Source organism: Gimesia algae (genome assembly GCF_007746795.1).
Classification (GTDB): Bacteria; Planctomycetota; Planctomycetia; order Planctomycetales; family Planctomycetaceae; genus Gimesia; species Gimesia algae.
The window spans coordinates 403,699-461,369 of sequence record NZ_CP036343.1; the positions used below are offsets into that span (position 1 = coordinate 403,699).

A 57,671-nucleotide genomic window follows, 5' to 3' on the forward strand; every position below is an offset into this window, starting at 1 on the left:
GCAGTGCGTGTTCCAGCTGGGTGACGGATTCATCGTAAAAGCTCTGCCCGTGATCCTGCATCAACTCGAAGAGGGTGGTGACTCGTTCGTCGGGTGTTTTACTGAGTGATAAGACATCACAGAGCGAGAGTTCAATTTTTTCTTTCATGTTTGCTGCGCTGGCTTTCCATCAAAATGACCAATCTTGCTGATTTTCAATTTCTCGCTTCCGGTTGTATCAACCTGTGCGAACGAACGGCGTTTGTCGGCGTAATATTCTTCTCGCAGGTCGCCTTCCGCGCGGGCATTGTAAGTGAGGTAGAGCGTCCGACGCGGTTGTTGTGTTTCGTTGGGTGGACTTTTATGCGGCGCGTACGAACTGAAGAACAGCGCATCTCCCGGCTGCATGGGCACCGGTTCCCAGTCCAGGGTGTCAGCGTATTCACTGTCGATGCAACCGTTTTTGTCCAGATGTAACAGTCCGCGTTGATGCAGTTCGGGTGCGAAGAAGAGACAGCCGTTTTCGGGAGTTGCGGCATCAATGGCGATGGAGCAGGTGATGTGATTGCGAATGAACTCATACGCGGGAGCATCCTGATGTGCCGCATAGCCTCCGCCTCCCGGGTATTTGTAGTTGATTTTTTCCTTGTACAGAATAGCCGGCTCCCCCATTAACGCGCCGGCACAGTCGGGAATTTTTCCCTGTGTGAGGAGCTGTCGAATGCCAGTGTGAAAGGCCAGGATGTATTCCGTGCGTGCGGGTCTCACGCCAGATGGTGTCTGTTCGAAGTGATGCATCCACTTTTCGTCGTCGGCAGGCCAGGTACTGATTTCTTCGACCCATTCACGCAGGTTTTCCGTTTCCAGCGCTGAGAGAAAGCCGGGAAACTTGACATAGCCGGTTTGATTCCAGTGGTGGAGTTGAGAGGCGGTGAGAGTTGTGTTCATGATACGACACCTGTATTGGGGGTCAGGCTGGTTTCGGTTTCCAGTTCGAGCAATCGCCCGGCTTCGCTGACCGTCTGTTTCTGGCGAAAATACCAGACGACGACCAGTGTGCCTGCGATGGAGACGGGCGAGATGATCAGCGCCAGCCAGAACAGCAGGGCCACGAAATCCAGATCCTTCTGAAAGATAAGATTGACGATGACCATCAGGATCACCGTGCTGATGTAACCTGCAAAATCTCCAAGATAGAGCAGGTATCCGACGTTGCTTTTGTCACGGATCATGGCGATGACACGTTCATAGATTGTGGTATGAAACAGGACGTAAGGCACATACAGACTGATGCCAATGAGCACCATGAACTGAAACGCGGCCGCTTCTGTCCAGGCGGTGGTTCCCCAGTAAGAGAGCGTTGTCACCAGGGCACACCCGAAGCCGAGACCGACCATGATCATGCCTGTCAGAAAGGCGCGATAGTTAGCGCCGATGAAGACGACGACTGCGCTCAAGGCAATGACAGCGATCGCGACCAGCATTTCTGACTGGGCAAAAATTTGCGGTTTATCCACGCCGAATCCGGACCAGATTTCCGCAGCGTAGTCATCGCGCACACTGCGAAAGATGGTGAGTAAGACCATAAGTAGTATCAATACCGTTAATCCCAGCGCATTACGGGAGTAAAACTGTCTCCGCTCATGGCCGTTAAAGGGGGAGCGTTTCGAACGGGCGGTCACATCCAGTTCGCTGGGCGGGGGAATTTGCTCCAGCATCCAGACTCCCACTAAAAGCGGGAGCCAGAACAGGGCACCGGTGAGAAAGGGCATCCAGAATTCGGTGACGCCATAGGACGACATCAGAATGGCACCCGCGGATTTGACCGTTCCGGAAGCCATGATGAAACTGGCACACAAGCCGGCGGCCATCGCTTCGGTCACACGCCGTCCTTCCAGGAACGCGAAGACGCAGCCAAAGACCATGCCCAGCGGTAAGCCGTTACAGAACAGAAATAACGGCTTCAACCAGTAGGGGGCAATCGCATATGGAAGCAGCGCCAGATGGGCGATCGCGATCAGCGACAGAATCATGGCTGCCCGGCGGTGGGGCGTCATTTCGGAAATGACTTTGATACCGATCAGTTTAGACAGGGCATAACCGCTGACCTGGGCAAACAGCAGAATGACTTTATAGCCGACTCCCCAGAATACCAGGTCTTCATATTGTGCGACGGTGAACGGTTTACGAAACGCATACATACAGAAATAAGTGGTAAATGCTGCGACCACAGACCAGGCGGTCAGGACACCTCGGTTACTCTGTCCCAGACGCGTCGAGATGTACTCCGATTGAAATCGCATGCGGTGTCAGTACTAAAGAGGCTGTCATTTCAGGTGTTTGTAATGACAGGTAGTCTAAAGATACAGCATGAAGGGCAAGTGAGGCGGGTGTGAATTATGGATGAAGAACGTGCTGCCTGCTGTTATGTTTCTTCATTCAGAAGTTTAAGAATCTGTTTACGGTGCTCGTAATCATGGTGTAATGCCGTTAATTCCTTTGCAGTACGGCCTTGTGTATCTTTGGCGTTATGATCTGCGCCGTGTTGTAACAACCGGTCAACCCGTGAGGGGCGACCACAGCGACAGGCCACCAGAAGTGGAGTGGCACCTTCAAAGTCGCGGGTTTCGATGTTGGCTCCTGCCGCCAGCAGCAGTTCCAGAGCGGTGATGTCATCACTGGGGGTGTATCCGAAATTCAGTGAAAAATCCAGTTGAGAGAAGAATTCCCGGGCTTCTGCTGACGGATCATCTAACTCCTCCAGGAGTTCCAGTTTCATTTCTTCTTCTGAATATTCGTATGTCAGCTGAAAAGCGAGAAACGCTTCCGGGGCAGCAGCATAGAAGAGTGCCGTCCGCCCCTGTTCGTTACAGGCATGCAGGTCGGCTCCCGACGCCAGGATGCGTTCCAGAACGACAGCGTGTCCCTGTTCTGCCGCGGTCATGAGGGGAGTGACACCACCCTGGAGTGGTGTGTTGATATCAATTTGCTGATTCAACAAATACTCAAGCAGAGTCAGGTCTCCCCTTTGCGCGGCAGTGTGCAGCAGGCTGTTAAATGATTCCGGTTGAGTCTCGATACTGGCGCCTGCGGACTGAAGACGCTGGATGATTTCCGGATCGGTGTGGTGTTGAATCACATCATCATCACAGTTATCTGTGGCGCCAATCTTTGCGCCGCCTGAGAGCAGCAGTTCGACGCATTCCAGTGATTGAGCAAACATCAGTGGCGTCCAGCTATCCACATCATATGCATTGGGGTCGGCACCATGTTGAAGCAGCGCGGTGACAATTTCCAGCTGATCATGCATGACAGCGGTGTGCAGTGCGGTTGCGCCGGTACTGGTTGCATCCGGATCGGCTCCCAGGTCGAGGAGTTCGCAGGCAAACTGATAATCTCCTTCCTCTGCTGCTGATTTCAACAGCCAGTAGCCTTCTCTGTCCACGGCATTGATATCCGCACCGTGACTGATCAGGGTACGCACCATCTCGGGGCTTGCTGCATTTGTGATTACAGGTTCTCCGTTTTCGGGATCCAGGTTGGCCCCTGCTTCCAGTAATAATTTCGCGCAGGTGACCGAGCCCGATCCTGCAGCCAGGTTAAGCGGAGTCATGTCCAGAAAGTTGGTGCTATTGAGATCTGCGCCCAGAGAGATGAACCAGGCCGTCATCTCTGCATGTTGCGCCAGTACTGCGTGCATCAAAGGTGTCTGACTGCGGCGATCCTGGTCGGTCAGTTTTGCGCCCTGCTCCCAGAGGAGTTTTGCTTTGTCGAAGTCGCCTGTCTGCAGGCTGAGCAGCCAGGGGGACATCTCCCAGTCATTGCGGGTGGAAACATCTGAGCCTGCGCGGATCTCAGAGGCGACCTGCTCTACCGAGCCCAGGACGATGGCCCACATCAGGTCGGTCATCTGGACGGAATCGCGATCGGCTCCGTGCTCCAGCAGCAGTTTGACCGCGGCGAAATTTCCTTCACTTAATGCATTCCGCAGCGGGGATTCACCATATTCAGAAATTGCATTTGGATCTGCCCCCGCACGGAGCAAGAGATTCAGGATTTCGAGGTGAGCGGGGTCGAGAGATCCAGGCAGAGTGGTAATCACAGTGTAGCCCTGCGGGCTGACATAGCGGGGATTGGCTCCCCGGGCCAACAGGAACTGGACTTTGTCAATTCTGGCTGAACGAGCCGCCAGCAGGAGGGGAGTCTCTTGAACTGTAGAGCAGGGCCAGTTGACCTCAGCGCCCTGATCAATGAGCCATTGCAGGGTATCAAGGTGTGCCCGACGGTCTTCAGCCGCGTGCATTAACGGAGTTTTTCCATCACGGTCATTTTCATTAATATTCACGCCAGAGGTCAACTGGCGCTGCAGGGCGCTGATATCGCCACGTCGGGCCGCAAAGTGGATCTGCATACTGCTGTACTCCGGCTATTGAAGGACTCTGATTCCGATCAGACAATTCAGACTCAGAAAAGGTTCGTGCCTTTGAGCGACGGCAGTATGTGATCTGCGATGATGAAAAATCAGGCCGATCAGTCGCTTAACGTACTGGCGACATCGGTGCGGTAGGCGGTCATGGCGGGGATGAATCCGACCAGGGACGCCAGGACCACAAGGACCGGCAGCAGGATCAGTTCGGTGGAACTGAAAGCGAACGGGTTGATCAACAGTCCGCTGCGGGCCTCGATAATCGGCGCGGCGACAAAGACCAGTCCGTGGCCGAGGATGATCCCCAGGATCCCGCCGCCCAGACAGAGCAGGACGGACTCTGAGAGGATAATGCCGAAGACCGTCGTGCGGCCTGCTCCCAGGGCGCGCATGATGGCAATTTCTCTTTTACGGTCGGACATCGAGTTGTAAATACTCACAAAAATGCCGACCCCGGAAACGACGATGATCAGAGAAGTCAACACGATGAGCATGGTTCTTACATTGCCCACGATATTCGTCATCAGCCAACTGATCTGCTGAATCGGGTTGACGGCCTGTGCCTGATTCCCTTCTTTCAGTTCCGATTGAAATTTGATGGAGGAAAACCCGCGCAGGCGATCCCCTTTCATTTGTACGAGAACCGCGGTGACTTCCTTCTGGGCGTCAGGAACTTCATGCCCGTGGTCATGACCATGGTCGTGGCCGCTGTGGTCATGGTGATCGTGTTCTGCACTTTCTTTCAGCTGCGCTTTCAGTTTTTCTTCATCGACTTTTTCACCGAAGAAGGCAGCTTCGCGGCGGATGGCTTCTTCGAGTGGTTTCTCATGACCGGAGACCTGGTAAAAGCCGCGCAGGTTGACGAAGACGGTTCGATCATTGGGAGTTCCCGTGGGAGCCAGGATGCCGACGATTTTGAACTTTTCGTCGTGCACGTGTCCACTTTCGGCGGAACCATGAATCAGGCTGAACTCATCACCCATCTTCCAGTTGTTCTGTCTGGCGACGGCGGAGCCGATGACCGAATCCCAGGTGCCCGGGAGAAACTTTCCTTCCTTGTTGATGCGGAAATGCCGACCGGGAATGTATTCCAGCGCGAAGTAGCGGGGGATCGTGCCGACAATCGGGAAGCCCCCTTTCTGGGTGACATCGCCAATGGCGAATGGAATGGCTTCTTTGACACGCGGATCGTTTTTCAGTTCGTTGTAATAGCGATAAGGCAGATTTTCAATGGGGGCTCCCACCCGGAAGACGGTATTCAACACCAGTTGCAGAGCGCTGCCTTTGGGGCCGACAATCAGGTCGTAACCGCTGGCGGTCTGATTAAACATGCGATCAATGACACCGTTGATGACCAGGACAGAAATCATCAATGTGACACCCAGGGCAACGCTCAATGCCGTTAACAGAGAAGCGACGCGGCGTTGTTTGATACTTTTCCAGGCAATGGTCAGAGTATTCATAGGGGAGATTACTTTGTTCACAAAAGAAGGTTTATGAATGATTCCATCAACTTACAGCTGGCATCAGGCGCGGGCATGCACCTTGTTGAATTCTGTCAGCGTCTCTACGCGTTCAAACTGCTTCGCGACTTCCTGAGAGTGTGTGACCAGCAGCATGGCGATTTGATTTTGATTGCAGGCGTCGCGGAGCAGTTCTAAGATTGTCTCCTGGTTGGCGATATCCACGTTCGCCGTGGGTTCATCTGCCAGCAGCAGTCGGGGTTGATTTGCCAGTGCGCGGGCGACGGCGACGCGCTGCTGTTCTCCCACCGACATCTGCTTGGGATGATGATGCAGGCGGTGCTCCAGTCCGACAAGAACCAGCAGTTCTTTCGCACGGTCGCGACTCGGTTTTTTCCGGGAAAAGCTCATGCCCAGCAGTACATTTTCCAGTGCGGAAAATGCGGGCAGCAGATTGAAGGTCTGGAACACAAAGCCGATGCGTTCGGCCCGGAACTGGTCCCGGACGACTTCTGCCATCGAGGCGATCTCAGTGCCGGCAATGGTGATTTTTCCGCTGTCAACAGACGTGATTCCGGAGATGACATTCAGCAGGGTGGATTTTCCGGAGCCGCTTTCGCCGATCAGGACGACCTGTTCCCGGTCTTTGATTTCAAAGCGTTCGATATCCAGAATCGGGAGCGTGGAGCCATCGGGTTCGCGATAACTCTTTTTCACATTTTCCAGCAGCAGAGACATACTGACCTCGATTTGTAAGCTGAGAAGGCGGCCCGGTTTGCCAGGCGGCACAATTTGTGATTGTTTTTGCAAATGTTATGCAATAAGGGGGCTGTTGACTAGGGTTGTTTTGTCAAAAGTTTGCAATTCCCACTGATCTGCAGTGCGTGGTGATTCTAGCTTAAGCAATTATTAATATATGACTTACGTCTATGGATACGCAAGTCGAATTTCGCAAGATCGCCGTAGGCTTAATCTGGTGGATTTGCTATAGTTCCGCCTCTCTGATTGTAACCAATACACGGATGGATTGTGAATCAAGGAAGAAGACAAGATGCGAAGTCGTAACCGGAGCCGATGGATTACTCCCTTTCGTTTCATCATGATTGCCGGACTGGGAATGCTGGGGACCGCCGCCTGGCATTATGATTTGCTGCCCTTTCAGGTGAGTCGTGCTCCTACGGGTGCGCTGCATGAAGGGGAACAGCAGGCTGCAACTCAATCAGAGTCACAGGCCAGCGAAGTGGTGCCGGTTCTGTCAAAAGAAACCATCATTGCCCAATCCGAGCCACCAGCGGAAGCATTGCCTGAAGGAAATGATAATCAGCGTGCCTACAAAACCCGCGATATTGAACTCCCGCGGATCTATAAACGAACGATGAGCGGGCAGATCGTCGAAGCGGAAACCATCGTTGATTCACCGGTGAATGAAGCATTGGAACCTCAGCAGTTTAAGCAACCGGAGCAGTTTAAAGGTTCAGCACAGCCTTTACGGCAGGAACCCTCGGCGATGTCTGCACAACAGACAGCCGATCCGCGTGCGCCCCGGCAGTTACAACCGCCGGAAGGAATTAAACGCGCCCGCAACCCCGTGATTAAAACTGCCGAACATGCGAGCTATAAAGAAGAAATCGGTGCCAGTCCGGCGGAGCAGGAAGTCCCTGATCTGATTGCCATTGATGAATTGATTCAGCAGCGGAAGATTCTCGAAGCGCATAAGAGCCTTTCTAAAATCTACTGGGCTCAACCGGAGCTGTATCCCGTGATTAAATCACGGATCGAAGAGACGGCACGGATGATCTACTTTTCACCCCAGCCTCACTTTATGACGCCTTATGAAATTCAACCCGGTGACCAACTTCGCAAAGTCGCGAAAGATTATACGATCAACTGGGAATACCTGGCGAAACTGAATCAGATTGATCCAGTGAAGATCAGACCGGGTCAGAAGTTGAAGGTCATCAAAGGCCCTTTCCATGCTTTTGTGGATCTGAGTGACTTCACCTTAACCGTACACGCCCATGGCTACTTTGTTCGCAGATATGCGATTGGAACCGGGAAAGATTCTTCGACGCCCACCGGAAAGTTTGTGGTGAAAGACAAACTGGTTGATCCGGTCTATTATGGTCCCGATGGTGTGATTGCCAATGACGATCCGACCAACCCGCTGGGTGAACGCTGGATTGATATTGGCGACAGCTATGGCATTCATGGAACGATTGACCCGGCTTCCATTGGCAAAGCGGAATCGAAGGGCTGTGTGCGGATGCTGAATGAGCATGTCGCGGAAGTCTATGACCTGCTGGGCATTGGCTCGCAAGTGGTGATCCGCCCCTGATCTGCCTGGCGAATCAGAGCAGAGACCAGTAAGCTGTGATGTGTCTGCTACCTACAGCAATGCAATCACACGAATTCGGGTATTCTTGGCCCGTGGTCCGTTTGAATGTTGAATTCAAGCCTGTAGAATACGTGAGGCGAAACCAGAGTGAAGCGCAGGCAATGGACGTGCGCTGACTGGTTCTGCATTCGAGATCGTCACATATTCAGGTTAGGGACAGAGCATTCATGTATGATCGGGAAAAGCTGATCGAGTTGTTTCGAGAGCGGGCTTTAAAGTTCGGTGATTTCACACTGGTTTCAGGTAAGAAGAGTACCTATTACCTGGACGGCAAGCAGGTGGTCCTGCATTCGCATGGGTTGCGGCTGGTATCAGCTGGTCTGCTGGAAATGCTGGGCGATACCGAATTCGATGCGATCGGCGGCATGTCGATTGGCGCCGACCCGATTGTTGCCGGCGTGCTCGCCATTGCTGCCGAGCAGGGAAGAGCCTTGAATGGCTTCATGGTTCGTAAAGAAGCCAAGGGGCATGGCACGAACAAATATGTCGAAGGTCCTGTGAAGCCTGGCGACAAAGTCGTGATTGTGGATGATGTGATCACCACTGCGGGCAGTGCCCTGCTGTCGGTGGACCGGGCAGAAGAATTCGGTTGTCAGGTGGTCAAAGCTCTAGGCGTCGTTGATCGTTTGCAGGGCGGGGCTGCGAATTTTGCGGAACGGAATATCCCGTTCGAAGCGTTGCTTTCGATTGAGGATTTCGGCATCGAACCTCCTGCAGAAGATGCATAATTATCGTCAGACGTATGTGCTTGAATGAATAAGGTCATCCCGGATGATCTGTTTGCTGAGATTTGATGATTCAGCAGCGTTACGATTAATCGACAGCGAGTGGTTCGAAGCACTCAGCCTGATCTAATGGCGGCCCGGGATAAATCGCTGAACTCCCGGGCTCGTAGTGAAACGCGCCTGGGGAGATCAGATTTTCTCGAATCCGGTTCAGGCTTTGCCGGGAATTTCCTGGTTTTTATCGATCGGGACGCCAATCATCTGACCGCTGAAGACCATCTTGTCGTCGACCAGTCCCTGAAAGTTGAATTCGGCGCGTTTGCCAGCACGAATCCGTGCGAGCTGCGCCATGATGACTAAGCGTTGTTTGGGGAAGACGGGACTGCGGAAGCGGACATCATTCATACCGCCGAATCCGAGAAAATCGCCGCCCAGCAGTTTGTACTTGCGTGCATAGAATCCGGCGAGTTGTGCCGAGCATTCACAGAGGATGACACCGGGCATTAAGGGAAAACCGGGCATATGCCCTCGGACCCAGAATTCATCTTCGCGGACATCTTTATAGCCGACAATACCATGGTTTTCCCTGTCGACGTGCACGATTCCGGAAAGCTGTTCCATCTCAAATCGCTGAGGGTTAATTTCCCTGATCTCTTCAATTCCGAACACGGGGTTATCAAAATCGAAGTCGATTCCACCATAAAGCAACTTGGGAGGCATGGTCTCTATTCTCCATTAGGGTCATCAATATTAAAACGGCCCTTGTTCCCTGGCAGGGGCCATTATCGATATGATATGGTTTTACAAGGTGAATTTAGTGAAAGCTTGAGCATCTGTCTGCTGAGACAGGCTGCTTTCATTCGTAATCAAGCCGTGATACTACCAAAAATCGGAAACAATGTTAATCGAGGATTTCTGCTAATTGGCCTAAACTGATGATCAATCTGTCAGGTTTTGTATCTGAATTACGGACTTGTGCTTTACTGGCATGCACACTGAGTGAATCACCGGCAAATAAGACGGTTTTCATACCGAAATGCCGGGCAATCGCCAGATCGTCTTCGATGCGGGTTCCTACGTGCAGAATTTCTTCAGGAGCGATCCCGGACCGTTCAAATCGTTCGAGCAGCCTCTCATAAAGAGTCGCTGATGGCTTACGGACTTCTTCGCGATAGGAGAAACAGAAACATTCCTGGGTGAAGAGCTCGGAAAGTGGCGGCAGTTTACCTTGTGAACTTAATCCCCGCAATAGGTGAACCAATGTGAAAGGTTGTGCATCGGCGAACAAGGCGATCTTTTTACCCCGTTTGCTTAACACTTCAAGTATCGCTAAAGCTTCAGGCATGGGTTGAATGCCCTGCAGTGAAGCATGAAAGAAGTAGGCGACTTTCAGGCTGAAGTCATCCAGGTTTCCGTAGAACGATTCGTCGAACGAGTATTCATTCTTCTGCAGTCGCGTGATGAGCTGTTTCCAGAGCTCAACGGAATTGATTTCCGGCTTTTCTCCTTTGGCAGTCTTGCTGGAAATCTGCTGATCTTCCAGCAGGCTGCGATATTGTGAGAGCATGTATTCCCAGGGGGCACCTGGTTTGCGGGACATGCTGTTCCACATATTGAACTCTTTAATGGTTTTATCGAGGGCAATCTGCATCCTGAGTTGTTGTTCGTGATCGAACAGCAGGCAACCATCGGCAATATGGAGTAATGTACCGTACACGCTGAAAGTAACCGCTTTGATCCCCGGTAAAGGTTTTAAGAAGGGCGTGGCTTTGGGAACAACCAGTCCCGGAGCGACGGGCCAGATCAGGTCGTCGCGACTGGCTAACCATTCAGCATATTCTTGGAGTGACTGCGCCATAGTGAGTGTATTTTTTCCGGGTTGAGTTGGCAGGAATCAGTTATCAGAAACAGAAGTTGACTTTCAGAGATTACTGAAGCGTTGTGAGTGGAAAAAGAGCTGCTGGCTTGCAGGATCCACAACTCATAATGAATTGAATACCGGTCGTGCTGGCCGGGATTGTGTATTGATCTTAGACGAGACATCTGCAGCAGAGCAAGCGAAAAAGGGTATTTCAGGAGTATTCCGAATCGAGACGAACGTTTATGAGTTTTAGAAAATCATCCAACACAAACCGGAATCTCCATCGTAATAGATATGACAGGTGCAATAGTTCGAACCAGTTGCAGGTCACTGTTGTCCTAACGATTATCCGCCCTTTCCCGGGTTGCAGGCTGGAAAAAAGCCTGAATCCTGTGTGAAAAATTCAAGTGCCTGCAGAAATTTGGTTCATATCTTAAGTGTTTCTCACAAGCGGTTTAAGTGCCGGAATTATAGAGGATTACGGCCAGATATTCCTCACAGTTGATTCTTCCCCGCCAGCTAATCCCAGTGTCTCTGTCCGTACTGCACTCTCTCTTGTCAAAGAACTTAAAGTCCTCACTCCAGTTTCGTCGATGCAATTAGGGCAGACGGTTGAAACCGGAAAGACGTAAAAACCACGTCGATCCAGTTAGCAGCAGTTTGACGGGTTCAACCCCATCAAATGTCTGTAAGGGGGGAGAGGACAAGATGGATCTAGTCTGACGAACTGATCTGAATGGTATTGCGATTGTCATTCAGTCCGACCCCAAAAAGTATTACGTACCAGATCCCAAATTTCCTTAAAAATTAAAGATTGGCATTTTGAAACAGTTTCTGGAGATGCTGTCTCCTTAAACAAACCCCGACCCAAGACTACTCAGGTTACAACTTGAAACTGACTGGCCAGGATAGCCGAAACAGTAGTAGGGGTTAAAGCAGAAGAAGAGTAACCTTTCTTCGCATAGATTTGCCAAGCATGTGATTGGAGAGCCCGCAATGAAAACGATCTTCACTACTGGCCAAGTAGCAAAGATCTGTAAGGTTGCACCCCGCACGGTTAGTAAGTGGTTCGACTCCGGCCGTCTGAGAGGATACCGGATCCCCGGTTCTCAGGACCGACGAATCCCACGTGAGCACCTTATTCGATTTCTTAAAGAACACGGTATGCCATTAGGCGAACTGGAAGATGAAGCCATGGGCAAGTTATTGCTCGTTGGTGCTGATACCCAGGTTCGTGCCAGCCTTGATGATCTGATGGCAACTGAAGATTTCAAGATTGAATACGCCGTGAGTGGTTTTGAAGCTGGTATCCAAGCTGAATCGCTGCATCCCGACTGCGTGATCGTTGATTTCGCAATGGGTCGCAATGAAGCTCTGATGATCGCTCAGAACCTGCGACGCAACAAAGACTACACAGACTCTGTTCTGATTGCCCTGCTGAGCGACGAAGACAACGCCAGCGGTTTCGACAGAACATTGTTCAACGAAACTTTCCGGAAACCATTTGACGCAGCATTACTGGCCGAACGGATTCGGACCTTGGTTGGACGTAAAAAGCAGATCGCCTAATAGATCGGGCAGGAATGCCTTAAGGTGAGCATGCCAGGGAAGCGTAGTTCTCGATATTATGGACGGTGTCGAGAGAGCGACCCACTGGACAACCAGAACAATCGCAAAGGGATTTGCTGGTTTGCGTGAACGACTAAACCCGCCCAAGAGGTCAAACTCTTGGTCGGGTTTTTTTACGCGCCCACTTTCTGCATAATGACGGGTATGAAACAACACAAGCTCACTATCGACTCTGAACTCAAACGGCGACCGGCAGACGTTCTGTGGTATCTGTTGCTGGCGGGGTTGTCATTTCTGCTGGTGAGTTCCCAACTGGATTGTGCCGACGATCTCTCCTGTACCGGACCGGGACCGGGCATGACAGTGGATGAACCCTTTAATGTGGGGCAGGGCGTATTTCTCGTGCGCGCCATACGCGTGTATGGCCTGGGGATCTTTGCTCCCGAAAGCCTGCGGGAAATTTTCGAACATCCGAATTATCTGCCCGATCATCCCCCCCTGGGGCGATTTCTGATCGGTGTGGCGCATGAATCGGTGGCGGCATTCGCTGGTGAAGACAGTCGCCCGTTTATTGTGACTTATGGCAGGTATGCGTCTGCCGTCTGTTTTGCCTGTCTGGTCTTTCTGGTGGGCTGGTTTACCTTTCAGCGGGCAGATCATCAGGCAGCGCTGATTGCCGCCGGCTCTCTCCTGGCGTTGCCTCGTCTGTTCGGGCACGCTCATCTGGCGGCGCTTGAGACACCGACGGCTCTGTTTTATACGCTCGCAGTGCTGGCGGTTGTTCGGTTCTGGGACAGAGAACAGGCGCCTTCCAAGAAGTGTGCCTGCCTGACCGGGATCCTGCTGGGGTTGGCGCTGCTCACCAAGATACAGGCGGTACTGATTCCGATTCCCGTGATTGTGTGGGCGGTCTGGAAATGGCGACAACGCGCATTATTGCCTCTGTTCTGCTGGGGCGGCGTGGGGGTATTGGTTTTCTTTCTGGGCTGGCCATGGCTCTGGTTTGATCCGGTGGGGCATCTCAGCGAGTACCTGGGCAGAACAACCGGACGGGCGGCTTTATATGTTGAGTACTTTGGTACGAAATACGCTGACCGCGATCTGCCCTGGCATTATGCCTGGGTGATGTTGTTGACAACGGTTCCCCTGGGTCTGTTGGTCTGTAGCGGATTCGGTGTCACTCAGCTCTGGCGTGATTTCAAAACAGATCAGCAGAAGCGACCGTCGGGAGAACTGTTACTTTTCCTGTCAATGTTGTGGCCTCTGATGTTATTCACGCTGCCAGGCATCACCGTTTATGACGGCGTGCGGTTGTTTTTGATGGTCTTCCCGCTGCTGGCGATTTTCATCGGCCTGGGGGCAACGACTCTGATTGACTGGTTGAATTCGCGCTTCAGTCAGAGGTTCGCCATTATTGCGGTGACACTGTTGATGCTGTCGCAGTTCACCGGTTCGCTTTTTTATGCGCCCTGCTGGCTCAGTTATTACAGTCTGCTGACAGGTGGCTTGCAGGGAGCGAATGCGATCGGCATGGAAGCCACCTACTGGGGAGATTCGCTGACGGCTGACCTGTTAGCGGAAGTGGTTCAGGAGGTCCCTGACAACAGTATCATTCAAATCGCACCAATTTTACATCCGGCGTGGCTGCAGATGTTACAGGAGACGCCGGAGATCAAACGCAAAGGCATCCAACTCGTTCCCTTTGAATCAGAGCGACCGGTTTCACAGTACGTGATGTATTTTCAGCGGAATCCCTACCTGCCTGAACTGCTGCAGCCACAGAATTCAGACAGGTGGACCGTAGTAAAAGAAATCACACGCCAGCAGGTCGCGCTGGGCCGGCTGGTCTCGTTGAAAGCATCACGCTAACGACTATTTGTCGACGGGCAGTGCCGGGTGGAACCCGGGGATTTTACAGGGGATCCGGTACAGTCCACTCCCGGCAGTGATGTAGAGTGTGGACGCGTCAGCGCCGATCCCAAACGTGCAGTTAGTAGGCAGGCTTGGTGTGGGGATGTAGGCCAGCTCCTTGCCTTCCGGAGAAAAGACCACGATGCCAAACCGGCTCTCAGCCCGAAAGGCGGCGTAGATGTTGCCCTTCTGGTCGACGGTCATGCCATCAATGCCGGTCTCTTTATCGCCGAAATCGGCCAGGATTCTTTTCTTACCAAGTGAACCATCTTTTTTGATGGGGAACGCATTCAGCGTCATTCGCAATTTGGGTTCTTTGGGTGGCTCTTTTTCCAGGCCGCTGGCACCATTGTCGGTTTCTGCGACATAGAGTGTTTTCCCATCGGGTGAAACCACGACGCCATTCGGTTTTGTGATATCGGTTGTGGCGCGGTGCACCGTTTTGGTTTTGGGGTCGTACCTGAAGACACTCATGTGATCAAGTTCAAGTGGCTCAGTGCCGACATAGCGGGGATCGGTGAAATAGACCCAGCCTCGGGGATGAATGACCAGGTCATTCGGGGCATTGAATTTTTTACCTTCGAACGTTTCGACAATGGGTTTTACTTTCCCGTTTTTTGTAATTTGCGCCAGGCATTGTTTGCCGTTATTGGCACCACAGGCGGCGAGCAGCTTGCCTTTTTTATTGATCATCAGGCCGTTACTCTGACCGCTGTCTGCACTGAAGACGGTGGTTTTTTCGGTGGAAGGGTCAAAGGCCATGATCTTACCTTTCCCGCCGGCAAAGTTGATGTCGCTGAAGTAAATGATGCCGTCCATGCTGACGCAGGCGCCTTCCGTGAAGCCTTTGTCGACCCAGAGTTCTTCTACTTTGGAATCGGGTGAAACAATGGACGCGTCACCGGAGGGGGCGGGAGTCGCCGCGAAAACGATTGAGCCTGTGAATCCAGAAAAAGCGATGCCCCATACTAGAATGTGTTGCCAGTTGATCATGGTGTGATCCTCTCTGAGGTTTTGATTATGAAATGAGCGATATCGAGTGTATTATCCTTTTACAGGTTCTTCCGTTGTTTCAATCGTTTTTGAATTATGGTTATTGCGCACCAGCCAGAGTGACGGGACCGCCAGGATGGCGCCGGCTGTGGGGCCGACGAGATACAGCCACAGCGACTGCAGGTTGTTGCTGACCAGCGCCGGTGCCAGCGAGCGGGCCGGGTTCATGGAAGCGCCACAGATCGGCCCGGCAAACATGGCTTCGAGTGCGATGACAGCACCGATGGCGACACCGGCCAGGATGCCGGTCTCTTTCGCGCCGGTACTCACACACAGAACGACAAACATCAGCATCCACGTCAGCACGCCTTCCAGAATCAGGGACTGCATATCCGATCCAGCGGGCAGCGTCATGCCGTAATTGTCGAGGCCTGGGAAGATCACTTTTAAGAGCAGGCAGGCGGCGAGAGCACCAATGACCTGACAGACGATGTAAGGCAGAACCTGTTTTCCAGGAAAGCGGCCGCCGACCCAGAAGGCAATTGTGACTGCCGGGTTGATATGTGCGCCGGAAATTTCCCCAATCGCGTAAATGATGGCTGTCACAACCAGTCCGAATACCAGCGCGATGCCGACGTGCGTCACGGTTCCGTTTGAGACCTGATTCGTGACGATCGCACCTGCTCCCGAGAACAGCAGGATGAACGTGCCGAAGATTTCCGCATAATATTTTTGCATCAGTTGTCAGTTCCAGGGTGCGAGTGCGAAAGTTAATCGTTTTCAGGACGCGCTGGATTTAACCAGTGTCCCGAGGGATCGGCGCCAGAGACAATCACGCCTTTGGCATTCCAGTCCATGCCGGCCCGGACGTCGGCGGCACAGTATCGCAGAGTCAAGCCGCAACGTCTGCGATCTGACTGGTTGGCTTCCGAGCCATGCAGCAGCAGATCGGAGTGAATCGAAATTTCGCCGGCCTGCAGCGTGTCGTCAACTGGAGTGCCGTACTGTTCTGCATTCTCGATCGTCTGGTTGAGCACGTTGTCTTCATGGGAACCGCTGGGACGGTAGGTCATGTGGCCGTGGTGATGGCTGCCGGCGATGAATCGCATGTTCGCGTTCTCCGGATCGGCGTCATCGATGGCCAGCCAGACGGTGACCGCTTTGGAAGGGGAGAGCGGCCAGTAGCTGGCGTCCTGATGCCAGGCGACTGATTTCCCATCATGGGGCATTTTACAGAAAAAGTGTGAGCCCCAGGCGATGACATTTTCACCCAGCAGGTCTTTGACGTAAGCGACAATTTTGGGGTGCGTCAACAGGTCATAGACTTTACCGTATTTCATGTGTGCGGTACTGATGGAGTAACTGTCACCCCCGGCAGCGATCACGGATTCCAGCAGACGGTCGAAGTATTCCCGATTTTCCTGGACTTCCTGTTCGTTGAAGACAGGCAGGCTGCGCAGGTAACCATCCTGGTTGAACTGTTCAATCTGGCTGGAGGTGAGTACTTGGGGATCGATCGTTGTAGAAGGGTAGAATTTCAGGTCGCGTTCGATCTGTGATAATTCGTCTTCAAGCGGAACAGCCTTGAATTCTTTCGATTCAGCCATGAGGTATCTCTATCTACGAAAATAAGAGTGAATCAGCCATCAGGCGGATGCAGGACACCGAACCCCGCGGGGAATTCTGTTCTAGATCGCATCACATTTAACCGTAGCGTCTCTCAATCTAAGATACTCGGTCTAAATGGCCCTGGATTCGCGACAGTAAAACGGGACCCCGTTTATTGTAAATAGGGACAGGTCCCGGAACAACTTAGAACGGGTTGTTCTGTAGGAAAGCAGGGATTGTGTCCGGAAAGCGTGAGGCGATCAGACAGCCAGATTCAGGATTTAGTAGTCGTTTTATCCGGCTTGGCTTTGGTTTTGGTCGTGGGTGCTGACGAGGTCGATTTGCGGCTGGCAGCGCTGGCGGCGAGGCCTTCTGCAGAGATGAGGTGTACCAGGTCCTGGGCGGACTGATCCATTTCCATGACGAGTCCATCGACGCGACCAGCCAGGTACATATACATGATCAGTGAGGGGATGGCGATGCCGAGTCCCAGTGCGGTGGTCAACAACGCCAGCGCGATGCCGCCGGCAAGTTCTTCGGCTTTTCCCATGGCACTGCTGTTGGCAATATCGTTGAAGGCCAGGATCATACCAATGACGGTTCCCAATAACCCCATCAGCGGCGCGACCGTTGCGACACCATTGATGACGCGCAGATGTTTACGAAGTTGAGAAAGCTGTCGCTCGCCGCCATCGATGATGGCCTGTTCGACTTCAACGCTGGGTTTCCCCCACTTGCGAATCCCGTGCGCGAAGACGGAGGCGATCGGGCTGGGGTTTTCGTCACAAAGTTTCAACGCAGACCGGGAATTGAGTTTGCCGTCTTTGAGCAGTTTCAGAAAGCGGGAGACGAAATGTCGGGGAATCACACGACCCGAGCGCAGGATCACCAGTCGTTCAATGATGAACCACATGGAGATCACGGAAGCGATCACAAACGGCAGGATGAAATATTTCAGCTCCTCAATAATTTCCTGAGGTGTGAAGGGAATCTTCGTCCCGCGATTGGGCTGCTGTCCGGCTCCTGGAAGCGGACCGTCGGGGTTTTTAACTTCAACCAGTTCTCCATTCACAGATTTCACAACCTTAGGCAGACGCTCCTGCGCGGGACTGTTGTCGGGAGCCAGCGTCAAACAGAGTCCACAGATGACAAGCAGCTTTACCAGGAACCGGAGTTGTGTACTGCGCTGCATGTCGGCGGGGGAACCTGTTGTGGATTGCTGGTTACTGTTTAATTTGATCATGAGTACTAAGCGTCACTCTCGTGTGTCTGGTTGTGAGCAACAGGCGTTCTGTCGTTATTTTCGGAACAAGATCAACGGGCTGTAAGACCTGTTGCCCTGGAAATTCCGAGCATCCATGGCGGCCTGTGCTCAGAATGTGCTCTAGTTTACGTCAGACAGAGATTCCCGTCGAGTCTGGAATGGCAATTCCGCAGTGTCCGGGACAGGCTGTGAAATGCTGAACCACAGACTGGCGATTATTACTTGTTGACCCGGGCTGCGACCGCTTTAAGTCGTTCTTTGGCCTGGGGAACCAGTTCGTGCTCCGGAAAACGCTTCAAGTAATCTTGATACGTTTTCTGGGCTTGAGGCCATTCGTTCAGGGCTTCGTGGCACATGGCCGCCTGATACAGCGCCGGGGCCTGCCATTCGGGGAATTGATATTGAATGTCCACCTGCAGGTAAGCCAGCAGGGCTTCCTTGAATTTCTCCTGGATCATCAGAGTTTCCGCCAGCAGGAACTGACATTTGGCGGCCGTAGGTGTCCGCCGGCTGTTTTCTGAGTCGATGATCTGTTGGAACACTTTACGCGCTTCTGTAAATTTGGCCTGGTTCTTCAGGCTTCTGGCCAGAACCTCTTCTGCCTGATACAGAAACGGACTGTCCGGGTCCCATTTGCGGAAGCGGTCGATGGTTTCCGCGACTTCTTTATATTTTTTCTGGCGAAAATAGGTTTCCGCCAACAGGACCCAGACGCGGGGATACCAGGGTTCCTGACGGAGTGTTTCCAATTTGTCTTCGGCGGCCAGCTTCAATAATTCCGCCTGAGCTGCCTCCACCTGATTCAGATACAAGGCTGCCTCGGCTTCATGGAATTGTGCAAACGCCGCGTATTCATTTTGGGGAAACCGTTTCAGCAGTGCCTTCGAGAATTTGTCGACCAGATCCCATTTCTGGAGTTCGAGGTTGATTTCAATCAGACGATACAGGGCGACCTGTTGTACTTTTTCATCTGATTTGGAGTCGCTCTGCAGTTCATCGAATGCTTTGGCGGCGGGTTCCAGCTTGCCTGCGATCAGGTTACTTTCTGCCAGGCTCAGGCGGGCGTTATCAGCCAGTTCACTGTCGGGGGTTTCTTTAATCAGCCTGCGGAAGATTTCGTCTGACTTCTCGAACTGTTCCGCTTCGTAATTAATCAGTGCCCACTCGTCCAGAATTTTATCGAGATTATCGACCTTGGGAAATTTCTGCAGCAGTGCCTCATAAGCCTGGTTGACGGCATCGATTTTCTTCAGTTGAAACAGCGTGCGTGCGGCCTGCAGTCCGGAAAGCATGGCATAGCGTGAAGGAGCGAACTTTTGCAACGCTTGCTGATAGACGTCGACCGCAGCTTCCAACTGTTTGTTATTTTCCAGACTGCGACCCTGCATATAGGATGCTTCAGCAGTGAGCGGGCTTTCCGGATATTTTTTGGCGAACTGCTGGAAATGTGCCGCCGCAGATTCGTGTTCAGCGAGCTGAAATTCACTCCAGGCTAACCCGGACAGTCCAGCGGGATATTCGGGAGAGTCAGGGCCGAGCTTGACGATCTCATCAAAAAACGTTTTGGCACGTGCCCATTGTTTCCCCTCATAATTGCGTTCTGCCAGCTGACGATACGTCTGGACCAACAGATCCCCGGCCGGCTTGCGGTCCTGCAGCTGTTTCAAATATTGATCGACTTCCTGCGGCTTGTTATTTTTCGCGGTGAGGATGATCAGGTTTGCCAGGATCTGGTTAAAGCGAACTTCATTGGGGAACTGCTTCAGGTACTCTTTCGAGAGGGATTCGGCTTCGGCGTATTTCTGCTGGGAATTAAAGTTGTTGCTCTGTAGTACTAATGCGTCTGCATATTCGCTGGATGTTTTGACCGCTTTGGGGTCTTTGAGAAAAGGGGCCAGGACCTCGATGGATTTGTCGTACTGTTTGAGTTTCTGAAAAGTGCGTGCCAGGTAGAGTCGCGCCAGCAATTGCGTATTTTCCAGCTTGGACTCCTTCAGCACGTTTTGAAAATGGGTCGCCGCTGCCGTCAGATCTGCCGGTTTCCCCTTGGCATCCAGAATACGCCCTTTGAGCAGTTCCTGGTGCAACCGCAATCCGCTCTGGGGAAATGTTGTTTCAAACTGAGCAGAAAGTTGTTCGGCTTCGGCCAGTTCGTTTGTCAGTAAAGCGGCTTCGATGGCGAAATGCAGACTGTCGTCAGCCAGTTCACTTTCCGGTGACTGTTTGACGAGTTCCAGAAACAGAGCTTTCGCTTCGGTCGGTTTTCCGGAACGTAACAGGGCATCAGCCAGCTGATAGGTGATTGACTCTTTTTGTTGTGGACTGGGCTTTGATTTGAGTGCGAGTTCGAATGCGGTGATGGCGGCAGGCAGCTGTTGCTCGCCTTTGAAACTGACCCCCTTCCAGTACAAAGCGTTTGCTGCATGAATCGGGTCTTTGGCGACGAGGTCAAACTGCTGGACGGCTTTCGCATATTCCTTGAGATCATAGTACGCGTAACCCGCATTGAGCCGGGCGGTGATGCCCAGTGGACTTTCCGGAAATTTTTTCGGGAGTTCCAGGAAGGCATCGGCGGCTGCCTGGAATTGTGCCCGATCGAAAAGTGAGGTTGCGAGTGACATCTGGGCATCGCTGGCACGCGAGTGATTTTTCTGACCGGCGATCTCTTTAAATCGTTTTTCGGCTTCTTCAGACTGTTTATCACGCAGGTAGGAAGATGCCAGGCCAAACTGGGCATCTTCGGCCATCGCCCCTTTGGGATGACGTTCGAGTGAACGCTGAAAACTTTTAATCGCGAGGTCCGCTTTCCCGCGCCGTAGCAGGACATCCCCAAAATAGGGGTATGCCCATTCTTCCAAAGCATGGTTCGGGTACTGTTTGAGGAAGTCCGTGAACTCTGTTTCTGCTGCGGCCAGATCGTCCAGCAGATAACTGCATTCCGCAATTCGGTAGATGGCATCGGGCAGGTTTTTATTTTGCGGATATTGTTTGGCAAACTCTCTGAGGGTCTCGCGGGCGTCCTGATACTTCTGCTGATTGACGAGTGTCAGTCCCAGGTAAAATTTTGCCAGGGGAACACTGGCATCTGTGGGATAATTTTTCAGGTATTTGCGAAAGGTTTCGGTCGCGAGTTCCCAGCGATTCTGTTTGTACAGACCGATGGCCAGCTGAAATTCATCCGAAGCTTTATCTGCGTGAGCCAGCGGTAACGGCAGAAGTGTCAGCAGGACCAGGATCAGGCAGATTTGAGGCGCGCGTCGATTATTTATGAATGCGTTCCGGATACGATAGTTCATCATAGTAAAGTCGTCAGTTTGTTTTGAATGAGAAATTGAACACTTGCCCCCATTATCGTGGGTTTTCAGGCAGAGGCAAGCGGCGTTCGGCAAAACTGGGGTCGTGGGGGTGAAAAGCTGTCTGTTGGGAAAATCAAGCGGAAAATCAGCAATATGCATAAATGATAAGCCAGCAGGCTGTTGAAGCAACCTGCTGGCGGTGCTGGTGGATGGATTGTAACAGATTAGCTGCCTTGAAAATGCTGGTCGGCAAAATTCAGATACTGCTGCCAGTCAAAGTCGGTCACATTATGTTTTCCGGTGCGAATGTGATAACCCATCTGTTTCTGGACTGGTTGATTGACGGCGGGCATCTCTTTTGCTCCAAAGCCGGAGGTTCCCAGCAGTTTGTAGACCGGTTCCGCATATTTCACTGAGAGGAATTCACCTTTGGGGTCGGCCCACTGGTCATCTTCGGCACTGGCGACGTACACAGGCCGCGGTGCGATTAAAGAGATCAGCATGTGTTGATCGACGGGCAGATCGTTTTCCTTGTCGATGTATTTGTTGAAGTTATCACAGAACCAGTGCGGGAAGGCGTTGTTGATGACGTGCAGGGTTTCGCCGAAGCGACGTCGGCTGAGCGCGGCACCGCCACAACCGGAGTCGTTGGAGATGACCAGGGCAAACCGTGGGTCCGTTGCGCCGGCCCAGAGGGATGTTTTCCCGAGGCGGGAGTGTCCGATCACGGCGACTTTGCTGGTGTCGATCTGCTTGTCGGTTTCCAGGTAATCGAGGGCACAGCTCAAGCCCCAGGCCCAGGCGGAAATCGTGCCCCATTCATCGGGCGCGGGCTTCTGTTTGGAATTGAAAAGTGCGTGGACGCCATTCTTGAAGCCGTCGTCGTAGTCGGGATCAATGTCGCCGCAGTAGATGGCGATCAGTCCGTAACCACGGTCGATGATGGTTTCGATGGGCCAGCGTGACGAAGATTTGCCCCGCGAATCTTCGGTCGCTTTATGATCGACGATGGCTTTTTCTTTGCTGGCCCGCATCCAGTTGCCGTTGAGTTGGACGTCTGTTTCATCGGTGATAGTGTGATTGCCGTAAAAGTTGAGGCCCATAAAGACGGGAACCGGTTTGGTGGCTTTGGCCGGCAGATAGATCAAGAGGTCCATCCGCGGCCCTGCTTTTTTGCCGGAGAAGTAGACCGAGACTTCCTTGCGAATCGCTTTGCCGCCGAGTGCATCGTTTTTCACAGACGTGACTTCGAACAGCATGTTCTCGGGGCGTGCAGGACTTTTGCCGTAGACTTCCGTTTCGAACAGTTCCAGGATTTCCGGGCGGCGGACTTTGTTCCATTCCTCGGCGGAATCCACTTTTTTGCCAGCTTGTGTGACGAGCGGGTCAGGGAGTTTGAATTCCGGGACCTGGCTTTCATCGTAATTGGGTTTGGGACGTTGTGCGTGTGCGGCGGATGTCAGCAGCAGCGAAAGGCTGAGCAGGAACAGCAGACGTTTCATGGCGAGGCAGACCTTTATATTCTGGTGGGATTGATATTCGAATTCTGAGACTACTAATCTCAATCGTGGCCGTTTCCGCCACGATTGGCAACATGAAACCGGGGTTGGATGATGAAAGATACAAAATATTATGAACCACGAAAGACACGAAAAGCACGAAAAATTCTGTTCTCGGTTTATGTGAGAGGGTAAGATCGACCGCGGTATGCATTGAAAGTGGTCAGCAGTTCTTGGGGGAGAACAGGATGAATGCAGAAAAACGAGAACAGTTACTGCTGAAGCTTCCCTTTGATCTAGAGACGGCTGTTTCAGCTCAGGAAGCATGGGCACGGCGATGTCGCGTTCCACTGCGCATGACAGATTCTCTGGGTGTGGAATCTATTTTAGTTCCGCCGGGCGAATTTCGATGTGGTGCAACTAATGAGGTTAACCAGGAATTAGAACGTCAGGGGTTTTCAAAAATCGATGAGCCGAGTTTTGATTGTATTTTGACGAAGCCCATGTATGTCGGAATCCATCGCATTACCCAGAACCAGTATTGGAAACTGATGGGGATCAATCCGAGTGCTTATGCCGCAACAGGGTATCTGGCTTCGCATGTTGAGGGGCTTGATACGTGGCAAGTGTTAAAAAGGTGTCAGGAACGAATGGCACTGCCTGTTGTGGTGAAAGAGTTTGCGTTCATATGATGGCCCTTCGTTGTTGATGGTAATGGTATCTCGGTTGCTTCAGCAAAGCCAGCGCTTTGGTTCGCCGTTTATTGGCTCTGGGTTCTGTTCTGCCGGTACGATGTCCCACACGTTCGCTGCTGGGGATCTGCTGTCCGAGTGTGGCTAATTCCTCAGTCGTCTTTGTAACCGCGCCCAGCAACCAATTCGCAGCCAGCATCTGTTGCGTGGTGGTAAACGAGAGTGAACGGGGATCACGACCTGTTGCCATGCCGCTCTGCAGCATCTTCAACCGAATCAGATTGTACGCCAGCAGGCATGACCAGAGTTCCGTGAGCACCATCCCCGGAGACTTCGCACGCAGAATATCCATGCCCAGAGAACACTTGATGCTGCGAATATCCAGTTCGACCAGCCAGCGGCTCTGATACAAGGCGGCGATCCAGCGCGCCGGGCATGCTTTCTGATCTGTGATGGTGGTGGCAATCGTAAATGTTTTGGCGCGATACCCCGGCTGACTGATCTGCACATCGACCAGCCGCAGAGTGAGTGTCAGCGGTTGTCGCCAGAATTCCTGACGGGTCATCCAGGCAGGACAGACAGAGGGACGTGACCACGTTACGAGTCGCTCCTGTTTGCTCAGTCGACGTGCGGTTTGTGGATGATTGTCACGCAGGTGATGGTTCTTCATCAGGATCTGAACGCCCCGGGCATGGCACGCACTCACCAGCCAGTACGTGCAGTAATACGAGTCAGCCACCAGAATATCACCCGGCCGGAGTGCATCGAGCATTTGCCAAAGCAGGGCCGTTTCGCCACTCCCTTTACCGCTGTAAGGCCCGCTCACCAGATCGACCAGCAGTCCGGTGGTCATCGAGATCAGAGAAACGCAGCGGAGAACGGGGAACCCGAGCCCCGGTTTCTGAGCCGGGTTCTGCGGATAGGCCCGCTGATTCTCAGGGGTATCGGCGGCCGTGATGGTGAAGCCGTCAACGAGCAGAATGCGACCGCCGGTACTCCGTGATTTCACATCGGCGACGCTGGAAGGACTGAGACGCGCCGCTGACTGCTCTCGGGACTGGACACAGTTCTGGTCACAGGCCGCTTCGGCATCCGCGGCAAGTTGCTGGACGAGATCGCGGATGACGGTAAAGGATAGTTTGAGTCGCGCGCGACAGTAAGCACCGGTATTCGTACTGCAGACCCGTCGCCCCAGTGCCGCCCATAAGCTGGCAACACGGATGACGGCTGCCTTACAGCTGCGTTGCTCGCCGGAAAAGAACACCTGAGAGATTAACGCCCAGAGAGTGATTGCCGGTGTGTAAATGACATCGGGATCACTGCCAAAGTCGATGTCGTGTTTGTTAAACACCTGCTGCCAGCGCTGATCGTTGATGACATCAGACAGCGGGAGCGAAGCATCTTGCAGCATTGATCGTTTAAAAAGAGAAAACGATGCTGCATTCACGCGGGAAGATGATATAAATGGCATAGGACCTTCCTTGGTCAAATGTCTTCACACACCATCCAAGAAAGGCCCTGCCAGAACGCAGCATAATGCCAGGAGACGTTTTGCCAAACACAATTTCCAGCGAACTGGCAAAAAATCAGAAAATTAAAAACGTGACAGCGTCACGCAGGCATCGTTGCGCAAACACAAATCAAAAAAACAGCGGCAGTGCCATTCGTGTCAGGAACCTTAAAATTAAGGTTCCTGACACCTTTTTAACTTCCCGAACGGTCCATGCCAAAGTCATTTCAACCGGGGCTAAGACCCTGCGGCTAATTTTCTGAGAGAATTTGCTGCGGTTCATTCTGTTATCGGATGAGCTCGGATGTAACCCGAGGTTGTCGTGAGACAACAGGAGGTTGTTGAGCACGCGTTCTGTTGTGGTTGCGCGAACCTCACTTCCTGAAATGGAAGAGGTTGGTGACTTTGTTCTAAACTGACCGATTTCGCTGAGACCTCCTGCTCGCTGTGCTCGCCCCGAATTGCATTCGGGGTCACCCTCGCTTTCGGAGTTAAGGATGGAAAAGTCGGTGGATCACTCGCCGAAGTGTTGTTTGAGGAAGTCGAGACTTTTGTTGTTGGACCAACGGTGGCCGCCCTGAAAGAAGTCGGCGTCGATGTTTTCTTCTGCGTCCAGAACCTGGTAAACCTGCTGCAGTTTTTTATATCCCTCGCGGGCGGCTTCGATGGGGAAGATTTTGTCTTCGATGCCGTTGATGAGCAGGACCGGACGCGGGGCGTGCAAAGCGACAACGTCGGACATTTCGCCGAAACGCATCATCTCGGGCATGCACTGACAGAGGCAGTGTGGCATCGCATAATAGGAGGCACGGTAGGTTGAGAAGGCACCGGCGATCATGGTGAGTTTGACGCGGTCATCGAGGACGGGGAGGTACATGGCGGTTGCGCCGCCACCTGACAAGCCAGCGGCTGCAATGCAGTCCGGATCGACCTGGTCCTGGGTCTGCAGGAAGTCAATGACGCGCATGGCGTCCCAGCTGCGCTGGCCTTGCGGGGTGCTGCCGATGAGGAGTGCGTTCATGGTCATCTGCAGACAACTGCGTTTGGTGTGCGAGACGCCACGATCCTGGTCGCCGGCGGTTTCGTTCCAGCCCCGCATGACGATGGCGGCGGTGATGTAACCGTGCTTCGCGAAGTAGACGGCGTAGTCGAGTTCGCTCTGGCGGGTCTTCTCTTTGTCGGCCTTGGTTTTGCCTTCATCGATATAGGGAACGATGCCGCTGTGTCCGTGCATGCAGACAATCGCGGGGACTTTTTTCTTTAACTTGTGGGGGACGAAGTAATAGACGGGGGCCCAATAGGAGGCTTCGGTGCGGATAAAGACTTTGTGGCGGGTGAAGGTGTCGAACTCTTTCTTTTCCGCCCACTTGACTTCCAGCGGAACTCGCTCGGGCATTTGACCCAGAATGCGGGTGACGGTCGGATGAAACTGTTTTCGCCAGGCCTGGTGTTCGGCTTTGTTCGTGGCCTGCCAGGCCTGCAGCGGTTCCATCGCGTCAGCAAGTTGCTGATAGCTTTCGGTGACGGTAAATGGTTTCTCGGCGGGATCGCGATCTGCTGCGTTTGTCGGGGTGAGGAAGAGGCAGGAGAGCAGGGCGGTGAGCAGGCTGCGGGTGAGAGCAGTAAAATTGTGCATGAGGATTGGCCGTCGTTCAAGAACAGGATGAGGGTGATGGATTGTGTTATTCTATTACAGGGGAAACTCGAAGGAAGATCAAGGGGGAGAATGTGAGCGGGGCTGATCTGGGATTTTTATGAACCACACAAAACACAAAAAACACGAAAGTTTTGTGTACGCAGTTGATGTCAGGGAATAAGATGGAGGGAGTTGGTATTCTCTGTTTTTAAGTATTGATCCTGCGTGAAGCACCGGTAGCTGAAATGATCTCATCAGACAAAAGATCAAGGTTCAGGGAAAAGATACTCATTCTCGGGAATACGATCGCGATTCTGTTGATTTTGGGAATCTTCTATTTCCTCTGTATCCATGGTTTCCTGTTTGCGAATGCGGCCAATACGGAGTTGCTGGCGATCTATGAAGTCGCTGAAGTGGGCGGCTCTTTGAGTGAGCTGGATGAGAAAGTGGCGACGTTGCCTCAATCGTGGATTACGGCTTCTCCTTCTCAGGATTCAAGAATCTTTTCGGCCCCATTGCAATTTGGCGCTTCAGAATGGATCTTGAGAATCAAGGCAGTAGACGGTCTGATTACGTGTGTCAGAATTCATACGTCGGACTCGATTCGCTATCATCCGCAGTCGGCACCTCCTGACAAGGGAAGCTGTTCATTAGAGTCGTACTGAAGTCTCTGTCCGGTATGCACCATATCGGGACTGTGTCGCTTTGTCCGAGTGGCGAGGGAAACGGGCGGCAATTCACAATTAATCACCGGTATCTCGTAATTCTGGTATATAATCGTTAATATGAGCTTTCGTCACTGAATAATAACTCACCGGCGCTGTGGGGTGCCTTGGATATAACGACATGAAGAATCTGTCCCAAGCAGAAGAGATTGATGAAATCCGTACTCTGGTTCGCAAGAGCGGCTTACGGAGTACGGCTGCCCGGATTACGGTGATCCAGTTTTTGCGGCAGGCAACGTCACCTCTGACCCATGCTGAGATTGCCGAAGAACTGACCCCGATGGGCTTCGATAAAGCCACTGTGTACCGCAATCTGATCGATCTGGCGGAAGCGGGACTGGTCAAGCGAACCGAACTGGGGGATCACGCCTGGCGGTTTGAACTGCGGAATCCTGATGAACCGGAAGACGCCGAGCATCCGCATTTTGTCTGTACCGAATGTGGCAGTGTTTCCTGCCTGCATGATGTCGAATTCAAGACACCGAAAAACAAGCAGTGGGCAGCAGTAGGCAAAGTGACCGAAATTCTACTCAAAGGGATCTGCAGCGAATGCGACGAAGAATAAGTCGCTTGGGTTGTCGCTTCACTCAGTGAGAATGCGAATGACCGTGTTCCGTTTCGGTCGCTTCCGGTCCGTGTGAATGGCCGCCATGCTGGTGTGCGTGTTCGGGTTCCAGGAAGCCGATGCCATACGCGAGGGCGATACCCAGCAGCAGCACGAAAGAGAGCCGGAAGCGGTTATGCGAATGGAACTCCATTTCGGGCAGCAAGTCTCCCAGCGAAATACAGAGGAAGACGCCTGCGGAAAAAGCGAGGGCACAACCGATAATGATGTGCTGGTTTTCTGAAAACTGTTGGACTCCCAGAAAAAACAGGAGGGCTCCCAGGGGGCACATCAGCGAGAAGCCGATATTCACCGCGTTCCGCCAGCCTGCAGACCAGCCGCTGGCTGCCATCAGTGAGGTAATGGAAACGGCGTCTAATGGTTTGTGTAAGGCAATTGCCAGAAAGGTTCCCAGCCCGAACAGTGAGAGGAAGACTTCGTGATGCTGCTCAGCAACGATGCTGGCACCGAGTGCGAGTCCGTCAATCAGGGTATGCAATGCCAGGCCGAAGGCAATGCCGACCCAGCTCAGATGATGCGAGTGCGCGTGCGTATGAGAATGCACGGGAGCATGCGCGTGATGATGGTCGCAGTCATGATCATGATCGTGGTCGTGTGTGTGCCCTTCCTCTTCCAGTTCCACAGTTCCATGCTGATGAAAATGAAAGGTACGCAGCAAGAAGAACAGGGTAATCACTCCTGCCATCATCCACCAGACGGCCCGGTCGATTGATCCCATTTCGGCCACGGCGTGCGGCAGCAGATGAAAGACACCGATACCCAGCATGAGTCCGCCGACAAAGCTGATCAGTGTTTCCATGCGGGTGTGTGTTAAACGGACCAGGGAAGGCAACCAGCCCCCGAGTAATGAAGAACCAACGATGACGACACAGTAAATCCCCAGCAGGGTATAGGACCAGGAGTTGTCAGCGGGCGTGGTTGTTTCTGCTTCTGTTTCTGTTTCTGCGACAGCGGATTTCTGATTTTCATTAGCCGTGTGGACATGCTCATGTTCCGCCGCCATGGTGGGGCGCGTGAGAAAGAAGCCGGGGGCGACCAGAAAGACGAGCAGCGGAATCGTTAATAACAGGAGCGTGATTCTCACGTCGTTTTTAAAAGGAGAAAGCGGTTTCATCGAGTTAAAAAGCCACCTGTGATTGTCACTGTAAGCAGAAGAGGGTACCGGGATGCTCACTACATCGGCACTCTCCGATTGTAATAGCAAACTAATTGCGATTGAATTTAGCTTTTATTTCGGATCAGTACAAGACTCCCCGGAATTCTTATGCAGGAAGATTCTGAACTTTTGAACTCTGGTTGTGATTTAAAGTAGTAAATACAAACAAAATAGATACTTAGACTCCAATGTTACTGGTGGAAGTCGCTACCGCACAGGGGAGGGAAGGATTTCGTGATGTATTGACTGGCGATTCCAGTGAAGAGTCGAGTTTTTCAGGCTCAAGCAGAGGGTTTCTTTCATCTGATCCAGATAGATTCAAATAAGTATAGCTTTCCTCTTGGTTTATTGCGTTAAGCTGTTCCGGTTAGGTGTTTTGTTACGGGTGTGTGTGTTGTGAGTTTGAATGTAAAGGTCCTTCATCGTTTCTTAATCTTTTCTTTAAATTTGAACCGCCGATAAGCATTCTAAGGATCAGGGTATTTCTGCAGGGTTGCAGAGATACAAATAACACCTCAAAACCGCCTGAAACGGATTGCGGGCGATAGTCATCAGGGATGAAGATGCGCACATTTATTAAAACGGCAGGAATTCTCCTGCTGCTGGGAGTTATGTTCCGTCCATCGAGTGTTTCGGCGGAAGATACGAAAATCAGTTCCGAGCAACTCGAGCGACTTCTAAACCGACTGGAACAGGCAGAACAGCGGATCCAGGAACTGGAAGAAACAAAGCCAGTCACGCCACCTCCCACTCCTCAGCCAGTTCCGTCACTACCCCCCAAACTGGAGCGTGCAGCGGGTGGGCTGGATGATTCCGACGAGATTCTGATCAATAACTACACAGACGACTCAGGCTCACCTGCCTTTGAAACGCGGCTTTCGACTCTGGAAGAAGACTGGAAAAAATTCTCCGAGTCGGAAAAAGAGAAAAAGGCAAAGGATGCTTCCAAAGCGACGACGATGAAAATCACGGGGCGAGTTCATCTGGATGGATGGAATTTCACAAATAATACTCCCGGAATTGCTGCGTTCAATAATCCTGCTGATCCCATGGATCCTGAAAATAACTTTGAGTTTCGTCGGTTGCGACTGGGATTTGCGGGCGACATCAAAGACAACATGCTCTACAAGCTGGAGTTTGATTTTGATGATGCGAACGACCCGACTATCAAGGATGCCTATATTGGCTGGAACGATCTGCCGGTCTTTCAGACTCTGTTGATTGGTAATCAGAAGCGTCCGCTGGGTATGGACCACCTCAACAGTAGTCGTTTTAACTGGTTCCTCGAACGCCCTCTGGTAATTGAAGCCTTTAACCAGGATGCCCGACGCCTGGGGATTGCCGCCTACGGTGTTTCAGAAGAAGAGACCTGGAACTGGCGCTATGGTATTTATGAACTGGAAAATATAGCCAATGACTCAGGGTATACCGGCGATGCGGGTCAGTACAGCATCAACGGACGTCTGGCGGGGACTCCCTGGTACGATGAAACTTCGGGGGGGCGTGGTTATCTGCATTTGGGTATTGCCGACATGTGGGCGAAGCCGGACGGAGATCCGAGCGCGTCCGCCTCTAATAACAATGAAGCCCGTTTCCGTACCCGACCCGAAGCGCGGACAGGCAGCGTTCGCTGGCTGGACACAGGTGCGATTGCCGGAGCTACCTGGTTCAACACACTGGGGCTGGAAGCGATGCTGACACTCGGGTCATTCTCCGTCGTCAGTGAGTACCAGGTTACCTCCGTCGGGCGTGGTGCTACGGGACCAGACTTAACCTTCGAAGGTGGTTATGTGGAAGCTGGTTACTTCCTGACAGGCGAATATCAGCCTATCAACCGCAGGACAGGAACAATTGAACGGATCAAACCGCTGGAAAACTTCTTCTGGGTCAATACCTGTGACGGTGAGACCGGCGGTGGCTGGGGAGCCTGGCAGGTGATTGCCCGTTATTCCTATCTGGATCTGTCAGATGGAAATGTTACGGGTGGTGATGAAAGAAACTTCACCGCTGGTCTGGTCTGGTGGTGGAATTCGCATGCCCGCATGCAGTTTAACTACGTTCATGCCCAGATTGATGACAGAGGGCCCATTGATGGTTACACCGGCGGTCGATCAGATATCTTTGGTGCTCGATTCAGTGTTGACTTCTAAACTCAAAGCAGTTTCAGCGACGGACATTATTTAACGTTTTGACTCTCAGGAAGTGAGACTTATGAAATATATTGGAATAGTTATGCTGGCTGTCACGGTCAGTCTTTCGGGAGGGGCTCAAAGCTCGGCTGAGTTAAAGCCAGGGGCCTCCTGCAGCGATCAGGCGAATGGAACCTGTCACAACAACTGTTGCTCACACGGATGCAAAACCTGTCGTCTGTATGTAGAGACATTAAAAGTGAAAAAGCATTGCTTTCGCATCGAGTGCAAAGACATCTGTATTCCGCCGGTCCGCTTTCCCTGGCAGAAATGCTGCGAACTCAAATGTGGGAAAGTAAAAACCGTACGCGTATTGAAGAAGCACGAATACACGTGCGAAAAGTGTGGATACAAGTGGGACGTCGAAAATATGTGCGGTGCCTGCTCGACAGGGAACTGTGAAACAGTACTTCCCCCGGCAGTCAAAGCGGCAGCTCAGCCACCATTGGCGCCGGCGACTTCTGTCAGAAAACGGTAGACTGATTTGAAGCTTCAGCGGGGGCCTGCTTCCGGTCCCTGCTGAATTTGATATTCATAAGTCGTTATGTGGACGGCCTGACTTTCTGGCGATGTACCAGAGAATAGATACAGGGTACCAGAATCAGTGTCAGTACGGTGGAGACGACCATCCCGCCAAGTAGCGCGCGTGCCAGGGGTATCATCGCTTCATTGCCTGGTGCAAACTGGAATGACAGTGGGATCATCGAGGCAACCAGTGTGAGGGACGTCATTAAGATAGGACGTAATCGTACTTGCGCAGCTGACAGCGCGGCTTCACGGGGAGAAAGCCCCTGTTCTCGACGCCGATTTGCAAATTCGACCAGTAAAATGGAGTTGTTCACGACGACGCCTATCATCATCAGGGTTCCCATCAATGACTGGATATTGATGTAGGTATCAGTCAGAAACAGGATCAGCAGTACGCCACCCAGTCCCAGGGGAACTGCGAGCATGATGATCAGCGGGTCAATAAATGAGCGGAACTGAGCCATCAAAACCAGGTAGACCAGTACCCCGGCGACCAGCAGTCCCATCCCCAGCAGGCTCATACCTGTCTGCATGGTTTCAACAGGCCCGCGTAGTGATGTCGAAACGCCATTTTCGAATTTCAGCTTGTCCAGGGCGTTTCTGATGTCTTGAGCGACAGAACCGATATCTCTCCCCACAACATTGACATAGACATCATTGACCCGCGAAATGTTGTAGTGCGCGATTTCTCCTGGAATGGTGACGCGCTCTATGGTGGCTATATTGGACAGGGGGATGGTCACCGGTCCGTTGGGGGTACTGAGTGAGAGTGGAATGTTTCGGATTTCATCGAGCGTCTGGAACTCATTTGATTTGTATTGCACTCCCATAAAAAAGTCGACACCCGATTTAGGATCGATCCAGATTGTGGGGGAGTAGCCGACGCTGGATCCGAGAGCCGTTAATACCGTCTGGGCGACTTCTTCCTGATCAACACCCAGATACTTGGCGCGGGTGCGGTCTACCTGAATATCAAATTGAGGGTAGTCCAGCGACTGTGCGATCTGAACGTCCTGTGTGCCCGGAATCTGCTGAACCACATCTACAATTTTTTCAGCGGCATTTCGACACTGATCCAGAGTTCCTGCTGCGACCTGGACATTGATCGGGGTGGGAACGCCTTCGTTCAAAGCCAGATTAATGATCCCTCCGGAGACGAACAGGAACTCTTCCATGGGATATTTTTTCGCCAGTTTTCCACGTAGTTCCTGAATGTAATCGCGAGTACTCGTGGAACGTTTTTCCTGGTTCAGATTGACGATCAGGTATGCAGTGTCGGGTCCCGAGTTTGAACTGAGCACTGTGGAGAATCCGGCCCCTTTTCCGACGGGCAGCCCGATGTTCGCGATCAGTGTTTCAATTTCTTCGGGTGGTATGACTTCCTTTACGGTCTCTTCGATGCTGGCGACCAGCTTCTCAGTTTCGATTAATTCTGTGCCGGGTAGAGTTTTGATTCTGATTTCAAATGTTCCCGCGTCGACATCAGGGAAGAGCTCTGTACCAATCAAAGGCCAAAGGAGGAACGTAGTGCCAATGCCGGCGACGATAATCAGTCCGCTGAGGGCAGGTGCTTTCAGGACCGTATTCAGGAAATTTCCGTACAGACCGTGTGGTTTTGAGTCCGGGGAATTGTCTGCTGCTTCCGTCTCGGTTTCGGTTTTCCGGTCACGTATGCGTTCACGGACAAATGTCGCACAAAAGGCTGGGACGACAGTTAAGGCCAGAACATAAGAGGCGCCAATGGTAAAGGTTGCCGCCAGTGACAGTGGTGCAAACAGATATTTAATCATGCCTGTCAGAAAGACGGCAGGTAGGAATACAGCCAGCGTGGTGATTGTCCCAGCCAGAATCGCTCCGGAAACTTCGATTGTTCCTTCTCGGGCGGCGTCGAGTGCTGTTTTCCCCATGCGTTGATGTCGAATGATATTTTCCACGACAACAATCCCGGCGTCCACAACCGTACCGATGGCTAATGCGATTCCTCCCAGCGTCATGACATTGATCGTCTGTCCGGTAAAAGCAAATCCCAGGCCGCCAATCAGAATGGATAACACGATCATGGAAACAATGATGAGTGTTGGTAACAGTCGACGCAGGAAAATGAAAACGACCACCGTCACGAGCAGGGCACCCAGGCCTACCTGGCTGTAGAGGTTGGACATGGCTTGCCTGATGTAATGTGACTGATCTGAGACCAGGGTCACTTCCGTGGCTTCCGGGATATCACCCCGCTCTTTCATCTTGGGGATTTCTGTCGCGATTCCTTCATAAATGCGGTCGACGACCGCGATTGTGTTTTCTCCGGGTTCCCTCAACAGCGGGCAGTAGACACTGCGTTTTCCGTTCACTCTGACAATATTATATTGCAGGGCCGCATCGTCTTTCACTTCGCCCAGATCGCGAATAAAAATCGGACGCCCCTCTCGCACTGCGACGGGAATCGCCTCAATTTCGTCTGTGGTGGGCAAGGTGTTTTTGGGGTGAATCTGATAGTCCATGCCTCCCATGCGTGCCGTTCCTGCAGCCAGCACCAGGTTCGATTTTTTCAGGGCTTCCACAACATCTGTTGTGCTGACATGATATGCCTGAAGTTTCACCGGATCGACATACACCATCATCTGGCGAAATTTTCCACCAAACGGGTGGGGGATCTGGACTCCTTTTAACCCTCCCATTTTGTTACGGACGGCGTAATAGCCGATGCTGTAAAGCTCAGATTCACTCAAGCCTTCCCCCGAAATCGCTGCCAGAACGACCGGCAGGTTCGAGGGTTCGCTGCGGAGTGTGAATGGCCATTCGATGCCGGGAGGCAAGTGGAACATGTCACTGGCTTCCAGGTTGACGATATCGTTCATTGCTGAACTCGGATCTGCGCCCGCCTGAAAGAAAATTTTGATTACGGCAGCGCCGGGAACCGTGCGTGATTCCTGATGTTCAATTTTCCCGGCTAGAGTCAAAGCGCGTTCGACTCGCGAGGTGACAGATTTTTCCATATCCAGAGTGGGTAAGCCCGGGTAGGAGAAAAAACTGACAACCACCGGCTTCTTGAAGTCCGGTAAAATATCGATGGTAATTCCCGGAATGACTGCGGCGCCGAGCAAACATAATGCGACCGCTCCTGCCAGTACTGCATATCGGTTTTTGAGTGAAAAATTGATAAGTCCCATTACGTCCGCGCTTTCATGTCTGTCACTGTTTCAGAATCGTCACCGCCACTGACTCAACAAATAGAGGTGGTCTTTAGTGGATGGGTGCAACTTTCTCGCCGGTCTTAAAGCGCTTCAAATGGGCATCCACGACTTTCTGCCCCGGTTGGAGTCCGGACAGAATCTCGATCGAATTGCCGTTGTCCATGCCTGTGGTCACAGGAACGATGGAAACGATGTCATCAGTCACCGCATAGACAAAGGCTTTCCCCGATTCAAAACGAATTGCTCTTGCAGGCAGCATGTTTGCAGCAGCAGGCGAACCCAGCGAGATGGTTGCCTGGCCGAACATCCCGGGGATGAGTTTTCGGGACGGGTTCTGGACTTCCGCCTCGACAAGCATCGTGCGTGTGTGGGGGTCGAGTTTTCCCGTGAATCGAGTCACTGCGACTTTGAGTTCTTCCTCTGCCGGGAAAGAAGGGAAGCTCAATTTTACCACATCCCCTCGACTGATGAAGGCGGCATCAACTTCGGGAACAGGTATCTCAACGCGCACTTTCTCAATCTGGTCAATCTCAAACAGTGGTTCACCTTTACCAACTTCATTTCCTTCGCGCACCAAGTCTCCTGGATTGACGGTGCGTCCCGTGATCATCCCTGAGAAAGGTGCTTTGATACTGGCATAATTTAACAGTACATCCAGTTCTTCCAACTGGTGCCGGGCGATTGATGTTCGTGATTTTGCGACCTGCAGGTCAGCTTCGGCAGATTTCTGTTTTGCCCTGGCAACTACCACATCGGCGCTGGCGGAGTTAATGGCAGAACTCATGGTTTGCTGGTTGGCCAGTTCGGAATCGCGTTTTTTACGAACCTCATCAAGCACACGGCTTTCCAGCGATCTCCGTTGTACCAGATCACTGGTTCTGGCAAACTCTGCTTCTGCTGCTGCTACCAGAGCCTTCGTACGGTTCAGTTCCGATTTCGCCTGCAGCAATCTTGCTTCTGCAGACTGTACGTTGGCATGGCTCAATTGAATTCCGGCCTCGGCCCGTTTTTCCTCAGATTCAGACTGAGTGATTCGTGCTTCTATGATCTGACGCTGTTTCTGCAGTTCGGGGACATCGATGACAGCCAGAATTGTTCCCTGTTTGACGTAATCGCCGATATCAGCTTTGACCTCTTTCACATAGCCGCTGACCTTAGCTCGAATCTCTGTCTGATAGTAAGGCAGGACGGTGGCAGGTTGTGTTGTGGTTCTGGTGATCTGTTCCTGAGTCAGGGAAACCATCTCAACGGGAACGGGCTGGGATGGCTTTTTCAGGCGCGTGACATCAGTTTCAACAGAGCAACCCATCAAAGCAGCAGTCATCGAAAACGCGCTGATGCTGAGACCCTTAATCAGGTTATGGTATGACTTCATGTACATTCAGCCCTTGGTTCAGGAAATGTGTGAGAAAAACATAAATCTACCATTGAAAACAGGCAGATTGTAGCTGGACACAAAGTAATTAGTACAGTTTCTGGAGCATTTAATTGGAAAGCCTTTACCAGGCCGCAAAGTCAACGCAAGCAGAGCAACTGTTTCAGGTCTTGTAAATCGTAAGCCAATTGAACGGCCTTTTCGTAAATGCCCGGGTGTTTTTGCCGATATAATCCAGACAGGGAGTGCAAATAGCTAAATCGCCAAAACACGGAAGGTTTTACAATGGGGCTACGCAGGAGCAGGCTATGGATTGGATTCGGGCTTGCCTGTCTGACTGGTTGTTCGACAGTTCAAACCGCTTTCACCGGCTCTGCAGATGACAGACCTGATGTTCCCAATCGTGCATCGATTCTGGCCGATAATGAACTGGATGAAGTTCTCCTGGCCCGCCCCTCCCGCAATACACGTTATCTGTCTAAGAAAAAAGCCAGCCTGGTCAGTTTAAAGCCGCGGATTCCAGCCTCTGCTGGTGTTGCTGCTCAAAAGAACGACATACCTGCCTTGTCTGTAAATCAAATTGAGAGGGTCGAGCATGAGATTAATGCCCGGACTTCAAAGCCAGAGCCTGCCATCGGGACTTTGACCGTCAACGGTAAAACGTATCGAGTGCAGTTACAGGAGGAGATCGTGGAACCAGCGACTGTTCCTGAAATCATTAACACCGCTTCAGTAAATGTACCGCCACCCGCCCCGGGGACTCTGCCGATTGCGGACTTTGATCAGTCAGAGTTCACGCCTGCTGCCGAGGATGCGCTGCGTCTCAATTTACCCACGGCCTTGTCGATGATCGGGGGAGAACATCCTGTTGTAGGTTTTGCCCAATGGCGGGTCCAGGAAGCATACGCAAGGCTGGATCAGGCCAATGTGCTCTGGCTGCCTTCAATCCAGCCCGGTTTCAGTTTTGATCGGCACGATGGAAATCTGCAGCCCAGTGACGGCTCGATTGTGGATGTCAATCGCAATTCGTTTCAGTACGGTCTTGGTGCAGGAGCAACAGGGGCGGGAACAACTCCGGTCCCTGGTTTAGTGGCTCGATTTCATCTGGCCGATGCGATCTTTCAGCCTGAGATTGCTGAGAAGACTGCCTGGGCGAGAGGGCATGCTGTTGACGGTGCGTTGAACGAGCAGCTGTATAAAGTCGCGTCAGCTTATCTGGAATTGCTCGAATCTGAACAGAACTTGCGGATCCTGGAAGAAACAAGAAATCACACAGCCGGCTTGGCCAAACTGACGCAGGACTATGCGGTGACCGGTCAGGGGCTGCAGGCTGATGCCGATCGAATGAAAACAGAATTGACCCTGGATCAGAATCGCGTGGTGACGGGGCGTGAAAAGATCTCGCTTGCCTCGGCGCGGCTTTCAGAAACACTCAGTATTGATTCAGGCCAGGCCATTGTGCCTCTTGATTTCACCGTTGTTCCACTTGAACTGGTGGATCCCGATTTAGATAAAGGAACTCTCATCAGCACGGGTCTTGCAAATCGTCCCGAACTGAAGGAAGCACAGGCGCTGGTTGCCGTTGCCTGTGAACAATATAAGCGACAGCGATATGCTCCGTTCATTCCCAGTGTTCTGCTGGGTTTCAGTAGTGGTGGTTTTGGCGGGGGGCTGAGTGACAGCTTGAATGATGTGGGAGGCCGTTACGATTTTGATGCGCTGGTGACCTGGGAAATTCGGAACCTGGGCTTTGGGGAAGGGGCCGCCCGCAGAGAAACTCAGGCACAAATTGAACAGGCAAAGTTCCAGCAGATAAAAATGCTCGATCAGGTTGCACGCGAAATTTCAGAAGCCCAGACTCAAGTGAAGCACCGGGCTGAAAGCATTAAGATTACTCGAGAAGGAATCAAAGCTGCCGAAGAGTCCTACCAGAGAAATCTGAGTCGAATTCGTGAGGGGCAGGGACTGCCGATAGAGGTTTTACAGTCGGTAAGAGCGCTGGATGCTGCACGTCATGCTTATCTGACTTCCGTTGTCCAGTACAATCAGGCGCAGTTTCGACTGCAGTGGGCATTAGGCTGGCCTGTCTTTGATCCATCGGAACCTGTTGAGGATGGTTTAAGACTGCCTCAGTGATCAGGGGCATTGATTCACTGCCTGAGGGCACCAGAAGTTAAAGAATCAAGCCTGGCGAAACATTTCACGCTTTCAATGCAGACACGATCTGGCATAATTAGTGGATTCTGTATCACGACACTTGGATCTGGTTACTCCTTTCGGACCGTAATCGCTCAACTAAGTTCTCTTTGATTGTGTGACATCATGATTTGTATTTCTGTGACTCCGGAATCCCGTAGTTTTGCCAAGGTGGATATTCTGAATGCCGCTGCCCAGTCTGATCTGGTGGAACTCTGTCTGGATCGCCTGATTAAAACTCCCGATATTGGTGACCTGATTTCCGGCTTTGATACACCGATATTAGTGTCCTGCCGACGCCCGGAAGACGGGGGACAGTTCAAAGGGACGGAAGCGGAACGGATTCAACTGCTGAAGCAGGCGATTATTGCGGAGCCGGCTTACATTGAACTGGATCTGGAAACCGCAACGCAGATTCCCCGCTTCGGAAAGACCAAACGGGTCATCAGTTATACCAGCCTGAAAAAACCACTGTCGCAGGTCGATGATATTTTTGACGAAATGACGGAAGCCAGAGCCGACGTGATTAAATTCACCTGGCCGACACCGACGTTGCAGACCGCGTGGCCTCTGCTGGCGACGATCAGTCAGAAGCGGGACATCCCGGTGGTCGGTCTGGGGCTGGGTGCGGCTGGCATTACCTTTTCCCTGCTGGGGGTGAAGTATGGCAGTCCGTGGATTTATGCGGCGCTGGAGAAAGGCATGGAAGCCTTTGAAGGACAGCCTACGGTGGCGGAACTGAACGAGGTCTTTCACTATCCGAAAATTTCGGCGAAAACCCGGTTCATCGGCGTTGCGGGGCTGGGAGTCGCAGAGCGACGGACGATTGAAGTCTTCAATAAAGCTTCGGAACAACTGGGTCTGGATTACGTCTGCCTGCCTCTGGTGATCAATGATTTCAAACAGGTCCACAAGATGCTGGGGATTCTTAAGATCCGTTCGCTGGTGGTGAGCCCGCGGATGGGCGAGTTCATCCTGCCTCTGGCGGAGCATCTGGAAGAGTCTTCTGAAAAGACCGGCTACGGCGATCTGCAACTAAATCAACCCGATGGCTGGCACGCGTATGATACCGTCAGACGAAGTGCGATCAAGAGTCTGGAAGCGACACTCGAAAAGAAATCACCGGGGTCCAATTCGGCATTTCAGCGCAAAAACATTTTGGTGCTGGGGCAAAGTGGATTGACGAAAGCGGTGGTGCACAGTCTGACTCAGCAGGGTGCCGTCGTGAGTGTGACTTCCCAGAATGATAAAGCCGCCCAGGGCATTGCCCGTACCTTCGATGTGCGTTATGTGCCCTTCGCGAATCTGTATGACACGCTGGCCGATGTGGTTGTGCAGACCGACCCTGAATTAAAACTGGGGCACAGCAAAGAGCAACTGAATCCATCGTATCTGCGGGAGAGCATGACGGTCATGGATATCAGCCAGTTACCAGAGTCAACCGAACTGATGAAGGAAGCCGAGAACAGGGGCTGCGAAATCGTATGTGTGGATGACGTCTACCGCAGACAGCTCAGCCAGATTTTCAAGGCGATTACCGCTGCCGAGATCCCGGACGAAGTGTTTGAAACCCGTAGCGAGTACACGCGTTAACGGCTCAGTTTTTTTCGGATACGTTGACAGCGGGGGACTGCAGTAGACGCAGACCGTTGAAAATCACCAGCAGTGAGGCTCCCATGTCAGCGGCGATTGCTGCCCAGAGTGAGGCGTGGTTCATCAGCATCAGCAGCATGAACAGGACTTTAATGCTCAGAGCAAAGATGATGTTCTGGCGTATGATCTTTAAGGTACGGCGTGAGTGATTAATCAACCAGGGGATCCTGGTGAGGTCATCAGTCATCAGAGCGATGTCGGCTGATTCAATCGCGACATCACTGCCGGCCGCTCCCATGGCGATGCCCAGACTGGCGCGGCTCATCGCAGGGGCATCATTCACGCCGTCACCTACCATCGCCACGTATTCAAATTCTTGTACCAGCGCTTCGATGACAGCGACTTTATCTTCCGGCAGTAATTCGGAATGCACCTGATCCATGCCCACTTCGTTCGCGACTGCCTGCGCCGTGCCCGCGTTATCGCCGGTGAGCATCACCAGCTGTTTAATGCCCGCCTGATGCAGGTCTCTGACCACAGCCGCTGACGTCTCACGTACCTGGTCGGCCAATGCAATGAATCCACAGACATGGGATTCATTACCAATGACCACCACCGTCTGGCCGGCGTTTGAAAGAGCTTCCAACTGCTGATGGACTTCGGCAGTTTCTTCTTTTCGTTCTTCCAGGTAGCGATGCGAGCCCAGCCAGAATTCTCTGCCTTGAATAGTTGCAGTCGCGCCTTTGCCTTGAATGATCTGATAATCTTCGGCTGCCTGATAGGAGACCTGTTGTTCTGCGGCAGCATCCAGAATGGCGACTGCCAGGGGGTGATTGCTGTGCGATTCCAGCGCGGCTGCCCGTTCGAGTAATTCCGATTCGGTGTGTCCATTCAGGGGGACAATTTTCGTGACCACTGGTCTGCCCCGTGTGAGTGTGCCTGTCTTATCCAGCGCCAGTGCTTGCAGATGAGCGGGTGTTTCAACAAAGACACCCCCTTTGATCAGTACGCCATTTCGAGCAGCCGCTGCCAGTGCTGCAACGATGCTGACGGGCGTGGAAATCACCAGTGCACACGGGCAGGCGATGACCAGTAGCACCAGTGCGCGATAAACGGCGTTGTCCCAGCTGGCCTGAAACAGCGTGGGCAAAGTGATCAGGACGAGCAACGCGAGTGCCATCACAATCGGTGTATAGACTTTGGCAAATTTTTCGACCCAGAGTTCCGAAGGGGCCCGCTTCGACTGAGCTTCTCCGACCATGCGGATGATCTGCGCCAGGACGGTATTTTCCGCCAGTTTGGTACATTTCGCTTCCAGCAGCCCATCGCCGTTAATCGTACCGGCGTAAATTTCATCCGTCTCCCGTTTTCCGACTGGTATCGATTCCCCGGTGATGGGTGCCTGATTGACTTCGCTGATTCCTTTGATAACCTCGCCATCCAAGGGGATTTTTTCTCCGGGGCGAATGATAAAGGTGGTACCGACTTCAACGGATTCGGCGTTGACGGTGATTTCATTACCGTCTGCATCGCGCACGCGGGCAATGGGTGTGGAGAGATCCATCAAAGCGGCGACGGCGCGGCGTGCGCGGCCGACGCTCCAGGCTTCGAGCAGTTGTGAGAAGGCAAACAGAAACGCGACCGCTGCCGCTTCAAACCATTCATCTATGCAGAGTGCGCCGACAACGGCGGTAAACATCAGCAGGTTCATATCGGGGCGGAATCGCTTGAGGGAAAACCAGGCTTTGGGCAACACAAACCAGATGCCGGCAATGATGGCGGCCAGGTATTGCAGGCGCACCGGGAGCGGCATTGCGGCATGCGCCGTCTGTTCCGCACCCAGGGCGGCTCCGAAACTGCCGGTCAGAAAAACGTGTGTCAGAAACGCGGTTCCCATGCATGTGCCACTGAGGGTGGTCAGTATGGTTCGCCCCTGACGAGACCAGAGTGTGCCTTTCTCGGCCTGTTTCGTGTCGTCATTCCAGAGCTCGGCCCGCATGCCGGTCTGGCTGATGGTTTGCATGATCGATTCCGCAGAAACGTCTTCCGGCTGTGAGCGGACTGTCATTCTTCTGTTAAGCACGTCAAAAAACAGATGTTCTTCACCGCCGACCAGGGGAGAAAGTTCCCGCTTGAGAATGGCCACTTCTTCGACACAATCCATATCCTGAATTTTGAAAATCAGTTCGTTGGCTGGTTCATTCATGCAGAATCGATATTCAGAAAAGAGAGTGTGGTATCAGATGAGAATTCAGAGCTTCTGTATGCTGAAATCATAGCACTTCAAACCGGGAAACTGAAACTTCGGTTTTTTTTCTTAGCAAAATTCTGCTAAAAGAGATAAGATTCGCCATGACCGCTTTAACCGGTAAACCACTAACCAATGAAAATCAGACTGTCAGTAGTTTTCGAAAATGAACTGACCGACGACATCAATCAAGGACCGACATGAGTAAAGATTATCTGGCTGCCCGTAGAAAGAAACTGATTTCACTGCTGAAACGCAGGGGCGCCGAGGCAATACTGATTACCAGTGAAACCAACGTTACATATTTGACCGGATTCAGCGGGGATTCGAGTTTCCTGCTGATCGGCAAAGGGCAGACGGTGTTGATCAGTGACGGGCGGTACACGACCCAGTTGGAAGAAGAATGTCCGGATCTGGACGTCCACATTCGTAAAGCGACCGAGTCGATGATCACCGCGGTGCAGCAGGTGCTCAAGAAGTCGCATCTGCCTAAATTGGGGTTTGAAAGCCATATTGTGACCTGTGAATTGCTGGATGCGATGAGTGGCATTTCTCCCGCCGCGCAGTGGATTCCAATTTCAGGGATGGTGGAAGAACTGCGGATGATCAAAGATGCGTCGGAAATTCAGGAGATCCGCGAAGCCGTTCAGCAGGCACAGCGCGGCTTCGAAGTGTTTCGGGCGATGTTGACGCCGGAAATGACAGAGCTGCAGGGAGCCCACGAACTGGAACATGCAATGCGACGGTTTGGTGCCCGGCAGGCGGCCTTCGATCCGATTGTCGCTGTGGGAGAGCGGGCTGCATTACCGCATGCGATGCCGACGGAAAAGCTGCTTGCTGACTCGCCATTTTTGCTGGTGGACTGGGGGGCGATGACTCAGAAAGGTTATCGCAGTGATCTCACCCGTATGATTGTTCACGGTCGTCCGCCTGCCAAGCTGGAAAAAGTGTATCAGACCGTCCTGAAGGCACAACGGGCGGCGATCAAAGCGATACGTCCCGGGGTTCTCTGCCAGGATGTGGATCGGGTGGCGCGCGCCGTCATCGAAAAAGCTGGTTATGGTAAGCAGTTCACGCATAGTCTCGGGCATGGGATCGGGCTGGATATCCATGAAGGTCCTCGACTCGGGGGAAACGTAGCGACTGAGCTCAAGCCGGGCATGATCGTGACAGTGGAGCCGGGTATTTATCTGCCCGGCTGGGGAGGCGTGCGAATTGAGGATGATGTGCTGGTCACGCGGAATGGACATGAGGTTATGACCAGTGTCCCCAAAGATTATGAATCAGCTTCGCTTTGAGTGGGGAAAGAAGTAGTGTTCAGATGTTTGTTGGTTGCAATTCGGTTCTAATTTGGATCATGAGGTCACCTTGACTGATCGTTAAAGGTATTAGGACAGGAACTTACGTTGCAGGGGCTCAGACAGGGAACGGTGTTGTGTTGTGCCTGAATTTATTAGAGAAACTCGCCTGTTTCGCTTGGTTTTCTGATGGGATTTGGCTTAGAATCTGATTCTTAACATGTCAGGCGGGGTAGAGCGTGCGCGCAAGTCGTAAGCGTTTGGTCCCTTTCCCATATGGTCAGCTAATAGAGTGAAAATCTGGAACGCGTTGCTGAGGGACGTTATTGTCAATCCGTCCTTAGTTTACAGCAGGCAATGCGAGTGCAGCTTGAGAATACGAAATTAAGGTAGGTCAATGGCAAAAAACGAGGTGCCGAAAGGCGAGCCTTTCGATTTGGAAAAACTTCAGACTCTGTTTGAAATGATGGAAAAGCACGGACTGACCGAGGTCAATCTGAAGCGCGGTGAAGAGACCTGGAAATTGCGTCGTGGGCCACAGGAGACCGTTTCGATGGTTCCGGCACCGATGCATCATGCAGCTCCTGCTCCCATGGCAGCTCCAGCTCCCGTTGCGGCTCCAGCGCCTCCGGCAGAAGCAGCACCCGCTGCGGATACCGGTCCCGTGATCAAGAGTCCGACCGTGGGGACATTCTATGCTTCTCCCAGCCCTGACGATCCCCCGTTTGTCAGCGTAGGTTCCAAGGTGGGGGCTGATACCATTGTCTGTATCGTCGAAGCGATGAAAGTCTTCAATCAGATTCCCGCTGAGATGAATGGCACGATTACGGAGATTCTGGTGAAAGATGGCGAAGCGGTCGAATTCGGCCAGCCTCTGTACCGAATCTCCCAGGGCTGAAGCCTGTTATCGTAGAAAGTTCGCGATGAGGCAGGTCATGCCTTTGCGTTCAGAAACTCAGATGTAGGGTCCTTTTACCAAGTCAAAAACACATGTTTCAAAGAATACTGGTTGCAAACCGAGGTGAGATCGCACTGCGGGTGATTCGTGCCTGTCATGAAATGGGAATCGAAACTGTTGCGGTTTTCAGTGAAGCAGATCGGGGCGCACATTATCTTTCGCTGGCCGACGAAGCGATCTGTATTGGACCGCCGTCTGCGACGGACAGCTATCTGATGATCAATCGGATTATCAGCGCTGCAGAAATCGGTAATGTGCAGGCCATTCATCCCGGTTATGGATTCCTGGCCGAAAACGCACACTTCGCAGAAGTCTGCCGCAGCTGCAATATCGAGTTCATCGGCCCTCCCCATGAAGCGATGGCAAAGCTCGGCGATAAAGTCTCAGCCCGTGAAATCGCCAAGTCAGCCAACGTGCATGTCTCACCGGGGACCGAAGGTCTGGTGACGAATGAAGCAGAGGCGATCAAGGTAGCCAAAGAGATTGGTTACCCCGTGCTGATCAAAGCGACCGCCGGTGGTGGTGGTAAAGGGATGCGGGTCGCCCGCAACGATATTTCACTGAAAGCCGGTCTCAAAGCTGCTGCTGCGGAAGCGGAAGCAGCCTTCAAAAATGCTGGCGTCTATATCGAAAAATACATCGAAAATCCCCGGCACATCGAAGTGCAGATTATGGCTGACAATCACGGCAATGTGGTTCACCTCTGGGAGCGTGACTGCAGTCTGCAGCGGCGTCACCAGAAGCTGGTGGAAGAGAGCCCGGCTCCCCACCTGCCACACTCGGTTCGTGAAGATATCTGTAAAGCCGCCTGTCGATTGATTGAAACAGCCGGTTATACGAATGCTGGTACGGTTGAGTTTCTCGTCGGACCCGACAACCAGTTTTACTTCATCGAAGTCAATGCCCGGATTCAGGTCGAACACCCGGTCAGCGAACTTGTGACCGGCATCGATTTGATCAAACAGCAAATACGTGTTGCTGCCGGAGAAAAACTGGACCTGAAGCAGAAAAATATTCCCTGCCAGGGATCGGCTATCGAACTCCGTATCAATGCGGAAGATCCCGAAAATGATTTTCGTGGGTCACCCGGCAAAATCACCAGGTTGCGGGTTCCCGGCGGTCCGGGTGTCCGGTTTGACTCGCATATTTATGAGGGGTACACCGTGGGCCCTTATTATGATTCTCTGATTGGCAAACTGATTGTGCATCGTCCGACCCGTGAAGAGTCGCTGGCCTGTATGAGACGTTGCCTGGATGAGTTCGTGATTGAAGGGGTCAAGACGACGATTCCTCTGGCGAAGAAGATCTTTAATCACTCGGCGTTCATTGAGGGTAAAGTCGATACCACGTTTATCGAACGAACCTGGTAAATCGTTCCCTGAGATTAGTACGACGAACATTCGGTCGTTTTGTATTGTAACAGACCTGTGGGCATATACTTCGCTCATCCGCCAGGGGTCTAGTGTCGGCAAAACTTACCGGTTCCGGAAGCGAAGTTTCGCTCACTTCCTATTGTAAGCTGGTCATTTTTTGAGTCTCTCAACTATAGTCAGAGACGTTACTTTTTTGAAAACAGGTACAGGTAGCATAATGAGAGTTGGTATTTTAACGGGTGGTGGAGATTGTCCTGGTTTGAACCCGGTGATTCGTGGTGCCGTACGCGTCATCTGCAATGCGGGCGGCGAAGTGTATGGTCTGCTGGAAGGCTGGCGCGGTGCGATTGAAGGTAACTACATCGAACTGAATTCGGAAAACACAGACGACATCATCTTCAAGGGGGGAACCATCCTGGGGTCTTCCCGTACCAACCCTTATAAAAATGAAGAAGAAGATGTACCCAAGGTACTGGCGACATTGGAAAAACTGGGCCTGGACTGTCTGATTGCCATCGGCGGTGATGATACACTGGGCGTGGCCAGCAAACTCTGGAACGATCATAAAGCACCCGTGATCGGCTGCCCCAAGACCATTGATAACGACCTGAGTTCGACCGATGTGACGTTCGGTTTCGATACGTCTATCAACACCGTCATGGAAGCCGTTGACCGTCTGCGGACGACTGCCGAATCACATCGTCGTATCATGGTTGTCGAAACCATGGGACGACACGCTGGCTGGATCGCGCTGTTCTCCGGTCTGGCGACTGCCGCCGATTACACGCTGGTCCCCGAGATTCCGATCGAAATGGACCGCATGATCGAAGTTCTGAAAAGGCGTCGTGCTAACGGCAAAATGTACGGCATTGTGATTGTCAGTGAAGGCGCCCAGTTTACTGAAGAGGCTGGCGTCACCACCCAGGACGGCGAAGTCGATGATTTCGGTCACGTCAAACTGGGCGGCATTGGCGAAACCGTTGCCCGCATGATTGAAGAACGAACCGGTTTTGAAACTCGTCACGTCACCCTCGGTCACCTGCAGCGGGGTGGTTCACCCAGCGCCGCTGACCGTGTACTGGGAACACGTTGCGGCGTACACGCCGGCTGGCTGGCTCTGAAGCATCATTTCGGTTACATGGTCGCGCTGCGGGGAACACAGATTGTTCCCGTTGCTCTGGCAGACGCTGTCGGTGAAATGCGGGCCCTCGAAAAGAACTTCCTGGAAGAAGCAGAAGTCTTCCTGCAATAAGCGGAAATCTTTATCAAGAATAAGAGACCAGGCGCTGGCAACAGCGCCTTTTTTTGTGCGCGGGCCTGTTCAAAATCAGATCGACCGGAAAGAGGCTCGTTTTTTCTGCAGGGTCGCAATTTCTTAACAACCCTGTCTATTTCGTAATCTCCGCTTTCACGCTGGATTATCATGCCTGCGTCTGTTTAAGATAGTAGGACTGACTCAAACCAGCTCTTCTTAACTGTAGCCTGTATTCCACTTGAATCTGCTATAGCCTGCCAGAGCGTGTAACAACGGTTCTCAACGATTTGATATTCTTCCCGGAGGAACTAATGACACTACAGCGCTTGCTTCGCATTCACACCTCACTGTTGCTGACTCTGTTCTGTGTCACTCTGTTCTTCAGTCCTCAGTCAGTCGCTGCAGCGGATAAAGGTTTCAAATCGATCTTTGATGGTAAGACACTCGACAACTGGGACGGGGATCCCCGTTTCTGGTCTGTGGAAGATGGCGCCATCACCGGGCGCACGACCAAAGACAATCCAACCAAAGGTAACACCTTTCTCATCTGGCGTGGCGGTACACCGGGCGACTTTGTACTGAAGCTGCAGTATAAAATCATCGGCCACAATTCAGGCGTCCAATATCGCAGCTTTTCCTTACCCAATGCGGCAGACAAGTGGCGCGTGGGCGGTTATCAGGCTGACATGGAAGCCGGCGATAAATATTCGGGGATTCTCTACGAAGAACGGAAGCGAGGCATTCTTGCTTTACGCGGTCAAAAAACAGTCATTGAAAAAGGTAAAAAACCAGATGTGGTCGGTTACCTCGGCGATACGAACGAAATTCAGAAGAAGATCAAAAAAGAAGACTGGAACGATTATGAGATCATCGCCCGCGGGAATCATCTGATCCACAAAATCAATGGTGTGGTGACTGCAGACGTGACCGATAACGATCCTGAACAGCGCCGCGCTGATGGAATTATCGCCTTGCAATTACATCAGGGCCCACCCATGGTCGTGCAGTTTCGTGATATTGAACTGAAAGAACTGCCGGCTGGCGACCAGACTTCTTCCACGGACGGCGCTAAAAAAAAAGTAGTGCTGATCGCCGGTAAGAAGAGTCACGGGTACGGTGCTCACGAGCATCGTGCTGGGTGCCTGCTACTGGCCGAAGCATTGAACAACAGCGGTCTGAATATCGAGACCACTGTTGTGGCTGAAGGCTGGCCTGAAGATGCCAGTGTGCTGGAGGATGCCGATTCGATCGTAATCTATTGTGATGGCGGCGGACGTCACCCTTACAATGATCACCTGGATGAACTTAGCAAGCTGGCAGAGCATGGTGTGGGCATGGTGAATCTGCATTATGGTGTGGAAGTGCCCAAGGGGGCGTCGGGGGATGCCTTTCTGCGTTGGATTGGTGGTTACTTTGAAGAATGGTGGTCGGTCAATCCCCACTGGACCGCCGACTATAAAAATCTGCCCGATCATCCGATCTCGCAGGGCGTGAAGCCATTCAGCATTAATGATGAATGGTATTACCATATGCGATTTCAGCCTGAAATGAAAAATGTGCAGCCGATCCTGACTGCGGTTCCTCCCAAAGAAACTTTAAGTCGGCCCGATGGTGCTCACAGCGGAAATCCGGATGTGCGGAAAACGCTGGGGCAGCCTCAACATATGGCGTGGGCCTACGAACGCCCGGACGGAGGTCGCGGATTTGGCTTTACCGGTGGTCACTACCACTGGAACTGGGGGCACAACGATTTTCGGAAACTCGTACTGAATGCCATTGTCTGGACGGCCCATGCTGAAGTTCCTTCGCAGGGCGTAGAATCTGCGTCTGTCACTGTTGAACTTCTGGAAGAAAATCAGGATTACGAAAAGCCCGATAACTTTAATCCCGCCCGGATTAAAGCATTACTGAAAGAGTGGAATCAATAAATACCAATTGATTACAATGACTGATTGACACAGACCCGGGACTGCAACTTGAATCAAAAATAGGAAACTGACTCCATGAAGTACCGCTGGCTTGCCCTCATTCCCGCCCTGCTGCTGACGACCACCGCTGCTACCTCTTTTGTATCAGCTCAAACCGAACATGATTCGAAACAGGCCGTACCCAATTTGACGGTTGCTCCCGGTCTGCAGGCGACGCTGTTTTCTTCCGAACCGCAAATCAGCAGCCCATCCAGCATGGACGTGGATTCACAAGGACGTGTCTGGATCTGTGAAGTTGTCAACTATCGTGCCAGCCTGCGTGACATCACCACTCGCAAAGAGGGAGACCGGATTCTGATTCTGGAAGATACGAACGGCGATGGGAAAGCCGACAAAACGACCGTATTTTACCAGGGCAATGATGTGAACGGCTCACAGGGCATCTGTGTATTGGGTAATAAAGTCATTGTCGCTGCTTCGCCGAATGTGTTCCTCTTTACCGATGAGAACAACGATGGGAAAGCCGACAAAAAAGAACTGCTGTTCAAAATTGCGGGGGGTGAACATGATCACTCGGCACATACTTCCATCTTTGGACCTGATGGCAAACTCTACTGGAACTTCGGTAACAGCGGCAAGCAGGTGTTCGACGCTGCCGGAAAACCGATTCTCGAAAGCAACGGAAAACCTGTGCTGGATAACGGCAAACCTTACTGGGGAGGCATGGTCTTTCGCTGTAACCTGGATGGTAGCGACTTTGAAGTTCTCGGACATAATTTCCGGAATAATTATGAAATCACGGTCGATTCGTTCGGTACCCTCTGGCAATCGGACAATGATGATGACGGCAACCGCGGAGTCCGTATTAACTATGTCATGGAATTCGGGAACTACGGTTATCTCGATCAATTGACTGGTGCCCGCTGGAAAACGCCGCGGACTGGCATGCATGAAGAAATCCCGCTGCGCCACTGGCATTTGCGCGATCCGGGAGTGATTCCCAACCTGCTGCAGACCGGGGCCGGCTCTCCCACGGGCATCTGTGTTTACGAAGGATCTCTGCTGCCCAAAAAATACCAGGGTGAAGTCATTCACTCAGACGCTGGCCCGAATGTGGTCCGCGCCTATCCTGTGAAAAAGGATGGTGCCGGCTATGAAGCTGAAATCGCGAATATCATTACCAGCGAGCAGGACAAGTGGTTCCGTCCATCCGATGTCTGTATTGCCCCTGATGGCTCGCTGTTCGTCGCCGACTGGTATGATCCGGGGGTGGGCGGTCACCGGATTGGGGATCAGGAGCGGGGCCGCATTTTCCGGATTGCCCCGGCCGATGCGAAATATGTATTCGACAAACTGGATCTGAGTACGGTTGAAGGTGCGATTGCAGGAATTAAAAACCCGAACCTGGCGCGACGTTACCTGGCCTGGAATAAACTGCATGCCCTGCAGGAACAGGCATTGCCACTGCTGGAAGAACTCTATCAGTCTGACAACCAGAGGAACCGCGCTCGCGCCCTCTGGCTGTTGGCTGGCATCAAAGGCAAAACCGGTGAGTATGTCTCCCGTGCGATTCAGGACAAGAATTCCGATATTCGGATTACCGGCCTGCGTGCCGCCCGCCGTTACAAGCAGGATGTGATTCCCTATGTCAGCCAACTGGTAAATGATCCTTCGCCTCAGGTGCGTCGCGAATGTGCGATCGCCTTGCATCACAACAAGTCACCCGAAGCACCCGCGCTGTGGGTGAAACTGGCGGATCAGTATGACGGCAAAGATCGCTGGTACCTGGAAGCGCTGGGTATCGGCATGGATGAGCAGGAACAGAAATTCCTGACCGCCTGGCTCAAACAGGCCGGCGATGACTGGAATACGCCTGTGGGACGCGACCTGATCTGGCGTTCGAAAATTCCGATGGCGGTTCCTTACCTGGTCAAGATTATTGAAGACCCGAACACAGAACAGGATGCTTTGCCACGCTACTTCCGCACTCTGGACTTTATTCCGGGCAAAGAAAAGAATACGGCTGTCGCAGAGTTGGCGTTACTGAAAGAACCTGAGAACAAAACTCGCGAAACCTATATCATCGCGGAAGCCATATCCCGCATGCCGGCCAAAGTGGTGATGCAGGATTCCAAATACAAACAGGCGCTTACCCAGGTCATCGACAGCAGCCGGGGGACTCCGGAGTTCATCAAACTGGTCGAAAAGTTCAAGGCTTCTGATTACTATCCCGAGCTGGTAGCGATTGCCGGTCACGCAGGCAAATCCCAGACATCCGTCGATGCGATTCGTGCGGCTCTGAGTTTGAAACAGAACGCGTTAATCCGCAAATCTCTGGAGAACAAAGCCGATACGGAAAAAGAACAGAATCAGAAGCTCGATTTGATCTGGGCACTGGGAAGTGCCGGACACAACGGTGCGAATGGAATCCTGCTTAAAATCATCACCAACAAAGAAGACCTGCTGGTGGATCGACGGGAAGCAGTCCGGGCAATTGCAAAATCACGCCCCGGCGCCCATGCCTTACTGGATCTGGCTGAGAAAAAAGACTTTGATCCCCAGTTGAAACAGACTGTTGCGGCGGCAATGTCATCCACGATTATGAAAGATGTGAAAGAGCGGGCCGCCAGGCTGTATCCGGCCCCTCCTACAAAAGACAACAAACCTCTGCCCCCCATCAATGTGCTGGCAAGCATCAAAGGGGATAAGCTGGACGGTCGGGTGATGTTCAATACCAAGGGAACCTGTGCCAAGTGTCATATCGTGAATGGTATGGGGAAAGAAGTGGGCCCGAACCTGTCGGAGATCGGCAAGAAATTAAGCCGCGAAGCGCTGTTCGAATCGATCCTGTTTCCCAGCGCAGGCATCAGCCACAACTACGAATCGTATACCGTAATCCTGTTATCGGGGAACGTGGTGAATGGTCTGCTGGTCAACAAAACCGACGACGCGATTACGATCCGGGATGCGGAAGCCATTTCGCGGACGTTCAAAATGGATGACGTCGATGAAATCATTCAGCAGAAAATATCACTGATGCCCGCCGACCTGCAGAAGGTGCTCACCCAGGAAGAACTTGTCAACATCGTCGAGTACCTGACAACACTCAAGCAGGCCCAGCCCATCAAAAAAGCCAGCCGGTAAACTTGAAGGAAAACAAGCTGTGTAACTATGCCTGACTCAGCCCGGTATCGTGAGATTGAAGTCGCTGGTTTGCCGCTGGAAATGGGGCGGCAGACCGGGGAAGCGGCGCGGGAGGAGATTGCCGCGTTTTGTGAGCTGGCTCTGGACCGGCTGCGGGAGACAATGCAGGTCAGCAGCGCACAGGCGCGGGCGCATGCGGAGCATTGTATACCGTATGCGGAAAAATACAGTTCCGATTCGATTGCAGAGCTGCGTGGCATCGCGGAAGCGACGGACCTCCCTTTCTGGAAAATCATGCTGCTGCAGATTCGCAATCAATTTACTCCCGATGCGGATGCCGGCTGCACCGCGCTCAGTCTGCCGGCCACTTCTACGCGGGGACCGATTGTCGCGCAGAACTGGGACAACGATCCGGCCCTTGATCCGTTTACGATCGTACTCACACGCCGACCCACAGGAAAACCGGCGCTGATGACGGTGACGCAGGCGGGATTGATTTCGTATATCGGGTTCAACGATGCGGGCATCGGGGCCTGTCTGAACAGTCTGCCGGCTCCCAGTCGCTCTACTGGAGTGCCCCACTACTTCACGTTACGCGAACTGTATGAGTCCACCAGTCTGGAAGCAGCGGTCCAGACAATTCGTCGGGCCGAGCGGGCGATCCCGGCAAATATCATGCTGACGACTCCGGAAGGGCCCGCGGACCTGGAAGTGACCCTGGAAACCGTGCAGGTTTTGAGACCCGAGGAAACAAGCTGGATCACGCATACCAATCATTGTCTGCACCCGGAACTCTGTAAATATAACGAGCAGTTCCCCGAGCTGATCGGCTCACATCCCCGGAAAGCACGCATCGATTCCCTGTTGCAGGCATGTGGTACTGAAATCAGCATCGACGACATCAAGGCAGCGCTCACCGATCACGAGGGATACCCGCGGTCGTTATGTCGGCATGTGAACGATGATGTAGACACCGGTTACTGGCAGACTGTTTTTTCCGTGATCATCGAACCGGAACAACGGCGGATGTTAGTTTCGCGGGGGACTCCCTGCAGTGCCGGTTATGAGTTGTACCAGCTTTGATATTTGAGAGTTCCTATCACTATGAATCATAACGCCGTCCTCAAGCGTGGCATCGAATTTCATACCCAGGGGCAACTGGATCAGGCGCTCGCCGACTATAGTCAGGTGATCGACAGCGCCGTGGCTGAAGATGTCGAACTGATGGGCCTGGCTTTGTATTATCGGGGATCTGTTTATCAGCGTCTTGGCGAACATGAGCGATTAATAAGCGACATGACCCGGATAGTAGAATATCGCGGTGAGGTTTCCGCTGAACTGGTTGCCCAGGCTTCTGCGATGCGGGGAGAAAGTTTTGCTGTTCAGGGAGAGTTGGAAGCAGCGGTCTCGGATTATACTGTGATCATCGAGTCACGGGAGGGACTGCCGACGGGCATGCTGCTCAGTGCATTGCTGTGTCGCGGTAGGATTTATGCAGAACAGAAACGACATGAATTAGCAATTGGTGAACTGACGACTGTGATCGAGCAGGGGAGCGAGCACCGACTGCCTGCTCACTTTCTGGCGGAAGCGTATTGGTTTCGGGGGCAGGCTTATTTTGCTGAGGCAGACTATACCCGCGCTGCGGAGGACCTCAGCATTGTGGTTTCCAGTCAATGGCTGGGAACGACCGGGCAGCAGAGTGCAGAGGAATTACTGGCAGAGTGTCGACGACGATTGGCTGAATGAAGTTTTTTCTCACGAGAGCTCTGTTGGGGTCGTTGTCAGATTTTGCGCTACGTGACGCTTATAACTGGCGAGCATTTCGACCAGTTTTCTGCGGTCGATGGGTTTGGTGAGATAGTCATCGCAGCCGGCATCCAGGCATTTCTGTCGATCGCCGCGCATGGCGTGGGCGGTTAAAGCAATGATAGGTTCGTGGTAGTGGGCTGCTCTCAATTTTCTCGTTGCCTGATAACCGTCCAAAACGGGCATCTGCATATCCATCAGAATGGCATCAAATGGTTCTCCTGCCTCGACGGCTGCCATGGCCAGATCAAATGAGGTCTGCCCGTTTTCAGCAATCGTAGTCTCTGCTCCCGCTTTATTCAGGATAAAACTGATCAATTTCTGATTGTCGAGTCCGTCTTCGGTCAACAGGAAACGACCATTTTTCAGAGGCAGACCATCGAATACTTTGTTCTGAGGAATTTCTGTTTCAGTAAGAATCTGGAATGGACGCGAGTCGATCAGAGCAACATTTTCCAGTGATCCGGTTTCGATGGTGATCGAAAAAGTACTCCCTTTTCCGGGGTCACTGGTCACCGTGATTTCACCGCCGAGTAATTCGGTCAAGCGTTTACTGATGGTCAGTCCCAGTCCCGTGCCTCCAAATTTACGCGTCATGGATCCATCAGCCTGGGTAAAGGGCTTGAATAGAGATTCAAGGCTTGTGCTTTCAATTCCAATCCCTGAATCGGTGACATTAAATTGCATGCGGGCAGTTTGATCTGGCAGGTCGATCAGACGGGCGACGACATTCACTGCTCCGGATTCCGTGAACTTGATGGCGTTGCCGATGGTATTAATCAAAATCTGCCGCAAGCGGGTCGGGTCTGTATTAATCGTTTCGGGGATCGGACCATCGATCTGAAAATTCAAAGGCAAGCCCTTCTCGAGGGCGCGAACATTCATCAGCGAATAAATATTATTGAGCAAGGTATGCGGGGAGCAATTCACGTGCTCGACTTCCATTTTCTCTGCTTCGATTTTGGAGAGATCCAGAATATCATTAATGAGCCGGAGCAGATACTGACCATTTTCTTTAACGGTGCGTGCGGCTTGAATGTTTTCCGGCTCGCTGACACCGTCCAGTAGAATGTCATTAAATCCGAGGATGGCATTCATGGGGGTCCGGATTTCGTGACTCATGTTTGCCAGGAAGGCGCTCTTGGACCGGTTTGCAGCCTCGGCTGAGTCTTTGGCCGCCCGCAGTTCCTGCGCCTGCTGTTTTAATTCCATCGTTATTTGTTCGAGAACGTGGTTTTTCTCAGAGATCATCCTGTTCGCTGTATGCAGTTCACGGGTCCGATGTTGTACCTCTGATTCCACATCGGCTTTTGTCTCCTCCAGAACGGCACGCTGCCGCGCCATCGCTTTCAATTCCCTTAAACTCTGGTGAATCGCGATGAACAGGAACAGGTCCTCGAAAATGACCCAGGCGCCATGTTCTACAATCCGCCACGGATTAGCTGTCAGCACCCCGAAGATCGCCTGTGGGTAAAATAATCCCAATATGGAATGGTCGATGATGACGACTGACGTTGCGGTGATCAGTACACGCCAGTCACGGTAGAATGCCAGAAATGCCAGCGATCCGAAAATGTGAAAGTGCGTTTCAATCCGGCCCCCACTCAGATGGACAAGCAGGGAAGAAGTCAGCATCTGGCTGATCGCGATGACGTGTCTGCTTAAAATCGTACCGGGACGTAACAGAGTCAGCATGACGGGGAACAGCGTAATCAGTCCGCCCAGCAGACAGGCCGCCCAGACATGCAGATGTACTTCGCTATTGCTGCCGATCCATGTTCGGGGTGTAATCCAGAAGGCAGCGGCCATTGCTGCCAGCCACTGCACGATCATCAGGCAGGCAAACAATCGGTCCGTTCTCTGATACAGATCACGCTGATTTTCCCGAAACAGTTCTTCTGCTCTTTGAGACTCAGTGGGCAGACAGGGCTTGGTCAGAATGGATAACGACATCGTTGTCCCTCCTGTTCAGATACCGAATGCTCTCCGAGCAACGGGCATCCAAATGCGAACGTTTCCTGTCGCTCTGCTGTTCCAGATAACAGAATCGATTCAATGGCAGATCTGCCAGCATTATCACCGGAATGTCCTCTTGAGCCTGTGATGCCTCCATGGAACAGTAGTTTGCCTTGCGTATCGTAGAGCAGTACGTAACCGGAAGTTGTCGCGTTAAACAACCTGGCGGTTTTACCATCAGCATCACTGCAAACCGTCACCCCTGGAATCGCGGAAGCGGTCTTCCAGAGATCCGCCTTTTCCCAGCCCTCTGGAAATGCCGAAGATTTGAAAAAAACAATCCGTGCATCAACCCGTTCCGGTCCAAGTGTCATGATTTTTGCCAGTTCGTTCAGGCTGGCAGTGGTACACGGACAGCGGGGATGAGCAAACATCACCAGCGTCGGTCGCATTGAATTGCAGGTCATCTGACTCTCGTCAGGCCAGACTGCGGTTGTCAGCGGTTCTTCACCCGGTGTCGACTGGTACTGCCAGAGGAGAAACATTCCATAAACGACAGCACTCAACCAGAGCAGTGCCAAAGCCGGCAGTGCCAGAGTTCTCACATTCCTTTGCCCGGGCTGTGAGCGCTGGTTCCCGCTCTGTTGTCGGGGTGGAGACAGGTTGAGACTGCTGACGTTCATATGTTTTTCTAAAACTGGAAAGCAGAAGTCCGTTCGATTTCTGCAGGAATGAAAATAGAATGTGGTTGATACACAATCATATTTTGCAATTCCCGGTGTGTCGGATATTTCAATTGAATTACCGATACCAGTCACCTGATAGGCTTACTCTGAATAACAAGCCTTTATAACCCGCAAAAAACAACTGAAATAAGGAGGAATTCCCATGTAGTTTATAAGTGGATTACTGAGCAGATGGTGTCTGGTGTTGAAGCGTTGCGTGAAGGGAAAAACTCAGATTGCCTCTCGGCAGGAGGGAATTACCGGCTATCTTTCTGAGGTCCGTGGAACGAAACAGAACGCTGCAATGAAGCTTCCGCAGATCAAGTGAATTTCAATATTGAGGCGGGGAGATCTGCTCGACGCTGACATTCATATTCAACAGTTCAACCGGATCGCCGAATTGTGTGTAGACTGCAACGTCAGCTGCATCGCGACCGTAGGCAATAGCCACCCGTCCCCCGTTCAGGTTGTCCTGAGTCGGATCGAACGTATACCAGCGTCCGCCCACATAGGCTTCAAACCAGGCATGCAGATCCATCGGCTGCAGCGTTTCCAGATATCCGACGACCAGC

General features: G+C 52.4%; 42 protein-coding genes (2 of these 42 only partly in view). 19 read left to right on the plus strand and 23 right to left on the minus strand.

The genetic code is table 11. The annotated features are described in order from the left end of the window. The 6 genes from Pan161_RS01480 to Pan161_RS01505 all read right to left on the minus strand — a co-directional run. Nucleotides 1-148, minus strand: partial view of a hydroxymethylphosphonate dioxygenase gene (locus tag Pan161_RS01480; RefSeq protein ID WP_145223843.1) — the beginning only. It extends 458 nt beyond the left edge of the window; only the first 148 of its 606 coding nucleotides appear in the window; the start codon lies at nucleotides 146-148; its stop codon lies off the left edge, out of view. Then, nucleotides 145-927: a methylphosphonate hydroxylase gene (locus Pan161_RS01485; RefSeq protein WP_145223844.1), complete on the minus strand. Its 783-nt coding sequence runs from the start codon at nucleotides 925-927 to the stop codon at nucleotides 145-147. The genes Pan161_RS01480 and Pan161_RS01485 overlap by 4 nt, the downstream gene beginning before the upstream one ends. Beyond that, nucleotides 924-2,282 (minus strand): DUF5690 family protein, encoded by a 1,359-nt coding sequence (locus Pan161_RS01490; protein ID WP_145223845.1) that lies wholly within the window; start codon nucleotides 2,280-2,282, stop codon nucleotides 924-926. Before Pan161_RS01490 ends, Pan161_RS01485 begins: the two co-directional genes overlap by 4 nt. Before the next feature lie 122 nt (nucleotides 2,283-2,404). Then, nucleotides 2,405-4,390, minus strand: coding sequence for an ankyrin repeat domain-containing protein (locus tag Pan161_RS01495; protein ID WP_145223846.1), 1,986 nt, complete (start codon nucleotides 4,388-4,390; stop codon nucleotides 2,405-2,407). 119 nt (nucleotides 4,391-4,509) lie between these two features. Beyond that, nucleotides 4,510-5,868 carry an ABC transporter permease gene (locus tag Pan161_RS01500; protein ID WP_145223847.1) on the minus strand — a complete coding sequence of 453 codons (1,359 nt, stop codon included), beginning with the start codon at nucleotides 5,866-5,868 and terminating at the stop codon, nucleotides 4,510-4,512. Nucleotides 5,869-5,931: 63 nt separating this feature from the next. Further along, nucleotides 5,932-6,606: an ABC transporter ATP-binding protein gene (locus tag Pan161_RS01505; RefSeq protein ID WP_145223848.1), complete on the minus strand. Its 675-nt coding sequence runs from the start codon at nucleotides 6,604-6,606 to the stop codon at nucleotides 5,932-5,934. 313 nt (nucleotides 6,607-6,919) lie between these two features. On the opposite strand from Pan161_RS01505, the gene Pan161_RS01510 reads away from it, so the two are divergent. Both Pan161_RS01510 and pyrE read left to right on the plus strand, forming a co-directional pair. Continuing rightward, nucleotides 6,920-8,203, plus strand: a complete 1,284-nt coding sequence (locus tag Pan161_RS01510; protein WP_145223849.1) for a L,D-transpeptidase family protein — start codon at nucleotides 6,920-6,922, stop codon at nucleotides 8,201-8,203. Between the two features lie 227 nt (nucleotides 8,204-8,430). Then, entirely contained in the window at nucleotides 8,431-8,991 is a 561-nt protein-coding gene (gene pyrE, locus Pan161_RS01515) for an orotate phosphoribosyltransferase (protein ID WP_145223850.1), read from the plus strand. Nucleotides 8,992-9,198: 207 nt separating this feature from the next. Here the strand turns inward: pyrE and Pan161_RS01520 are convergent, their stop codons facing one another. Both Pan161_RS01520 and Pan161_RS01525 read right to left on the minus strand, forming a co-directional pair. Then, nucleotides 9,199-9,708, minus strand: coding sequence for a 3-hydroxyacyl-ACP dehydratase FabZ family protein (locus tag Pan161_RS01520; RefSeq protein WP_145223851.1), 510 nt, complete (start codon nucleotides 9,706-9,708; stop codon nucleotides 9,199-9,201). Between the two features lie 181 nt (nucleotides 9,709-9,889). After that, nucleotides 9,890-10,846 carry an HAD family hydrolase gene (locus Pan161_RS01525; RefSeq protein WP_145223852.1) on the minus strand — a complete coding sequence of 319 codons (957 nt, stop codon included), beginning with the start codon at nucleotides 10,844-10,846 and terminating at the stop codon, nucleotides 9,890-9,892. Between the two features lie 999 nt (nucleotides 10,847-11,845). On the opposite strand from Pan161_RS01525, the gene Pan161_RS01530 reads away from it, so the two are divergent. Both Pan161_RS01530 and Pan161_RS01535 read left to right on the plus strand, forming a co-directional pair. Continuing rightward, a complete protein-coding gene (locus Pan161_RS01530; protein WP_044238118.1) occupies nucleotides 11,846-12,418 on the plus strand; it encodes a helix-turn-helix domain-containing protein in 573 nt (190 codons plus the stop codon). Between the two features lie 204 nt (nucleotides 12,419-12,622). Then, complete coding sequence (locus Pan161_RS01535; RefSeq protein WP_197995640.1) at nucleotides 12,623-14,287, plus strand: ArnT family glycosyltransferase; 1,665 nt, start codon at nucleotides 12,623-12,625, stop codon at nucleotides 14,285-14,287. 3 nt (nucleotides 14,288-14,290) lie between these two features. On the opposite strand, the gene Pan161_RS01540 is transcribed toward Pan161_RS01535, so the two are convergent. The 6 genes from Pan161_RS01540 to Pan161_RS01565 form a co-directional block, all read right to left on the minus strand. Further along, nucleotides 14,291-15,322 (minus strand): SMP-30/gluconolactonase/LRE family protein, encoded by a 1,032-nt coding sequence (locus tag Pan161_RS01540; RefSeq protein ID WP_145223854.1) that lies wholly within the window; start codon nucleotides 15,320-15,322, stop codon nucleotides 14,291-14,293. Nucleotides 15,323-15,373: 51 nt separating this feature from the next. Continuing rightward, entirely contained in the window at nucleotides 15,374-16,060 is a 687-nt protein-coding gene (locus Pan161_RS01545; RefSeq protein ID WP_145223855.1) for an MIP/aquaporin family protein, read from the minus strand. 32 nt (nucleotides 16,061-16,092) lie between these two features. Next, a complete protein-coding gene (locus tag Pan161_RS01550) occupies nucleotides 16,093-16,929 on the minus strand; it encodes a phytanoyl-CoA dioxygenase family protein (protein WP_145223856.1) in 837 nt (278 codons plus the stop codon). A 275-nt stretch (nucleotides 16,930-17,204) separates the two neighbouring features. After that, nucleotides 17,205-18,173 carry a MotA/TolQ/ExbB proton channel family protein gene (locus tag Pan161_RS01555; protein ID WP_145223857.1) on the minus strand — a complete coding sequence of 323 codons (969 nt, stop codon included), beginning with the start codon at nucleotides 18,171-18,173 and terminating at the stop codon, nucleotides 17,205-17,207. Between the two features lie 239 nt (nucleotides 18,174-18,412). After that, entirely contained in the window at nucleotides 18,413-21,493 is a 3,081-nt protein-coding gene (locus tag Pan161_RS01560; RefSeq protein WP_197995641.1) for a tetratricopeptide repeat protein, read from the minus strand. Between the two features lie 221 nt (nucleotides 21,494-21,714). Then, nucleotides 21,715-22,992 (minus strand): glucuronyl esterase domain-containing protein, encoded by a 1,278-nt coding sequence (locus Pan161_RS01565; RefSeq protein WP_145223859.1) that lies wholly within the window; start codon nucleotides 22,990-22,992, stop codon nucleotides 21,715-21,717. A gap of 245 nt (nucleotides 22,993-23,237) precedes the next feature. Here Pan161_RS01565 and Pan161_RS01570 point away from each other — a divergent pair, with 245 nt between their 5' ends. Next, complete coding sequence (locus Pan161_RS01570; RefSeq protein ID WP_145223860.1) at nucleotides 23,238-23,681, plus strand: hypothetical protein; 444 nt, start codon at nucleotides 23,238-23,240, stop codon at nucleotides 23,679-23,681. Here Pan161_RS01570 and Pan161_RS01575 read toward each other — a convergent pair. Together Pan161_RS01575 and Pan161_RS01580 are read right to left on the minus strand one after the other, a co-directional pair. Continuing rightward, nucleotides 23,674-25,152 carry an IS4 family transposase gene (locus tag Pan161_RS01575; protein WP_232103254.1) on the minus strand — a complete coding sequence of 493 codons (1,479 nt, stop codon included), beginning with the start codon at nucleotides 25,150-25,152 and terminating at the stop codon, nucleotides 23,674-23,676. The two genes, Pan161_RS01570 and Pan161_RS01575, sit on opposite strands and share 8 nt — an antisense overlap. Before the next feature lie 553 nt (nucleotides 25,153-25,705). Further along, a complete protein-coding gene (locus tag Pan161_RS01580; protein WP_145223861.1) occupies nucleotides 25,706-26,827 on the minus strand; it encodes a dienelactone hydrolase family protein in 1,122 nt (373 codons plus the stop codon). A 245-nt stretch (nucleotides 26,828-27,072) separates the two neighbouring features. Here Pan161_RS01580 and Pan161_RS01585 point away from each other — a divergent pair, with 245 nt between their 5' ends. Next, a complete protein-coding gene (locus Pan161_RS01585) occupies nucleotides 27,073-27,492 on the plus strand; it encodes a hypothetical protein (RefSeq protein ID WP_145223862.1) in 420 nt (139 codons plus the stop codon). 181 nt (nucleotides 27,493-27,673) lie between these two features. Further along, nucleotides 27,674-28,117 carry a Fur family transcriptional regulator gene (locus Pan161_RS01590; RefSeq protein WP_002646808.1) on the plus strand — a complete coding sequence of 148 codons (444 nt, stop codon included), beginning with the start codon at nucleotides 27,674-27,676 and terminating at the stop codon, nucleotides 28,115-28,117. Nucleotides 28,118-28,139: 22 nt separating this feature from the next. On the opposite strand, the gene Pan161_RS01595 is transcribed toward Pan161_RS01590, so the two are convergent. Next, nucleotides 28,140-29,291 carry a ZIP family metal transporter gene (locus Pan161_RS01595; protein ID WP_145223863.1) on the minus strand — a complete coding sequence of 384 codons (1,152 nt, stop codon included), beginning with the start codon at nucleotides 29,289-29,291 and terminating at the stop codon, nucleotides 28,140-28,142. A 605-nt stretch (nucleotides 29,292-29,896) separates the two neighbouring features. On the opposite strand from Pan161_RS01595, the gene Pan161_RS01600 reads away from it, so the two are divergent. Continuing rightward, entirely contained in the window at nucleotides 29,897-31,483 is a 1,587-nt protein-coding gene (locus Pan161_RS01600) for an OprO/OprP family phosphate-selective porin (RefSeq protein WP_145223864.1), read from the plus strand. A 61-nt stretch (nucleotides 31,484-31,544) separates the two neighbouring features. Then, nucleotides 31,545-32,000: a hypothetical protein gene (locus Pan161_RS01605; protein ID WP_145223865.1), complete on the plus strand. Its 456-nt coding sequence runs from the start codon at nucleotides 31,545-31,547 to the stop codon at nucleotides 31,998-32,000. 64 nt (nucleotides 32,001-32,064) lie between these two features. Here Pan161_RS01605 and Pan161_RS01610 read toward each other — a convergent pair whose 3' ends face one another. Then, the gene (locus tag Pan161_RS01610) at nucleotides 32,065-35,217 is read right to left on the minus strand and encodes an efflux RND transporter permease subunit (RefSeq protein ID WP_145223866.1); all 3,153 of its coding nucleotides are present in this window, start codon (nucleotides 35,215-35,217) and stop codon (nucleotides 32,065-32,067) included. Between the two features lie 73 nt (nucleotides 35,218-35,290). Next, complete coding sequence (locus tag Pan161_RS01615) at nucleotides 35,291-36,616, minus strand: efflux RND transporter periplasmic adaptor subunit (RefSeq protein WP_197995642.1); 1,326 nt, start codon at nucleotides 36,614-36,616, stop codon at nucleotides 35,291-35,293. Between the two features lie 285 nt (nucleotides 36,617-36,901). On the opposite strand from Pan161_RS01615, the gene Pan161_RS01620 reads away from it, so the two are divergent. Then, complete coding sequence (locus tag Pan161_RS01620) at nucleotides 36,902-38,752, plus strand: TolC family protein (protein WP_145223868.1); 1,851 nt, start codon at nucleotides 36,902-36,904, stop codon at nucleotides 38,750-38,752. A 186-nt stretch (nucleotides 38,753-38,938) separates the two neighbouring features. Further along, nucleotides 38,939-40,405, plus strand: coding sequence for a type I 3-dehydroquinate dehydratase (locus Pan161_RS01625; RefSeq protein ID WP_145223869.1), 1,467 nt, complete (start codon nucleotides 38,939-38,941; stop codon nucleotides 40,403-40,405). Nucleotides 40,406-40,409: 4 nt separating this feature from the next. Here Pan161_RS01625 and Pan161_RS01630 read toward each other — a convergent pair whose 3' ends face one another. After that, a complete protein-coding gene (locus tag Pan161_RS01630; protein WP_197995643.1) occupies nucleotides 40,410-42,611 on the minus strand; it encodes a heavy metal translocating P-type ATPase in 2,202 nt (733 codons plus the stop codon). 242 nt (nucleotides 42,612-42,853) lie between these two features. Between Pan161_RS01630 and Pan161_RS01635 the strand changes: the two genes are divergently transcribed. From Pan161_RS01635 to Pan161_RS01670, 8 genes are all read left to right on the plus strand, one after another. Further along, nucleotides 42,854-43,951, plus strand: coding sequence for a M24 family metallopeptidase (locus Pan161_RS01635; RefSeq protein WP_145223870.1), 1,098 nt, complete (start codon nucleotides 42,854-42,856; stop codon nucleotides 43,949-43,951). Nucleotides 43,952-44,348: 397 nt separating this feature from the next. Beyond that, entirely contained in the window at nucleotides 44,349-44,849 is a 501-nt protein-coding gene (gene accB, locus Pan161_RS01640; protein ID WP_145223871.1) for an acetyl-CoA carboxylase biotin carboxyl carrier protein, read from the plus strand. Between the two features lie 92 nt (nucleotides 44,850-44,941). Further along, nucleotides 44,942-46,279 carry an acetyl-CoA carboxylase biotin carboxylase subunit gene (accC, locus tag Pan161_RS01645; protein ID WP_145223872.1) on the plus strand — a complete coding sequence of 446 codons (1,338 nt, stop codon included), beginning with the start codon at nucleotides 44,942-44,944 and terminating at the stop codon, nucleotides 46,277-46,279. Nucleotides 46,280-46,499: 220 nt separating this feature from the next. Continuing rightward, nucleotides 46,500-47,534 (plus strand): 6-phosphofructokinase, encoded by a 1,035-nt coding sequence (locus tag Pan161_RS01650; protein WP_145223873.1) that lies wholly within the window; start codon nucleotides 46,500-46,502, stop codon nucleotides 47,532-47,534. Nucleotides 47,535-47,848: 314 nt separating this feature from the next. Beyond that, nucleotides 47,849-49,465, plus strand: coding sequence for a family 16 glycoside hydrolase (locus tag Pan161_RS01655; protein WP_145223874.1), 1,617 nt, complete (start codon nucleotides 47,849-47,851; stop codon nucleotides 49,463-49,465). A gap of 75 nt (nucleotides 49,466-49,540) precedes the next feature. Then, the gene (locus Pan161_RS01660) at nucleotides 49,541-52,609 is read left to right on the plus strand and encodes a PVC-type heme-binding CxxCH protein (protein ID WP_145223875.1); all 3,069 of its coding nucleotides are present in this window, start codon (nucleotides 49,541-49,543) and stop codon (nucleotides 52,607-52,609) included. A 27-nt stretch (nucleotides 52,610-52,636) separates the two neighbouring features. Next, nucleotides 52,637-53,692, plus strand: coding sequence for a C45 family autoproteolytic acyltransferase/hydolase (locus Pan161_RS01665; protein ID WP_145223876.1), 1,056 nt, complete (start codon nucleotides 52,637-52,639; stop codon nucleotides 53,690-53,692). A gap of 21 nt (nucleotides 53,693-53,713) precedes the next feature. Continuing rightward, complete coding sequence (locus tag Pan161_RS01670) at nucleotides 53,714-54,358, plus strand: tetratricopeptide repeat protein (RefSeq protein ID WP_145223877.1); 645 nt, start codon at nucleotides 53,714-53,716, stop codon at nucleotides 54,356-54,358. A 9-nt stretch (nucleotides 54,359-54,367) separates the two neighbouring features. On the opposite strand, the gene Pan161_RS01675 is transcribed toward Pan161_RS01670, so the two are convergent. The 3 genes from Pan161_RS01675 to Pan161_RS01685 all read right to left on the minus strand — a co-directional run. Further along, on the minus strand, nucleotides 54,368-56,371 hold the full coding sequence (locus tag Pan161_RS01675) for an ATP-binding protein (RefSeq protein WP_145223878.1): 2,004 nt from the start codon (nucleotides 56,369-56,371) through the stop codon (nucleotides 54,368-54,370). Beyond that, nucleotides 56,353-57,057 carry a thioredoxin domain-containing protein gene (locus tag Pan161_RS01680; protein WP_145223879.1) on the minus strand — a complete coding sequence of 235 codons (705 nt, stop codon included), beginning with the start codon at nucleotides 57,055-57,057 and terminating at the stop codon, nucleotides 56,353-56,355. Before Pan161_RS01680 ends, Pan161_RS01675 begins: the two co-directional genes overlap by 19 nt. Nucleotides 57,058-57,430: 373 nt before the next feature. Beyond that, on the minus strand, nucleotides 57,431-57,671 hold the 3' end of the coding sequence (locus tag Pan161_RS01685; RefSeq protein WP_145223880.1) for a transglutaminase domain-containing protein. The gene runs 557 nt beyond the window's last position; 241 of the gene's 798 nt are visible here — the last part of the coding sequence; the start codon falls outside the window, past its right edge — the gene reads right to left on this strand; it ends in the stop codon at nucleotides 57,431-57,433.

Coding starts and splice junctions, on each gene's coding strand:
- Pan161_RS01580 (WP_145223861.1), bottom strand. CDS start 26,827: ATGCACAATTTTACTGCTCTCACCCGCAGCCTGCTCACCGCCCTGCTC.
- Pan161_RS01550 (WP_145223856.1), bottom strand. CDS start 16,929: ATGGCTGAATCGAAAGAATTCAAGGCTGTTCCGCTTGAAGACGAATTA.
- Pan161_RS01665 (WP_145223876.1), top strand. CDS start 52,637: ATGCCTGACTCAGCCCGGTATCGTGAGATTGAAGTCGCTGGTTTGCCG.
- Pan161_RS01650 (WP_145223873.1), top strand. CDS start 46,500: ATGAGAGTTGGTATTTTAACGGGTGGTGGAGATTGTCCTGGTTTGAAC.
- Pan161_RS01680 (WP_145223879.1), bottom strand. CDS start 57,057: ATGAACGTCAGCAGTCTCAACCTGTCTCCACCCCGACAACAGAGCGGG.
- Pan161_RS01520 (WP_145223851.1), bottom strand. CDS start 9,708: ATGCCTCCCAAGTTGCTTTATGGTGGAATCGACTTCGATTTTGATAAC.
- Pan161_RS01485 (WP_145223844.1), bottom strand. CDS start 927: ATGAACACAACTCTCACCGCCTCTCAACTCCACCACTGGAATCAAACC.
- Pan161_RS01660 (WP_145223875.1), top strand. CDS start 49,541: ATGAAGTACCGCTGGCTTGCCCTCATTCCCGCCCTGCTGCTGACGACC.
- Pan161_RS01560 (WP_197995641.1), bottom strand. CDS start 21,493: ATGATGAACTATCGTATCCGGAACGCATTCATAAATAATCGACGCGCG.
- Pan161_RS01605 (WP_145223865.1), top strand. CDS start 31,545: ATGAAATATATTGGAATAGTTATGCTGGCTGTCACGGTCAGTCTTTCG.
- Pan161_RS01545 (WP_145223855.1), bottom strand. CDS start 16,060: ATGCAAAAATATTATGCGGAAATCTTCGGCACGTTCATCCTGCTGTTC.
- Pan161_RS01610 (WP_145223866.1), bottom strand. CDS start 35,217: ATGGGACTTATCAATTTTTCACTCAAAAACCGATATGCAGTACTGGCA.
- Pan161_RS01625 (WP_145223869.1), top strand. CDS start 38,939: ATGATTTGTATTTCTGTGACTCCGGAATCCCGTAGTTTTGCCAAGGTG.
- Pan161_RS01600 (WP_145223864.1), top strand. CDS start 29,897: ATGCGCACATTTATTAAAACGGCAGGAATTCTCCTGCTGCTGGGAGTT.
- Pan161_RS01525 (WP_145223852.1), bottom strand. CDS start 10,846: ATGGCGCAGTCACTCCAAGAATATGCTGAATGGTTAGCCAGTCGCGAC.
- Pan161_RS01675 (WP_145223878.1), bottom strand. CDS start 56,371: ATGTCGTTATCCATTCTGACCAAGCCCTGTCTGCCCACTGAGTCTCAA.
- Pan161_RS01655 (WP_145223874.1), top strand. CDS start 47,849: ATGACACTACAGCGCTTGCTTCGCATTCACACCTCACTGTTGCTGACT.
- Pan161_RS01585 (WP_145223862.1), top strand. CDS start 27,073: ATGATCTCATCAGACAAAAGATCAAGGTTCAGGGAAAAGATACTCATT.
- Pan161_RS01535 (WP_197995640.1), top strand. CDS start 12,623: ATGAAACAACACAAGCTCACTATCGACTCTGAACTCAAACGGCGACCG.
- accC (WP_145223872.1), top strand. CDS start 44,942: ATGTTTCAAAGAATACTGGTTGCAAACCGAGGTGAGATCGCACTGCGG.
- Pan161_RS01530 (WP_044238118.1), top strand. CDS start 11,846: ATGAAAACGATCTTCACTACTGGCCAAGTAGCAAAGATCTGTAAGGTT.
- Pan161_RS01615 (WP_197995642.1), bottom strand. CDS start 36,616: ATGAAGTCATACCATAACCTGATTAAGGGTCTCAGCATCAGCGCGTTT.
- Pan161_RS01595 (WP_145223863.1), bottom strand. CDS start 29,291: ATGAAACCGCTTTCTCCTTTTAAAAACGACGTGAGAATCACGCTCCTG.
- Pan161_RS01575 (WP_232103254.1), bottom strand. CDS start 25,152: ATGCCATTTATATCATCTTCCCGCGTGAATGCAGCATCGTTTTCTCTT.
- Pan161_RS01555 (WP_145223857.1), bottom strand. CDS start 18,173: ATGATCAAATTAAACAGTAACCAGCAATCCACAACAGGTTCCCCCGCC.
- Pan161_RS01635 (WP_145223870.1), top strand. CDS start 42,854: ATGAGTAAAGATTATCTGGCTGCCCGTAGAAAGAAACTGATTTCACTG.
- Pan161_RS01500 (WP_145223847.1), bottom strand. CDS start 5,868: ATGAATACTCTGACCATTGCCTGGAAAAGTATCAAACAACGCCGCGTC.
- Pan161_RS01565 (WP_145223859.1), bottom strand. CDS start 22,992: ATGAAACGTCTGCTGTTCCTGCTCAGCCTTTCGCTGCTGCTGACATCC.
- Pan161_RS01590 (WP_002646808.1), top strand. CDS start 27,674: ATGAAGAATCTGTCCCAAGCAGAAGAGATTGATGAAATCCGTACTCTG.
- Pan161_RS01510 (WP_145223849.1), top strand. CDS start 6,920: ATGCGAAGTCGTAACCGGAGCCGATGGATTACTCCCTTTCGTTTCATC.
- pyrE (WP_145223850.1), top strand. CDS start 8,431: ATGTATGATCGGGAAAAGCTGATCGAGTTGTTTCGAGAGCGGGCTTTA.
- Pan161_RS01495 (WP_145223846.1), bottom strand. CDS start 4,390: ATGCAGATCCACTTTGCGGCCCGACGTGGCGATATCAGCGCCCTGCAG.
- Pan161_RS01570 (WP_145223860.1), top strand. CDS start 23,238: ATGAATGCAGAAAAACGAGAACAGTTACTGCTGAAGCTTCCCTTTGAT.
- Pan161_RS01540 (WP_145223854.1), bottom strand. CDS start 15,322: ATGATCAACTGGCAACACATTCTAGTATGGGGCATCGCTTTTTCTGGA.
- Pan161_RS01620 (WP_145223868.1), top strand. CDS start 36,902: ATGGGGCTACGCAGGAGCAGGCTATGGATTGGATTCGGGCTTGCCTGT.
- accB (WP_145223871.1), top strand. CDS start 44,349: ATGGCAAAAAACGAGGTGCCGAAAGGCGAGCCTTTCGATTTGGAAAAA.
- Pan161_RS01630 (WP_197995643.1), bottom strand. CDS start 42,611: ATGAATGAACCAGCCAACGAACTGATTTTCAAAATTCAGGATATGGAT.
- Pan161_RS01505 (WP_145223848.1), bottom strand. CDS start 6,606: ATGTCTCTGCTGCTGGAAAATGTGAAAAAGAGTTATCGCGAACCCGAT.
- Pan161_RS01670 (WP_145223877.1), top strand. CDS start 53,714: ATGAATCATAACGCCGTCCTCAAGCGTGGCATCGAATTTCATACCCAG.
- Pan161_RS01490 (WP_145223845.1), bottom strand. CDS start 2,282: ATGCGATTTCAATCGGAGTACATCTCGACGCGTCTGGGACAGAGTAAC.